The organism is Moheibacter sediminis (assembly GCF_900176425.1).
GTDB classification, from domain to species: domain Bacteria; phylum Bacteroidota; class Bacteroidia; order Flavobacteriales; family Weeksellaceae; genus Moheibacter; species Moheibacter sediminis.
This window is the reverse complement of record NZ_FWXS01000003.1, coordinates 57,672-115,342: the sequence shown is the minus strand read 5'-3', so window position 1 is coordinate 115,342 and position 57,671 is coordinate 57,672. Positions and strand designations below refer to the sequence as shown.

62 protein-coding genes and 1 tRNA gene (2 of these 63 cut by a window edge) are annotated in these 57,671 nt (G+C 35.7%); 38 read left to right on the top strand and 25 right to left on the bottom strand.

Features of this window, described 5'->3' with window-relative positions; genetic code table 11:
- Both B8977_RS05620 and B8977_RS05615 read left to right on the top strand, forming a co-directional pair.
- Positions 1-36, top strand: partial view of a UDP-N-acetylmuramoyl-tripeptide--D-alanyl-D-alanine ligase gene (locus B8977_RS05620; protein WP_084016706.1) — the 3' portion only. It extends 1,254 nt beyond the left edge of the window; only the last 36 of its 1,290 coding nucleotides appear in the window; its start codon lies off the left edge, out of view; its stop codon occupies positions 34-36.
- A gap of 10 nt (positions 37-46) precedes the next feature.
- On the top strand, positions 47-559 hold the full coding sequence (locus B8977_RS05615; RefSeq protein WP_084016705.1) for a BAR domain-containing protein: 513 nt from the start codon (positions 47-49) through the stop codon (positions 557-559).
- A gap of 51 nt (positions 560-610) precedes the next feature.
- Here B8977_RS05615 and B8977_RS05610 read toward each other — a convergent pair whose 3' ends face one another.
- From B8977_RS05610 to B8977_RS05595, 4 genes are all read right to left on the bottom strand, one after another.
- Positions 611-1,129: an IS1096 element passenger TnpR family protein gene (locus B8977_RS05610; RefSeq protein ID WP_143736350.1), complete on the bottom strand. Its 519-nt coding sequence runs from the start codon at positions 1,127-1,129 to the stop codon at positions 611-613.
- Positions 1,126-2,553, bottom strand: a complete 1,428-nt coding sequence (locus B8977_RS05605; RefSeq protein WP_245828454.1) for a CCA tRNA nucleotidyltransferase — start codon at positions 2,551-2,553, stop codon at positions 1,126-1,128. Before B8977_RS05605 ends, B8977_RS05610 begins: the two co-directional genes overlap by 4 nt.
- A gap of 74 nt (positions 2,554-2,627) precedes the next feature.
- Entirely contained in the window at positions 2,628-3,167 is a 540-nt protein-coding gene (locus B8977_RS05600; RefSeq protein ID WP_084016703.1) for an L-threonylcarbamoyladenylate synthase, read from the bottom strand.
- 66 nt (positions 3,168-3,233) lie between these two features.
- Positions 3,234-4,157, bottom strand: a complete 924-nt coding sequence (locus B8977_RS05595) for a glycosyltransferase family 2 protein (RefSeq protein ID WP_084016702.1) — start codon at positions 4,155-4,157, stop codon at positions 3,234-3,236.
- A 45-nt stretch (positions 4,158-4,202) separates the two neighbouring features.
- On the opposite strand from B8977_RS05595, the gene B8977_RS05590 reads away from it, so the two are divergent.
- Positions 4,203-5,063: a hypothetical protein gene (locus B8977_RS05590; RefSeq protein WP_084016701.1), complete on the top strand. Its 861-nt coding sequence runs from the start codon at positions 4,203-4,205 to the stop codon at positions 5,061-5,063.
- Between the two features lies 1 nt (position 5,064).
- Here the strand turns inward: B8977_RS05590 and B8977_RS05585 are convergent, their stop codons facing one another.
- Complete coding sequence (locus tag B8977_RS05585; protein ID WP_084016700.1) at positions 5,065-6,129, bottom strand: glycosyltransferase family 4 protein; 1,065 nt, start codon at positions 6,127-6,129, stop codon at positions 5,065-5,067.
- A gap of 72 nt (positions 6,130-6,201) precedes the next feature.
- Here B8977_RS05585 and B8977_RS05580 point away from each other — a divergent pair, with 72 nt between their 5' ends.
- Together B8977_RS05580 and B8977_RS05575 are read left to right on the top strand one after the other, a co-directional pair.
- The gene (locus tag B8977_RS05580) at positions 6,202-6,966 is read left to right on the top strand and encodes a lipopolysaccharide kinase InaA family protein (protein WP_084016699.1); all 765 of its coding nucleotides are present in this window, start codon (positions 6,202-6,204) and stop codon (positions 6,964-6,966) included.
- Between the two features lie 8 nt (positions 6,967-6,974).
- A complete protein-coding gene (locus B8977_RS05575) occupies positions 6,975-8,855 on the top strand; it encodes a DUF3857 domain-containing protein (RefSeq protein WP_084016698.1) in 1,881 nt (626 codons plus the stop codon).
- Here B8977_RS05575 and B8977_RS05570 read toward each other — a convergent pair.
- From B8977_RS05570 to B8977_RS05540, 7 genes are all read right to left on the bottom strand, one after another.
- Positions 8,852-9,832: a LuxE/PaaK family acyltransferase gene (locus B8977_RS05570; protein WP_084016697.1), complete on the bottom strand. Its 981-nt coding sequence runs from the start codon at positions 9,830-9,832 to the stop codon at positions 8,852-8,854. The two genes, B8977_RS05575 and B8977_RS05570, sit on opposite strands and share 4 nt — an antisense overlap.
- Positions 9,833-9,881: 49 nt before the next feature.
- Complete coding sequence (locus B8977_RS05565) at positions 9,882-11,522, bottom strand: Na/Pi cotransporter family protein (RefSeq protein WP_084016696.1); 1,641 nt, start codon at positions 11,520-11,522, stop codon at positions 9,882-9,884.
- Between the two features lie 105 nt (positions 11,523-11,627).
- The gene (locus B8977_RS05560) at positions 11,628-12,338 is read right to left on the bottom strand and encodes a nucleotidyltransferase family protein (RefSeq protein WP_084016695.1); all 711 of its coding nucleotides are present in this window, start codon (positions 12,336-12,338) and stop codon (positions 11,628-11,630) included.
- 3 nt (positions 12,339-12,341) lie between these two features.
- The gene (locus B8977_RS05555) at positions 12,342-12,767 is read right to left on the bottom strand and encodes a RapZ C-terminal domain-containing protein (RefSeq protein ID WP_084016694.1); all 426 of its coding nucleotides are present in this window, start codon (positions 12,765-12,767) and stop codon (positions 12,342-12,344) included.
- The gene (locus B8977_RS05550) at positions 12,745-13,788 is read right to left on the bottom strand and encodes an aminoglycoside phosphotransferase family protein (RefSeq protein ID WP_084016693.1); all 1,044 of its coding nucleotides are present in this window, start codon (positions 13,786-13,788) and stop codon (positions 12,745-12,747) included. The genes B8977_RS05555 and B8977_RS05550 overlap by 23 nt, the downstream gene beginning before the upstream one ends.
- Positions 13,785-14,279: a hypothetical protein gene (locus tag B8977_RS05545; RefSeq protein ID WP_143736348.1), complete on the bottom strand. Its 495-nt coding sequence runs from the start codon at positions 14,277-14,279 to the stop codon at positions 13,785-13,787. The genes B8977_RS05550 and B8977_RS05545 overlap by 4 nt, the downstream gene beginning before the upstream one ends.
- Positions 14,280-14,368: 89 nt before the next feature.
- Positions 14,369-15,316, bottom strand: a complete 948-nt coding sequence (locus tag B8977_RS05540; RefSeq protein ID WP_084016916.1) for an NAD-dependent epimerase/dehydratase family protein — start codon at positions 15,314-15,316, stop codon at positions 14,369-14,371.
- A 121-nt stretch (positions 15,317-15,437) separates the two neighbouring features.
- Here B8977_RS05540 and B8977_RS05535 point away from each other — a divergent pair, with 121 nt between their 5' ends.
- The 8 genes from B8977_RS05535 (at position 15,438) to B8977_RS05500 (ending at position 22,554) form a co-directional block, all read left to right on the top strand.
- Positions 15,438-17,456 (top strand): M13 family metallopeptidase, encoded by a 2,019-nt coding sequence (locus B8977_RS05535; protein ID WP_084016691.1) that lies wholly within the window; start codon positions 15,438-15,440, stop codon positions 17,454-17,456.
- Between the two features lie 55 nt (positions 17,457-17,511).
- On the top strand, positions 17,512-17,796 hold the full coding sequence (locus B8977_RS05530; protein ID WP_084016915.1) for a rhodanese-like domain-containing protein: 285 nt from the start codon (positions 17,512-17,514) through the stop codon (positions 17,794-17,796).
- Positions 17,797-17,869: 73 nt separating this feature from the next.
- Positions 17,870-18,499 (top strand): endonuclease III, encoded by a 630-nt coding sequence (gene nth / locus B8977_RS05525; RefSeq protein ID WP_084016690.1) that lies wholly within the window; start codon positions 17,870-17,872, stop codon positions 18,497-18,499.
- A gap of 63 nt (positions 18,500-18,562) precedes the next feature.
- Entirely contained in the window at positions 18,563-19,636 is a 1,074-nt protein-coding gene (locus B8977_RS05520; RefSeq protein ID WP_084016689.1) for a 3-oxoacyl-ACP synthase III family protein, read from the top strand.
- 267 nt (positions 19,637-19,903) lie between these two features.
- Positions 19,904-20,470 (top strand): RNA polymerase sigma factor, encoded by a 567-nt coding sequence (locus tag B8977_RS05515; protein ID WP_084016688.1) that lies wholly within the window; start codon positions 19,904-19,906, stop codon positions 20,468-20,470.
- A 2-nt stretch (positions 20,471-20,472) separates the two neighbouring features.
- Positions 20,473-20,667, top strand: a complete 195-nt coding sequence (locus tag B8977_RS05510; protein WP_084016687.1) for a hypothetical protein — start codon at positions 20,473-20,475, stop codon at positions 20,665-20,667.
- A gap of 22 nt (positions 20,668-20,689) precedes the next feature.
- The gene (locus B8977_RS05505) at positions 20,690-21,490 is read left to right on the top strand and encodes a mechanosensitive ion channel family protein (protein WP_159447455.1); all 801 of its coding nucleotides are present in this window, start codon (positions 20,690-20,692) and stop codon (positions 21,488-21,490) included.
- A 428-nt stretch (positions 21,491-21,918) separates the two neighbouring features.
- Positions 21,919-22,554 carry a C40 family peptidase gene (locus B8977_RS05500; protein ID WP_084016685.1) on the top strand — a complete coding sequence of 212 codons (636 nt, stop codon included), beginning with the start codon at positions 21,919-21,921 and terminating at the stop codon, positions 22,552-22,554.
- A gap of 4 nt (positions 22,555-22,558) precedes the next feature.
- Here the strand turns inward: B8977_RS05500 and meaB are convergent, their stop codons facing one another.
- Positions 22,559-23,518, bottom strand: a complete 960-nt coding sequence (meaB, locus tag B8977_RS05495) for a methylmalonyl Co-A mutase-associated GTPase MeaB (protein WP_084016684.1) — start codon at positions 23,516-23,518, stop codon at positions 22,559-22,561.
- A gap of 86 nt (positions 23,519-23,604) precedes the next feature.
- Here meaB and B8977_RS05490 point away from each other — a divergent pair, with 86 nt between their 5' ends.
- The 6 genes from B8977_RS05490 to B8977_RS05465 all read left to right on the top strand — a co-directional run bounded on the left by B8977_RS05490 (position 23,605) and on the right by B8977_RS05465 (position 29,449).
- Entirely contained in the window at positions 23,605-24,528 is a 924-nt protein-coding gene (locus B8977_RS05490) for a S66 peptidase family protein (protein ID WP_084016683.1), read from the top strand.
- A gap of 3 nt (positions 24,529-24,531) precedes the next feature.
- Positions 24,532-25,161, top strand: a complete 630-nt coding sequence (upp, locus tag B8977_RS05485; protein ID WP_084016682.1) for a uracil phosphoribosyltransferase — start codon at positions 24,532-24,534, stop codon at positions 25,159-25,161.
- Positions 25,161-25,529, top strand: a complete 369-nt coding sequence (locus tag B8977_RS05480; protein ID WP_084016681.1) for a YraN family protein — start codon at positions 25,161-25,163, stop codon at positions 25,527-25,529. Before upp ends, B8977_RS05480 begins: the two co-directional genes overlap by 1 nt.
- Positions 25,530-25,587: 58 nt before the next feature.
- Positions 25,588-26,016 carry a DUF2147 domain-containing protein gene (locus B8977_RS05475; RefSeq protein WP_084016680.1) on the top strand — a complete coding sequence of 143 codons (429 nt, stop codon included), beginning with the start codon at positions 25,588-25,590 and terminating at the stop codon, positions 26,014-26,016.
- A gap of 116 nt (positions 26,017-26,132) precedes the next feature.
- Positions 26,133-27,047 (top strand): anti-sigma factor, encoded by a 915-nt coding sequence (locus tag B8977_RS05470; protein ID WP_143736347.1) that lies wholly within the window; start codon positions 26,133-26,135, stop codon positions 27,045-27,047.
- A gap of 251 nt (positions 27,048-27,298) precedes the next feature.
- Positions 27,299-29,449, top strand: a complete 2,151-nt coding sequence (locus B8977_RS05465) for a TonB-dependent receptor (protein ID WP_084016678.1) — start codon at positions 27,299-27,301, stop codon at positions 29,447-29,449.
- A 78-nt stretch (positions 29,450-29,527) separates the two neighbouring features.
- Here B8977_RS05465 and B8977_RS05460 read toward each other — a convergent pair whose 3' ends face one another.
- Entirely contained in the window at positions 29,528-30,673 is a 1,146-nt protein-coding gene (locus tag B8977_RS05460) for an endonuclease (protein WP_084016677.1), read from the bottom strand.
- A 298-nt stretch (positions 30,674-30,971) separates the two neighbouring features.
- Between B8977_RS05460 and rpsT the strand changes: the two genes are divergently transcribed.
- The gene (gene rpsT, locus B8977_RS05455; RefSeq protein ID WP_084016676.1) at positions 30,972-31,226 is read left to right on the top strand and encodes a 30S ribosomal protein S20; all 255 of its coding nucleotides are present in this window, start codon (positions 30,972-30,974) and stop codon (positions 31,224-31,226) included.
- 10 nt (positions 31,227-31,236) lie between these two features.
- Positions 31,237-31,308: transfer RNA gene (locus tag B8977_RS05450), tRNA-Glu, on the top strand.
- A gap of 170 nt (positions 31,309-31,478) precedes the next feature.
- On the opposite strand, the gene B8977_RS05445 is transcribed toward B8977_RS05450, so the two are convergent.
- Positions 31,479-31,670, bottom strand: coding sequence for a cold-shock protein (locus B8977_RS05445; protein ID WP_084016675.1), 192 nt, complete (start codon positions 31,668-31,670; stop codon positions 31,479-31,481).
- Positions 31,671-31,689: 19 nt separating this feature from the next.
- Positions 31,690-32,127, bottom strand: a complete 438-nt coding sequence (locus tag B8977_RS05440) for a cold-shock protein (RefSeq protein WP_084016674.1) — start codon at positions 32,125-32,127, stop codon at positions 31,690-31,692.
- Positions 32,128-32,484: 357 nt separating this feature from the next.
- Here B8977_RS05440 and uvrB point away from each other — a divergent pair, with 357 nt between their 5' ends.
- From uvrB to B8977_RS05415, 5 genes are all read left to right on the top strand, one after another.
- On the top strand, positions 32,485-34,488 hold the full coding sequence (gene uvrB / locus B8977_RS05435) for an excinuclease ABC subunit UvrB (RefSeq protein WP_084016673.1): 2,004 nt from the start codon (positions 32,485-32,487) through the stop codon (positions 34,486-34,488).
- Between the two features lie 63 nt (positions 34,489-34,551).
- Positions 34,552-35,637, top strand: coding sequence for a hypothetical protein (locus tag B8977_RS05430; RefSeq protein WP_143736345.1), 1,086 nt, complete (start codon positions 34,552-34,554; stop codon positions 35,635-35,637).
- 74 nt (positions 35,638-35,711) lie between these two features.
- Entirely contained in the window at positions 35,712-36,338 is a 627-nt protein-coding gene (locus B8977_RS05425) for a hypothetical protein (protein ID WP_084016671.1), read from the top strand.
- 20 nt (positions 36,339-36,358) lie between these two features.
- Positions 36,359-37,405 (top strand): T9SS type B sorting domain-containing protein, encoded by a 1,047-nt coding sequence (locus B8977_RS05420; RefSeq protein WP_143736343.1) that lies wholly within the window; start codon positions 36,359-36,361, stop codon positions 37,403-37,405.
- A gap of 167 nt (positions 37,406-37,572) precedes the next feature.
- Positions 37,573-38,724 carry an MFS transporter gene (locus B8977_RS05415; RefSeq protein WP_084016669.1) on the top strand — a complete coding sequence of 384 codons (1,152 nt, stop codon included), beginning with the start codon at positions 37,573-37,575 and terminating at the stop codon, positions 38,722-38,724.
- Positions 38,725-39,178: 454 nt separating this feature from the next.
- On the opposite strand, the gene B8977_RS05410 is transcribed toward B8977_RS05415, so the two are convergent.
- The 4 genes from B8977_RS05410 to B8977_RS05395 all read right to left on the bottom strand — a co-directional run bounded on the left by B8977_RS05410 (position 39,179) and on the right by B8977_RS05395 (position 42,864).
- On the bottom strand, positions 39,179-40,135 hold the full coding sequence (locus tag B8977_RS05410; protein WP_084016668.1) for an electron transfer flavoprotein subunit alpha/FixB family protein: 957 nt from the start codon (positions 40,133-40,135) through the stop codon (positions 39,179-39,181).
- A gap of 23 nt (positions 40,136-40,158) precedes the next feature.
- Positions 40,159-40,905 carry an electron transfer flavoprotein subunit beta/FixA family protein gene (locus tag B8977_RS05405; protein ID WP_084016667.1) on the bottom strand — a complete coding sequence of 249 codons (747 nt, stop codon included), beginning with the start codon at positions 40,903-40,905 and terminating at the stop codon, positions 40,159-40,161.
- A gap of 160 nt (positions 40,906-41,065) precedes the next feature.
- Entirely contained in the window at positions 41,066-41,896 is an 831-nt protein-coding gene (gene tatC, locus B8977_RS05400; RefSeq protein WP_084016666.1) for a twin-arginine translocase subunit TatC, read from the bottom strand.
- Complete coding sequence (locus B8977_RS05395) at positions 41,896-42,864, bottom strand: KpsF/GutQ family sugar-phosphate isomerase (protein WP_084016914.1); 969 nt, start codon at positions 42,862-42,864, stop codon at positions 41,896-41,898. Before B8977_RS05395 ends, tatC begins: the two co-directional genes overlap by 1 nt.
- Positions 42,865-43,013: 149 nt before the next feature.
- On the opposite strand from B8977_RS05395, the gene recQ reads away from it, so the two are divergent.
- From recQ to B8977_RS05365, 6 genes are read left to right on the top strand one after another with little or no spacing between them, the layout of a single operon-like run.
- On the top strand, positions 43,014-45,200 hold the full coding sequence (gene recQ / locus B8977_RS05390; RefSeq protein WP_394334467.1) for a DNA helicase RecQ: 2,187 nt from the start codon (positions 43,014-43,016) through the stop codon (positions 45,198-45,200).
- A 26-nt stretch (positions 45,201-45,226) separates the two neighbouring features.
- Positions 45,227-46,744, top strand: a complete 1,518-nt coding sequence (gene gpmI, locus B8977_RS05385) for a 2,3-bisphosphoglycerate-independent phosphoglycerate mutase (RefSeq protein ID WP_084016664.1) — start codon at positions 45,227-45,229, stop codon at positions 46,742-46,744.
- Positions 46,745-46,779: 35 nt separating this feature from the next.
- Complete coding sequence (locus tag B8977_RS05380; protein ID WP_084016663.1) at positions 46,780-47,196, top strand: BT0820 family HAD-type phosphatase; 417 nt, start codon at positions 46,780-46,782, stop codon at positions 47,194-47,196.
- Entirely contained in the window at positions 47,193-48,008 is an 816-nt protein-coding gene (gene map / locus B8977_RS05375) for a type I methionyl aminopeptidase (RefSeq protein WP_084016662.1), read from the top strand. The genes B8977_RS05380 and map overlap by 4 nt, the downstream gene beginning before the upstream one ends.
- A complete protein-coding gene (locus B8977_RS05370) occupies positions 48,009-48,380 on the top strand; it encodes a diacylglycerol kinase (RefSeq protein WP_084016661.1) in 372 nt (123 codons plus the stop codon).
- Positions 48,364-49,200 (top strand): class I SAM-dependent methyltransferase, encoded by an 837-nt coding sequence (locus B8977_RS05365; protein WP_084016660.1) that lies wholly within the window; start codon positions 48,364-48,366, stop codon positions 49,198-49,200. The genes B8977_RS05370 and B8977_RS05365 overlap by 17 nt, the downstream gene beginning before the upstream one ends.
- Before the next feature lie 109 nt (positions 49,201-49,309).
- Here the strand turns inward: B8977_RS05365 and B8977_RS05360 are convergent, their stop codons facing one another.
- The 3 genes from B8977_RS05360 to B8977_RS05350 form a co-directional block, all read right to left on the bottom strand.
- Positions 49,310-50,044 (bottom strand): GLPGLI family protein, encoded by a 735-nt coding sequence (locus B8977_RS05360; protein WP_084016659.1) that lies wholly within the window; start codon positions 50,042-50,044, stop codon positions 49,310-49,312.
- 42 nt (positions 50,045-50,086) lie between these two features.
- On the bottom strand, positions 50,087-50,899 hold the full coding sequence (locus B8977_RS05355; protein ID WP_084016658.1) for a GLPGLI family protein: 813 nt from the start codon (positions 50,897-50,899) through the stop codon (positions 50,087-50,089).
- A 67-nt stretch (positions 50,900-50,966) separates the two neighbouring features.
- Positions 50,967-51,233 (bottom strand): hypothetical protein, encoded by a 267-nt coding sequence (locus B8977_RS05350; protein WP_084016657.1) that lies wholly within the window; start codon positions 51,231-51,233, stop codon positions 50,967-50,969.
- 161 nt (positions 51,234-51,394) lie between these two features.
- Here B8977_RS05350 and B8977_RS05345 point away from each other — a divergent pair, with 161 nt between their 5' ends.
- Together B8977_RS05345 and B8977_RS05340 are read left to right on the top strand one after the other, a co-directional pair.
- Positions 51,395-51,547 carry a helix-turn-helix domain-containing protein gene (locus tag B8977_RS05345; protein WP_084016656.1) on the top strand — a complete coding sequence of 51 codons (153 nt, stop codon included), beginning with the start codon at positions 51,395-51,397 and terminating at the stop codon, positions 51,545-51,547.
- Positions 51,540-51,749 (top strand): hypothetical protein, encoded by a 210-nt coding sequence (locus B8977_RS05340; RefSeq protein WP_084016655.1) that lies wholly within the window; start codon positions 51,540-51,542, stop codon positions 51,747-51,749. Before B8977_RS05345 ends, B8977_RS05340 begins: the two co-directional genes overlap by 8 nt.
- A 128-nt stretch (positions 51,750-51,877) precedes the next feature.
- Here the strand turns inward: B8977_RS05340 and B8977_RS05335 are convergent, their stop codons facing one another.
- Entirely contained in the window at positions 51,878-53,500 is a 1,623-nt protein-coding gene (locus tag B8977_RS05335; protein ID WP_084016913.1) for an ABC-F family ATP-binding cassette domain-containing protein, read from the bottom strand.
- Between the two features lie 79 nt (positions 53,501-53,579).
- Between B8977_RS05335 and smpB the strand changes: the two genes are divergently transcribed.
- Positions 53,580-54,032 carry an SsrA-binding protein SmpB gene (gene smpB / locus B8977_RS05330; RefSeq protein ID WP_143736341.1) on the top strand — a complete coding sequence of 151 codons (453 nt, stop codon included), beginning with the start codon at positions 53,580-53,582 and terminating at the stop codon, positions 54,030-54,032.
- A 241-nt stretch (positions 54,033-54,273) separates the two neighbouring features.
- Positions 54,274-55,887 carry an OmpA family protein gene (locus B8977_RS05325; protein WP_245828452.1) on the top strand — a complete coding sequence of 538 codons (1,614 nt, stop codon included), beginning with the start codon at positions 54,274-54,276 and terminating at the stop codon, positions 55,885-55,887.
- Positions 55,888-55,967: 80 nt separating this feature from the next.
- Here the strand turns inward: B8977_RS05325 and B8977_RS05320 are convergent, their stop codons facing one another.
- Positions 55,968-56,612 carry a protein-L-isoaspartate(D-aspartate) O-methyltransferase gene (locus B8977_RS05320; RefSeq protein WP_084016653.1) on the bottom strand — a complete coding sequence of 215 codons (645 nt, stop codon included), beginning with the start codon at positions 56,610-56,612 and terminating at the stop codon, positions 55,968-55,970.
- Between the two features lie 72 nt (positions 56,613-56,684).
- On the opposite strand from B8977_RS05320, the gene B8977_RS05315 reads away from it, so the two are divergent.
- A complete protein-coding gene (locus B8977_RS05315) occupies positions 56,685-57,650 on the top strand; it encodes a Gfo/Idh/MocA family protein (RefSeq protein WP_084016652.1) in 966 nt (321 codons plus the stop codon).
- Positions 57,651-57,662: 12 nt separating this feature from the next.
- Positions 57,663-57,671: the 5' portion of a 3-hydroxybutyryl-CoA dehydrogenase gene (locus B8977_RS05310; RefSeq protein ID WP_084016651.1), read on the top strand. The gene runs 882 nt beyond the window's last position; the window shows 9 of its 891 coding nt (coding positions 1-9); it begins with the start codon at positions 57,663-57,665; its stop codon lies beyond the right edge, outside the window.

Below are 57,671 nucleotides of genomic sequence, written 5' to 3'. Positions count from 1 at the left end.
GGAATGGCTTTAGAGAAAGTTTTAGAATTCATTTAAATATTTGATTATGTTTCGATTTGTTTTGTTTCTATCCATCTCTTTTTTCTCTTTTAATTTAAATCCGGATTATCTGGAATGGTCCACCACTCCGCTGAAATTTTCTGATTTTAAAGGAACTCCACCTAAAAATTCAGCTTCTCCTGTAAATTTATCGACGATGATCAGTTTTCAAAGCAGACAAGTGCAAGGAATGCCTCCGGAAATGACAATTTACAACCGGATGGACAGAGATGCTTCCTGGATCAATTCAAAAAAAGAAGAAATTCTTCAAATTCAACAAATTCATTTCAATACTTCTGAATTGTACGCAAGGAAAATCCGCAAAGAAATGAAGAGAATGAATGACGCGAAAGTCATCGAAAAAGACAAATATTCCGAAGCCGTCAAAAAATATACATCGACACTCCATAAAATTCAGAAATCGAAAAAAGTTCTCCTGGAAGATCAACCTAATTTGATCAAGCTTTGGGACAAACAGATAAAAGATTCTTTGAATTTATTTAAGGATTATGCAAAATAAAAAAGGCAATCCAAATTTTGAATTGCCTTTCATAATAAATATTTTTAAATTTTAAATATCATCATCTATTTCGATATCAGAATCCAAATCCAAATCGTCAAATGCCGCGTCGTCATCTGCCATAAGGTCTTCATCATCTTCTAGATTAATCACATCCATCGATTTTTTAGGCGCTTTCAAAGGAACAATTCCATAACGGTAAACAGTTAAAGGGTAATTTAATACGGCTTTCTTCTCTTCTATTTCCATTAACTCAACGAAGAAAGTCCACATTTCCATGTAATCGTAAACGAAAATCATGCGCGAACCTATTTGGGGAAAAGATTCGTGGATGTAGAAATCTGCCATTGTCTGATCAGAATCTTCATTGTCCATATCTTCTAAAGGAATTTCTCTTCCTTGGTTCCAATTCTGATCTGAATCATAAAATGAAGCCAACTCTTCTCCCTGCAAACTAAATGCACTCATAATTCCTTTATAGAGTGTGAATAGCGTTTGTTTGTCCCGAACTTCGATGTCTCTGAAAACATCATCTTTTGTGTCTAAAATGACGCGAATTTTGTAAATCACTTTTCCTTTAATTTTGGTGTCAAATATAATTTTTTTCCTAATTCCAGCATATATTTTGAAGCAGATTCGTGATTATTTTCTACTTCACCTTCGAGAATTGCTTCTTTAATGCCATTTTTGATAATTCCAATTTCTTTACAAGGCTCTAAGCCAAAGACTTCCATAATTTCCTCTCCGGAAACAGGTGGCTGAAAATTTCTGACTTTGTCACGTTCCTCTACTTCTTTTATTTTTTCTTCCACCAACACAAAATTCTTTTTGAATCTTGCTTGTTTCTTTTCATTTTTGGTCGTGATATCGGCTTTACAAAGCGTTATCAAATCTTCAAAATCTTCTCCCGCTTCAAAAAGCAATCTTCTGAGTGCCGCATCCGTCACATTTTCATCAATCAATGAAATCGGACGTGAACTGAGTTTCACAATTTTCTGAACATATTTCAAAGGCTGATTGAGCGGCAATTTTAATCTCTTAAACAACTTAAATGCCATTTTTGACCCCACAAATTCATGCGAATGAAAAGTCCAACCTACTTTGTTGTCATATCTTTTGGTAGGCGCTTTACCGATATCGTGTAATAAAGCTGCCCAGCGTAACCAAACATTTTCAGTATTTGGAGCTATGTTGTCAACCACTTCCAGTGTATGATAAAAATTATCTTTATGCGTTTGACCTTCAACTTCTTCAATTCCTTTCAATGCAGTCAATTCGGGTAAAATGAATTTCATCAAACCAGCATCGTCCAGCAATTTTAATCCAATCGATGGTTTCGGAGTCATCATTATTTTCTGAAATTCGTCCATCACACGTTCCGTAGAAACGATTTCAATCCGATCTGCATTTTTTTGAATGGATTGAAAGGAATTTTCTTCAATTTCAAAATTCAATTGCGCTGCAAAACGAATCGCACGCATCATACGCAAAGGATCGTCCGAATAAGTAACGTCTGGATGAAGCGGTGTTCTGATTATTTTATTTTCTAAATCTTCGATTCCGTTAAATGGATCAATTAATTCTCCGTAATTATTTTGATTCAATGAAATTGCTAATGCATTGATGGTAAAATCACGTCTTTTTTGGTCATCATCTAAAGTTCCATCTTCCACAAAAGGTTTTCGGCTATCTTCAGAATAACTTTCTTTTCTCGCTCCGACAAATTCTAAATCTATACCGTCCCATTTGAACATGGCAGTCCCAAAACGTTTGAAAACAGATAATTTTGATGAATCAGAAATTTTTGAATGGGCATTTTGAGCCAATTCAATTCCGCTTCCTACAGTCACAAAATCAATGTCTTTTTTATTTATTCTTTCTAACAAAAAATCACGCACAAATCCACCCACCACATAGGTTTCCTGATTCAACTCCTTCGCTGAATCCGAGATGATGGGAAATATTTTGTGATTTAATGCTTTTTCTAAATTCATTTTGCAAAGGTAAAATTTCATGCAAAGTACAAAAGAGAATGTAAAAAGAATTTAAAATTTAAACCCATTTCAAATTATTCGCGAATCACTTTTACTTTTCCGTCTGCTGATAATTTGATGATGGATGAACCCGTAAATTTTGGAGTAAATGTTTCTATTTCAGGAAAAATGTAATCTACCTCCTCTTTTATTTTTTGAGAGATTTCTGAAAAAGTATTAGGCGTAGGTTCTCCTGAAATATTGGCGGAAGTGGAAACCAAAGGAGCATTTATCTTGGAAATGATTTTTTTACAAAATAAATCTTTCGTCAAACGAATCGCAATCGTGTTGTCTTCAGCAATTAATTCTTTGGATAAATTTCTTGGATTGTCATAAATAATCGTAACCGGTTTTTCTGAAAAGTCCATGATGTCCCAAGCCAATTCCGGGACGTCAACAATCTGTTGCAAACGCTGATTGGAATCTACCAAAATAATCAATGATTTCGAATCAGGGCGATTCTTGATTTTAAAAATCTTCTGGACTGCTTCAACATTATTGGCATTACACCCCAAACCAAATGTAGTGTCGGTAGGGTAAAGGAATGTTTGATTTTTGAGATTTTCGGGATTCATCACAAAGAATTACAATTATTAGAAGTCATAAAATTACAACGATATTTAAAAAAACTGAAAATAAAATCAGAACTGCACTTTTTGATTGTGACGCATGGACTGTGCTAAACTTTGCTGAGACCTCAATAATGCTAAAAATATTTTTGTGTTTTTAGCTTTAAATGGCGCTTTGAATAGATAACAAAGCAGCATATAATTTTTAATCACTTTGTATTTCCAAAAACCAAAATTTTTCCGAGCGATGTATAAATACGATAAATAATGTTCAGTTTTTAGTTGAATATTTTGCCCGGAACTTTTACCTTCGAGGTGTACATATTTCAAATCGGGAAGAAAATAGGTTTTATAATTTTTCTTTTTCAGCCTCAGGCAAATGTCCATTTCCTCATAGTATAAAAACAAATTAGTGTCAAATCCACCTGTTTCACAAAATTTTTCAGCGTCAAAAAACATAAAGCTGCCTATCACAAAATCGACCTCTGTCGGACTGGTAATTTTATCTAACATAGAAGAATGATCGGGACGTGTCAATTTTAGAAATTTCTTCCCAAATAATTTATAGCGAATGCCTTCAAAATCTCGGTGTGATATTGATAAATCTTTGTTTTCATCTAAAATCTGAATTCCACAAAGAGCCGCAGAAGGATTTTCCGATAAGAATTTTTTCATCTCTGAAAAAACGGGCTCTAAAAATAAAACATCACTGTTGATAAAAGCATAATGCTTGCCTGTAGCATGTTGAACACCTAACATATTACCCAATGCAAAACCAGAATTTATACGGCTTTTTACAATTTTCACATCAGGCTGATTTTCTAATAAAAAATTTAGATTTTCATAATCTGTCGGTTGCGAAGCATTATCTACAACTATAAATTCTATACTCAAGGCTGAATTTGATTCAAATTCTTTAATAGAATTGATGCAATCAAACGTTAACTGAGACGTATTGAAATTAATAATGATGACAGATATATCAGTGTGGCTCATACGGCAAATTTAATCTATATTTGCTTGTACAGACACCTATAATTGATGAGAAAAATTCACGTTGGCTTTTTATTTTCCTATGATTACGAAAAACTAAAACATTCGTTGCCTCCAGTTTATGAACATGCTGATCGTATTTTTATTGCAATAGATAAGGATTTGAGGACTTGGTCCGGAAAACATTTTACTGTCGATAATACTTTTTTTGATTGGTTAAAATCCATAGACAAAGATAACAAAATTGAAATTTACGAAGATGATTTCTATGACTCTACACTAAATGCTATAGAAAATGACAACCGTGAAAGACATATGCTATCTCTCAAAATGGGTGTTGGAAACTGGCTTGTTCAGGTTGACAGTGATGAATATTTTTTAGATTTTGGAAGCTTTGTGAAGGATTTGAGAAAACATGATCATTTTCTCGACAGTCCGGAAAAAAATAAAATACAGATTTCAGTATTCCTTATCAATATTTATAAATATGTAGATGGTGGAATTCTTTATGTAAAAGAGCCAACGCGTTGTTTAGTGGCTACTAACTTTCCAAACTACAGAGTTGCAAGAAATACTCGTCAGAGAATTATTTATACAAAACATATTTTACTGCATGAAACAGTAGCCCGCACTGAGGAAGAAATTAAATTTAAACTTGAAAACTGGGGACATAACCATCAATTAAATCCTGATTTTTTATCTAAATGGAAAACAGTTAACAAAGAAAATTATAAAAACTACCGAGACTTCTTCTACATCGAGCCTGAAAAATGGAAAGAACTGGAATTTGTAAAAGGTGAAAACTTAAAAGAAATCAGAGATAATATAAATTTTGAGCAAATAATGCCTTCTGATTTCTATGTTTGGAAAAAGAATTTCGGGCAGTGGTTTAAATTTCTTTTCAAATAATTTATTGTCTGTATAATTTCAAATATTGGGCAGCTGCAGTTTCCCAATTGAAAAAACCGGCTCGTTCTATAAGTTTCTTTTGAACATTTTCTTGATCGGATTCGAAATAATCTAACCTATCAAACAAAACCGATTTCATGTATTCCGGATCAAAATTATCCCAATAAAAGGCAGCATCTCCTCCTATTTCTGGCAGTGATGTTCTGGTCGATAAAAAAACAGGTTTCCCAAACTTCATAGCTTCGATCGGAGGGAGCCCAAACCCTTCTCTGATAGACGGGAAAAGAAATGCAACAGAATTGGAAAGGTAAAATTGTTTAGCTTGTTCAGTCACCGTTCCTGTCAGGAACACACGGTTCTCAAGCTTATATTTTGAGATGTAATCCCTTACTTCATCGCCATATTTTTTAGAATTATTTCCTGAAATCACCAAATTATAATCCGGAATCAGCCGCATCATTTCTAATAAAGAAATAAAATTCTTTCTTGGAATAAAATCACCCAATGAATAGAAAAAAGGCTTGTCAAGAGGTAGGTCGGGTTGAAAATCTGCTAAATTTAGTTTTTCAGTAATTGGATTTCCATTGTAAATCACGACCTCTTGTACATGAGTTGGAATTTCAAAATACTGATGCGTTTGTTGTTTAGCAAATTCAGAAATATAAGTAATAGTGGTCGCCCGTTTGATTTTTTCCTTAAATAAAACATTGACTTTATGAGCAGAATCTGAAGATACTTCTTCCACAAAATTTACATCATGTATAGTCAAAATATATTTTTCGGGCTGACGAAAAGGTTCCACTTTGGTATTTTGATTTAAGCTGTGCCATACATCGATTTTTTTACGAATCCTAAACAATTTATGTCTTTGCAAGCTTGAATATTTATGGTACTTAAAAATTTCTCCAAATTCTTTTTTAGCCTCAGAAAGGTCTTTGACATTTAAATGTATTTCCAAATCATCAATTGTAAGTTGAGAAATTGCTTTTATCAATTCATAATTAAACTTACCTAGTCCCGCGTTTTTATTTTTGAGATTATGAGACTCCAAAAATATTCTTCTCATGATTTTTATAATAAATTCAAAGATAAGTTTTCAGGTAAGATAAGTATCATTATTTTTGCGCAAATCTTATGAATGATTTTTGAAATAAATACTGATTTTAAACCTTACGAAAAAGAAATTCACGCGGCCTTTCAAGATTTTGAAAATTCCGGCGTGGATTTTATTATTGGGAAAAGAAATAAAATCAAATTATTTCAGGTGAATCAAAATCAGATGAATGTAAAATCATTTAAGATTCCCAACAAAATCAATCAGTTTATCTATAAATATTTTCGAAAATCAAAGGCGCGCCGTTCGTTTGAATACGCAAATATTTTGCTGAAAAAAGGAATTGGGACACCGTCTCCGATTGCATTTCAGGAAAATTATAATGCTTTTGGTTTACAAAAAAGCTTTTATGCAAGTGCACATCAGGAATATGATTTAACATTCAGAGAATTGGTGGAGATAAAAGATTACCCGGACGAGGAAAGTATTTTGAGACAATTTACTAAATTTTGCTTTAAAATGCACGAAGCCGGAATTGAGTTCAAAGACCATTCTCCTGGAAATACTTTGATCAAAAAATCAAGTGATGGTATCTATGAATTCTTTTTGGTTGATTTAAATCGGATGAATTTCCATGATTTTATGTCTATAGAATTGCGAATGAAAAACCTATCCAGACTTACTCCTAAAAAAGAAATGGTAAAAATCATCACGGATGAATATGCTAGAATTTCGGGAGAAAATTCTGAAAAACTATTGAACTTATTATGGAAATTCACTTCTGAATTCCAAACAAAATACCATCGAAAGCACAACGCAAAAAACAAACTAAAATCTTTGTTTAAATAACTTAAACCATGAAGCTTCTTTCTCTACTAATTACCATTTTATTATCCTTTACCTCAAACGCCCAAATCAATCCCAAAACCAAATGGGGAAATGTGTCTCAAGCTGAAATTGATTATAAAGAAGTCTTATTTGAAAAAGATGCTGGAGCTGTTATTTTATATGAGGAAGGCTATATGAATATGCGCTTTCCTATTCAAACTACTTTTTATAGAAGAATTAAAATTTTAAATGATAAAGGGCTTGAAGAAGCAAACATATCCTTGCGCTTCCAACATAAATATAAACTTCAAAATATTACAGGTCTAAAAGCTCAAACAATAAATATAGAAAATGGTAAAACCATAAAATCAGAAATCAAAAGAAATGAATTTTATACTAAAGAAGTCAATGACATTTTTACTTCTATAGATTTTACGTTTCCGAATGTAAAAGTTGGTTCAATTATCGAATATGAATATACGCTAAACAGTGAAAACATGCGCTGGATAAAAGCTTGGTATTTTCAGGATAAAATCCCAACACTTTTTAGTTCTATAACCATAAATCCAGAAGGGTTAAATGCAGGTTTTGCAACGATTGCCGTAGGGGATTTATTTGTAAGAAAATATAAGAAAGGGAGAGATGGAGGCAACCAACACAATTGGAATTTAAACAATATACCCAGCTATAACAAAACACTATTTTCCTACAACCAGCTAGATCAAAGAGAAAGTTTGATTTTGCAATTAAAAAAATATTACAAGTGGAAAGATAATTATTATGAAGGAACGCCAGAATTAGTAGAAATCACTACCAAATGGACAGAACTCACCAAAGAGATCGATGAACGTCAGAAATCTTATAACAATCCGTCTTTTACCAAAACCCTATTAGAAAGTATTAATAAATCTAACGATGAGGTTCAATATATAAAAAATATAATTCAATTTTTCAAATCAAACTATACTTGGAACGGCTATTCATATACAATGCCTATTCCTGAAATGAGCAACAGACAGCTGCATAAAGAAAAAAGAGGTAATCTAGCCGATTTAAATCTTCATTTTTATTCATTACTAAAATCAGCCGGATATAAAGTTGATTTGGTTTTGCTGAGCACAAGAGAGCATGGAAAACTCATCACATCTTATCCTTATATGGGACAATTTAATAGTGTTATCAACCTCGTTACCTTAAAAGACGGAAAATCCTACCTCATCGACGCCTCTGATCTGACATACGATTTGGGATATATGCCCTTAAAAAATTATAATCATTACGGGTTAATTGTTGATCCCTCAAAAGAAGCGTTTATAAGTTTAAACCCTACTTTGTCTGAGCTGCATTCTACTCAAAATTATTCATTTAGCGAGGGGGGAGTTATACTTTCGAGAGTTGATAAATCAAATGGATATTTTAATAATCAGCATAATAATCTAAACAATTCATTCGATCTGAGCTTTGCCGAAAAAAGTAAATCTCCACCTACTTTGTTAGAGGATAAATACATGGGAACAAAAGCTATTTATCAGTCAAATTCTGAACCTCAGACATTTTATACCATTCAAAATCCAATCGGCAAAATCATCAGCCAATACAGATTCGATGAACCTTCACGTGAAAGAGTTTTGGAATTCGATTTCCCATTTTATTATAAAGTGTCGACTACCATTAAAATTCCAAATGGTTATATGGTTGAAATTCCGCAAAATTTCAAAACAAATAATGAAACCAAAGAAAAAGACTTGATTTATTTTCAAAATGCTGAAATCAAAGATGGAAACTTAATTTATTCTGTTGAATTATTGATGAGTAAATCAACTTTTACAAATCAATATGAAGATGTTAAAAAATTCTTTGAAAAATCCAATTTAGACGCTTCAAAAACAATTTTGCTCAAAAAAATCTAAACATCAGCCACCATCAAATTGCAGCCACGAACGTCTGAATTGTCAAATCTCCCCAAGATTTCAAATGAATTATCTGGATGAATTTTCCCTAAATCATCTGTGGCAATAAAGCTGCATGAATTTAAATTGGCAAGGTCAATTACATTGATTCCACCTGTTTTTTCTTGACTTAAAAAAGATAATGGATCTTCCGTATCTCTAATCAATATTCTCATCCAATTCGGAGTTTCAAACCTTGAATTTCCTTTGGAATAAGCTTGTGAAAGCAACTCCGTCATTCCATATTCAGAATGAATTTCATTTGAACCAAAACCATTTTTCAGAATTGTATGTAATTCTTCACGTGTAATCTCCTCCTTGCGACCTTTCATTCCGCCGGTTTCCATCACGATTGTATTTTTCAGATTTAATTTAAATTTCTCCACGAAATCCAGCAAAGCAAATGAAACGCCAATCAAAATTGCCTGCTTTCCAGACTTTTCATGTTCAATTAAATTTTGAAATAATTCTTCATGATTGTAAAGATAAAAACCTCCGCTACCCGACTCTTCAATCCAAAATTCGACCATGTCAATCAGCGAAGAACCTTCGCGCTCCAAATAAGAAGGCAGCAAAGCAAAAATGGTATAATCAGAAATTTCTCCGTAAAAATGTTTGAAACTGTGTTTTAAACTTTCACGGTAAAAACTTAAATCTGATATAAAATGTTTGCTGGTCTGGTTACCGGTAGTTCCTGAACTTGTAAATATTTTTTCCGCAGTTTGATTTTTGGAAATGATTTCAAACTCTTTAAAAAAACGAATCGGTAAAAAAGGAATTTTTTCTAAAGAATTAATTTCATTTGGATTTACATCTAAAAATTTTAGGAAATTCTTGTAAACATAATTATTTTCAGCCTGAAAATGGAAAATTTTCAATGCATTTTTCTCAAATTCTATTTCATTTTGAATGGAAAAAATTTCTTCTTTGGAAATCATTCTGCAAAGTTACCAACTTGAAACCTGAAACTTTAAACTTTAAACTAAATTATTTTCCGAGCGCTTTATTCGCCTGATACAAATGATCACCGATGAGTTCGTAATGCAGGATTATGTCTTTGTAATACAACGCACTCAGCGCTGAAAGTTTATCTCTATCAATCGCTTTCAACAAAGCATCTTCCGCTTCTTTAAATCTTTTATCGATTGATTTTTCATTGATTTTGGCTTCACTCAGGTTTACATTTCCTTGAATTTCATTAAGATTCTGAACCAAAGTCGTAGTCGCAACCGAAAGAGAATCATGCAGTTCAATCAAATGTGTACGAAGTTTAGGTGTTATAAAGCTGTTATTTTTCTTTCTTTCTTTATGAACTGAAGCGGTTTTGATAGCGATGTCACCGATACTTTCCAAATGATGGCAGATGTCAATCAAACGATGAATGTTGAGCGCGACTTCACCAGTCATTTCGTACGTATAAATCGTATTGAGATAACTTAAGATACTTTTTTCCAATTCGTCACTTTCTTTTTCCAACGTGAAAATTCTTTGGCGCAATTCTGCCGATTTCTCATCATCACTTTCAGTAATCATCCTCCCTAAATTACTGATAATCTGACGTGTAATTCCCGCAAATTTAATTACCTCACGATTTGCTTCATATACATACATTTTCGCGGTCGGACCAAAAGGTCTTCCAATTAGTTTCAATGAATGCTCTGAATTGTCTTCGTTCATAAACTTTTTGGAAGCATAGTTTACAATTCCATTTAAAAAAGGAAGAATCAATAATGCAGAAACGATATTAAATAAAGTATGAAACGAAACCAAAATGATTTCGCCATCCTGAGAAACACATTTGCTCAAAGTTGAAACAATCAACGGAACGAAAAAGAAAAATACAACGACGCCACCTAAATTGAAAAAGAAGTGGAACCATGCAACAATTTTCGATTCTCGATTTCCAATGGTTGAAGCAATCAAAGCGGTGGAAGTCGTACCGATGTTTGCGCCCAAAATCATCATTGCTGCCAACTCCAAAGGCATTCCTTTTGAAACTAATACCGCTGCAAATAAAATAAAAACGCTAGATGAATGAAATAAAAATGTGATGACAATTCCAATTAACACAAAAATTAAAGAATTGAGAATCGTCGTTTCATCAGCGTATTTTTGAATCAATTCATGCAAATAAGGATTACTTGAAAAGTCAGGAAGAAATTCATTCAAAAAATACAATCCCACAAAAACCAAAGCCAGCCCAATCGCAAAATTTGCCCATTCCTTAAATTTCTGATTTCTAAAAAAGAAAAAAGGAACCGCAATTGCAATGAGTGGCAACGCCAGACTTTCTATATGCCAGGTCGTTCCCAAAACTATGATGAGCCAAAGCTTAATTGTGGTACCTACGTTTGCACCGACGATAATAGAAAATGCTTTACGAAGATTCAGTAACCCTGCATTGACAAAACTCAAAGTAAGCAAACTAACGATAGAAGAAGATTGCAAAGCAGTGGTAAAAACCGTTCCGGCAAATGCACCTGAATAAGGATTTCCCGTCATTTTGTTGAGAAAAGTCTGCAACTGTCTTCCGGAAGCGCGCTGCACGCCTTCGCTCATCACTTTCATCCCGTAGATGAAAAGCGATACAGCTCCGAAAATGTTCAACAAAAGCAAAATAATCTGCATACAATTAGTTAGGCTAAATTGCTTGCAAAATTACTTAGTCTTATGTAAACTGATTGTTAAGGATTTCAACTCAAACCTATAAGCTATGATTATCAAAAAGATACGTCAGACAAACATTTTTTCCGCTTCGGTAACGCTTTCGGGACGCCCCACATCTACAAGTTTACCGCCGCTGTGGTCATACCCCATTATGATTTCTGACTTCATGAGTTCCATATAATTGGTCATGATCGAAAATTTTCCACTTTTGGGAAGCATAGCAAATAATTCCGGTTCGATGATATGGATGCCACTAAATGCAAATTCGATCAAAACTTCATCTGATTCGATGATTTTTTCTCCGGTTGAATGATTCTTCCAACCTTTCAGCCACATATCTTTTTCAAATAAAAGTTTGCGTGAACTTGTTCTGTCTGAAACAGCCAAAGTCACTATCGGTTTATGTTTTTCGTGAACCTGGATTAAATGAGTAATGTCCAAATCCGTTAAAATATCCACATTCATTACCAAAAAGGTATCATTTTCTAAAAATTTTCTGGCTTTTACGAGTCCTCCTCCGGTTTCCAAAACTTCATCTGATTCATCAGAAATATGAATCGTCACGCCGAAATTGTTTTTTGAACCAAGAAAATCTTTAATCTGATCTGTAAAATGATGTACGTTAATCACAAATTCATTTATCCCGAAAGATTTCAGGTATTCGATGTTTCTTTCGAGCAAAGTTTTTCCGTTGACCACCGCCAGAGCTTTTGGATGGTTGTCTGTAAATGGTTTCAACCTTGTTCCTAAACCCGCTGCAAATAAAATTGCTTTCATTTCCTAATATATTTCGTTAATCCAATTCTTACTTTCCTGCTCCACATGATTCACCACAACATTCACATTTGGAAATTTCTCCTGAATGTGTTTTGATACCGCATCAGCCGAATAAACCGAACGATGCTGGCCACCTGTGCAGCCAAAATTAATTTCTAAATTGGCAAATCCACGCGTTGAATAATCTTCAATTGTCAAATCGATTATCGTATAAATTGCATCCAAAAATTCCAAAATTTTTGTTTTGGTTTCTAGGTATTCAATTACATTTTTATCGCGTCCTGTGATGGTTTTGTAATCCTGAATTCTACCAGGATTCAAAATTCCGCGGCAGTCAAAAACAAAACCGCCGCCGTTTCCTGATTCGTCCTGCGGGATTCCTTTTTTATAGGAAAAACTTCTGACATTAACGGTTAATTTTTCGCTCATCGATGATTTGTTTTATAGTTTGAAAAGTTGACTTTTCTGTTAATTTTAAAATTACTTTTTTCAATTCGGTATAATTCTCCAAAACTGGATATTCTTTTATTTTTTCTAAGTTTTTTAATCCAAATTCTATGCTTTCGATGAAATGTTTTTTACCCTGATAAACCCCTCTAAATCCATACGTCCCCAAAACCTGCAAAAGTCTTTCCAGAACACATAAATCATAACCTTTTCTGAATTGAATTCCGTCTAAATCTTGTTGGGTCAAATCAATGAATTCATTCACGTAAATTCCATAAAATTCTTCTTTCCAATTTTCCGGCAAATCGGTTTTTGCCTGCCACAAAATCGAAACCAAATCGTATTGCGCCGGACCTTTCAAACCACCTTGATAATCAATAAAATAAGACTCGTTCTCATAAACCATAATATTTCTCGTTTGAAAATCTCGGTAAACGAAATATTGTTCTGGAATTTGTTCAAAATCCATTGAAAATTTTTCAAAATCTTGTATTAATTTTCCTTGATTGAATTCAATTCCTAAAAGATTTAGAAAATAATTCTTAAATAAAAATAAATCGCGCAAAACCAGTATATGATTGAATTTCGGATAACTGAAACATTTTGAATAATCCATATCTGCTCCACCCAAAACCTGCATTTTCACCAATTGACGAATCGATTTTTCATACAAAAATTTAGATTCATTCGGATTTTTCAAAACGACATCCAACAAAGTTTCATTTCCAAAATCGGATTGTACATATAAAGTTGTGTCTTCTGAAACTTGATAAATCATCGGAAGGTTTTCAATCACTTTTGAAAAATGTTCTGTGAAATAAATGAAAGTTCTATTCTCTTCAACATTTTCACTTTCTGTTAAAATGAAGGTTTGATCTGAATAATTAAAACGGTAATATTTCCTCGCAGAACCTCCGCCAGAAAGCAATTCCAAAGTTTCAACAGCTTGCTCGCCGTAGTGTAAATTCAGGAAAGATTGGATTTTTGGGCTTTCAGTTCTCATTCTTTTATTGATTCATTTTGTTCAACTAAAATCCGCTTCCCCTTTTCAATTAGATAATGACAATTCAAACTACAATATTTAGTTTGATTCGTAGGAACAAAAGTCAATTCATTATTAAAAATATAAATGGAGCAATTTTCTGATAATTCTATTTTTTTTCTGTTATAATTTTTTCTTTTGAAGTGTAAAAAAATTAATTTATTATTCGAATAGTAAAATTCATAAGTCGTATAATCTTTCTCTGCTACATTTTCTTTAATTTTAGAAATATTTTTAGTTTCATCAAAAAGAATATAATTTCCCCATCCTCCATTTTTCCTATTGTCACTGTAAATAATTTCGCCTTCTTGAATCATGATTTGAAACTTCTCTCTATTTATATCAATTTCATTGACTAAACTATCTATTTCAATTTTCTCGTTTTGACAAATGATTTGAGAAAATGAATAGTGTGACAACAATAAAACACAGATATTAAATAAAATCCTCACCAATTAAACTTTGTCGAAAGTTACAATTTTTCATGAAAAAACCTGTCAGGTTTTGAAACCTAACAGGTTTATCAATTATTTTTAAATCTTTATTTATTCAATTTAACCTTTAGATTTTTCAACATCGCTTCCGTCATTTTCTCCAAATCAAATTCAGGCTTCCAATTCCAGTCTTTTTGCGCAACGGAATCGTCTATGCTCGCCGGCCAGCTGTCAGCAATCGCCTGACGAAAATCCGGATTATAAGAAATTTCAAATTCAGGCATTTTCTTTTTGATTACCTCTGCAATTTCTTTTGGCGTGAAGCTCAACGCACTCAAATTATAAGAAGTACGAATCGTTAATTTATCAGCGTCAGCCTGCATCAATTCTATAGTTGCACGAATCGCATCATCCATGTACATCATCGGCAAAGCCGAATTTTCAGAAAGAAAACATTCATATTTCCCTTCTTCCAAAGCCTGATAATAAATGTCAACTGCATAATCCGTAGTTCCACCACCCGGACGAGTTTTCCAGCTGATCAACCCGGGATAACGAATGCTGCGTACATCCACTCCGAATTTTTCATGGTAATAATTACACCAAAATTCACCTGCTCTTTTAGAAATTCCATAGACCGTCGCCGGAATTGCATGCGCATTTTGTTCGGTATTATTTTTAGGCGTGTCATTCCCAAAAATGGCAATGCTGCTTGGCCAGTACAATTGTTTAATCTTTTTGTCTTTTGCTAAATCCAAAAAGGTCAAAAGTGAATCCATATTCAAATCCCAGCCTTTTTTTGGAAATTTCTCAGCAGTTGCAGAAAGCATTGCTGCCAAATGGTAAACAATTGTGATTTCATGTTTGGAAACAATCTCTGAAATCTGTTCTGCATCCATTACATTTAACACTTCGTAATAAGAGTCATTTGCTTTTTCGGGTTCCTGAATGTCTGTTGCCAGTACGTTTTTTTCGCCATAAATTTCTCTCAATGCAGTTGTCAGCTCTGAGCCTATTTGCCCCAAAGCACCTGTTACCAAAATTTTTTCCGTCATCTGTTTGTTTAATTTGCCCCACAAATATAAAACATATCATAGAAGCACAAACTGATTTTTCTTCTTAGATTTGTAACATTTACACTCATTTAAATAACTAATACACAAAATAAACAGAGAGATGAAAAATTTGAACATTTTCTGTTTTGCCTTATTAGGAATTTTAGGATTCGGACAGGCAAAATACGATGCAATTAATACTGATTACATGGATAAAAGCGTCCGCCCTCAGGATGATTTTTACAATTTCGTAAACGGTAACTGGATGAAAAATACAGAAATTCCTTCTGACAGATCACGTTGGGGAAGTTTTGATGAACTGCGTGAAAATACCGACATGGTTTCATTAGGAATTTTGAAAAGCCTTTTGGGAAAAGAGTATAAAAAAGGAAGTGATGAACAGAAGATCGGCGATTTGTACGAATCATTTATTGATTTTGATGCAAGAAATAAAACGGGAGTTGCGCCGATAAAACCTTATTTGGATAAGATCGACAAAATAAAAACAGTTAAAGATCTAGAGAATTATTTGACTGAAGCTACACCTATCGGGCTGAACCCTTTTTATGGATTTTATGTTTATTCACACATGAAAAACAGCAGTCAAAATGCGGTTTATTTGGGAAGTGCTGATTTAGGTTTGGGTCGTGATTACTACCAAAAAGAAGATGATGTCAACAAAGAAACTTTGAGTAAATATTCTGAATTCATTAATAAAATTTACACTTACACCGGAGAAAAAACAAGAGATCTAAAAGGTCCAAAAATCGTTGAATTTGAGAAAAACATCGCTTCAAATTTAATGACCGTTGAACAACAACGCGATGACAGATTACAATTCAATCCTTATGCTGTAAAGGATTTGAAAAATCTTTCAAAAAATATTGATTTGGGAAAATTCCTTACCAATTCAGGTGTGAAAACCGATTCTGTAATCATTGGTGAATTAAAATATTTCAAAAATATTGACAATATCATCAATGAGAAAAACATTCCTGCTATCAAAGAATACATGAAATTTCATTTGATTGACGGTGCTGCAAATTCACTTACAAAAGAATTGGATGATTTAAGTTTTGACTTTTATGACAGACAATTAAGAGGTCAAAAAGAACAAAGAGCGTTGGACAAACGTGGATTGGAATTCGTTAATGGTTCAGTTGGCGAATTGTTAGGGAAAATTTATGTAAAAGACAATTTCCCGCCTGCAGCAAAAGCGAATGCAAAGGAAATGATTGATTATCTTTTTAAATCTTTTGATTTACATATCAATAATTTGGAATGGATGTCTCCTGAAACCAAAGTAAAAGCTTTGGAAAAATTGAACAAATTCACAGTTAAAATCGGTTATCCTGACAAATGGAGAGATTATTCAAAACTTGAAATCGTTTCGCATAAAGAAGAAGGTGCATTGTTCAAAAACAGAATGAACATCAGAAAATGGTACTACAACAGAAATTTAGAAAAAATCGGAAAACCGGTTGACAGACAAGAATGGGGAATGTCACCACAAACGGTAAATGCTTATTTCAATCCGTCTAACAATGAAATCGTTTTTCCTGCTGCGATTTTGCAAGCACCTTTCTATGATTTCAGAGCAGATGCTGCGGTAAATTTTGGTGGAATCGGAGCTGTAATCGGACATGAAGTTTCTCATGGATTTGACGATAGTGGTGCAATGTACGATGGTGACGGAAACTTGAAAAACTGGTGGACTGAAGAAGACAATAAGAAATTTACTGCTGCTGGGAAAGCGCTGGCTGATCAGTTCAGTCAATACGAACCCGTTCCTGGTTCTAAAGTAAATGGAGAATTCACATTGGGCGAAAATATCGGTGACTTAGGTGGAATCAATGTTGCTTACGATGCGTTGTTGATGTATCTGAAAGACAAAGGAAATCCTGGTAAAATTGACGGATTTACGCCTGAACAAAGATTCTTCATCTCATGGGCAACCATTTGGAGAACCAAATCTACAGACGCAGCTTTGACCAACCAAGTAAAAACAGATCCACATTCGCCTGGCTATTTCAGAGCCATTGGACCTTTGGAAAATGTAGAAGGTTTCTACAAAGCATTTGATTTGAAAAAAGGAGATAAAATGTTTAAACCAAAAGAACAAAGAATCGTAATCTGGTAAAATCATGGTAATTCCAAAATTATTCAGATGGCTATTTTTTAGAAAAATAATTAAAATGACAACAGTAGAAGCTATAAAAAATCCAAATGTTACTTTGATTGACATCAGAGAACCTTACGAATTGGAAATTGACGGAAACGTCCCAAGTGCCATGAACATCCCAATGGGAGAAGTTCCGGAAAGATTAGAAGAAATCAAAAACATGCCGAAACCCATTGTAATTTTTTGCAGAAGCGGTGGACGTGCATCTTCGACTTTGAATTTCCTGCTTGAAAATGGAATGGATGAAATTTTCAACGGAGGCGGATTCAACGATGTGAATGAGATTTTGAATTCATAAAAATAACATTCAATATATTTAACCTCGCAATTCTCAAAAGTTGCGAGGTTTTTTTAATTCCAAATAATTTAAAATGAACAAAAAAGAACGCGCTCAATTTGTGATGAATGAATTGGAAAAATTATATCCCAATCCGCCGATTCCGTTAGACCATACCGATGAATTTTCATTGTTAATTTCCGTACTGCTTTCTGCTCAAACGACCGATAAAAAAGTCAATGAAGTGACACCCGAATTATTTGCGAAAGCGAGCAATGCCAAAGCAATGGAAAAATTAGAAGTAGATGAAATCAAAGAATACATCAAGCAAATCGGGCTTTCATCCACCAAAGCCAAGCACATCAAAAGGCTTTCTGAAATTTTGGTCGAAAAATATGATGGTGAAGTTCCATCAACTTTTGAGGAATTGGAAGAATTGCCCGGAGTCGGTCACAAAACCGCTTCTGTTGTTATGTCCCAAGCATTTGGACATCCGGCTTTTCCGGTCGATACACACATTCACCGACTTATGCACCGTTGGAAATTGAGCAATGGAAAATCAGTTCAGCAAACAGAAATTGACGCTAAAAGACTCTTCCCTAAAGAAGTTTGGAACAAACTACATTTACAGATTATTTATTACGGTCGCGAATATTCCCCTGCGCGAAGCTGGAATTTAGAAAAAGATTTCATTACTAATAAAATTCTTAACACAGATTCTTAAAGGAAATCCTTTTTCACTTTTATATAATTGTTAAATTTGCAGGTTGAATAGCAATTCCAAAATATGATTAATTCTGTAATTACCGGATCGGGAAGCTTCATTCCTGAAAAAATTATAAAAAACATTGATTTTTTAAACTATAAATTTTATGATGAACAAGGCATTTTCATTGAAAAACCAGTTCATGAAATCATTGAAAAATTTCAGGAAATTACAGAAATTGAAGAAAGGAGGTATGTAGATGACAAAACTTTCACATCTGATATTGCTACTGCAGCAGCGGAACGAGCAATTGCAGATGCTGGAATTGATAAAGAAGAAATCGATTACGTAATCGTTGCCAATAACTATGGCGACATTGATCCTGTTTACAGACAGGTTGACAATATGCCTTCTGTCGCAACGCGTGTGAAAAATAAATTAGGCATCAAAAACAACCGTTGCCGTCCTTATGATATGCTTTTTGGCTGTCCTGGATGGATTGAAGGTTTGATTTTGGCGCATCATTTATTCCAATCAGGAACTGCAAAAAAAGCATTAGTAATCGGTGCTGACACTTTGTCGAGAGCAGTTGACCCGCACGACAGAACTGCGATGATTTTTGCTGACGGTGCCGGTGCAGTTATTTTGGAAGCAAAAGAATCTGACAAAGCGGAAGGAATTATTTCTTACGATACGATTTGTGATAGTTTGGACGAAATGACTTATTTGGTCAATGATAAATCTTTGAAAGAAGATTACGAAGGCTCTCAAATCAACATCAAAATGCGTGGAAGAAAAGTGTATGAATATGCACTTCGCAAAGTTCCTGCTTTGATCAAACGTGTGATTGACAATTCTGAAGTCGAAATTTCCGAAATCAAAAAAGTATTGCTTCATCAGGCAAATGCCAAGATGGATCATGCGATGATCGAGCGTCTTTTTAAATTGTACAACATCACCGAAGTGCCGGACGATGTAGCGCCGATGACGGTTCAGAAATTAGGAAATTCTTCTGTAGCAACCGTTCCTACGATGTACGATTTGATTGCTAAGAAACAATTGGGCAACCATGAATTCAATTCGGGTGACAACATCGTTCTGGGCTCAGTGGGCGCAGGGATGAACATCAACGCGATTGTTTATAGAATTCCATAATACTCCATTTTTTAAAATTTAATTTAAACAGAGAATTAATATTTACAATGTCTCTGTTTTTGTTGTACTTTTAATTCAAATTTTCTTTCCGATTTACTCTAGGAGCCTTGTATTTTATTTTTTTCAAATAAATTTTATAATTTTTATTAATTTTATTTCGCTGAAAATCAATCAAATACAAACAAAATTGCAATTATTTTAAAAAATATTTAAAAATAAATGTGACTTTTTGAATTTGCCCGTGTCATAATAAATGAAAACTAATAAATGGCATTTCAACATACAACAGAAATCATCGAAGATGAGTTACTCGTTGAAAAGATAGTCAAAGCAAATGATGCTCATTTGTTTGGACTGTTATACGACCGGTATGTGCCTGTGGTGTACAATAAATGTCTGAGTTTTGTTTCCTCAAAAGAAGAGGCACAGGATTTAACTCATGACATTTTCGTGAAGCTCTTTGTCAAATTGAATACATTTAAGGGAGAATCTAAATTTTCAACCTGGATTTATGCTTTTACATACAACCATTGTGTGAATTACATTCAGAGAAATCAGAAAGCACAAAAGAATACCAAAAGCATAAACGAAGATATAGAAGATGAGTTTTTAGATGAGATTTCAGATGAGCAGATTCATGAAATGAAGGCCGAGAAGCTGGCCACAGCTTTACAGAAAATCGGGACGGAAGATAAAGCTTTGCTTTTGATGAAATATCAGGACGACTTTAGTATAAAAGAAATTGCAAATACCTATGAAATAGGAGAAAGTGCTGCTAAGATGCGGTTGAGCCGAGCGAAATCAAACCTAATCAACATTTATAAAACTTTATGATTATGGACAATCCTTTTAAACAAATCATAGAACACCAGCAAGTTCCGGAAGTACTCCGAGAAAAGGTTATGGATGATATTAGGTTGATTAAGCTGTCGTTGGACATGGCTGATTTGGTTGCAATTAAATATCCTTCGTCTATTTTAGACATTTTTGGATCTACAACGAAGAAAAAAGATAACGATAAAAACAAATAAACTAATCTGTTCTACTATGAAAATGAATTTTGGATCACTGGAAAACCCTTATTACAACTTCTTAGACGTGTTGCCTAACATCTTGATGGGATTGGCATTTATCATCGGTGCTTGGATTATTTTCAAACTCGTGGTGATGGGAACAAAAAAACTTCTGAAAGTTGTAAAGATTGAAAAACTAAACTCTATCATCAATGATAATGAATTAATCAGAAGTTCTAACATAGAAGTTGATGTGTCTAAAATTATCATCAGTGTTGTAAAATGTCTGATGGCACTAATCATAATTGTTGTAGGAGCTGATATGTTAAATCTTCCAATGGTTTCTGAGCAAGTAGGAAATTTATTAGAGTATCTACCTAAATTCTTCAGTGCTGTTTTGATTTTTGCAATTGGAACCTATCTGGCTTCTCAAGCAAAAAAGCTGATTCAAAATTTATTAAAGTCTTTTGATTCAAATGGATCAAAAGCTGTAGGAGGAATTGTTTTTTACCTGATTTTCATCTTTGTTTCGATAACGGCTCTTAACCAGGCCGGAGTAGATACACAGATTATTTCCAACAACATTTCTTTTATCTTAGGAGCTGCACTCATTACAATTACTTTGGCTGTGGGACTTGGATCAAGAGACATTGTTTACAGATTGATTTTAGGATTTTATACCAAAAAGAATTTAGAAATCGGAATGAAAATCCAAATCGGAGAACAAACCGGAATCATTGAAGCCATCGATAATATTTGTCTGGTATTGAGAACAGAAAATGAAAAAATTGTTTACCCTATAAAGAAAATTAACAACCAGGAAATAAAAATTTTGAATTAAAATATTTTAACACAACCTATCTATTTTTTAATTAAACCAAACCATTTCTTAATCAATTTAACCTAAACAATTTAATCAACTTAAACTTTTTAACCGATTTAAACCTTTTTCCATTTTCTTAACAAGAAAAAAACAGCCACAAGCCTAATAACCAACTTATACCAATTACCAATATCTTAAACCAAAGGGGTGTTACTCCTAACCAAAGACAACTTAGACCGTGGATTAATTACCTAACCTATTTTTAACCACGGAAAGACTGCCGATAATATCGGCAGTTTTTTTTTGATTAAATATGTTAAAGAATTCTTAACTCCGTTAATCTTTTCACAAAATAGAATGAACTACTATGCTAATCAGTACGATTCCTATTAGATTTGCGTTGCTCTTAAAGCAGATTATAGAATGTCAACCCATATGTAAAATCAATGAGAGGATTAAATATACTTACCATAGTTATTATCGCAATATTCACTACTTCATGTAGTTCATTGATTTCGACTTCTAATGCTAAATCAAGCTACGTTCCCCTCGAAAGATCATATTACACACAAGGTTCCATCATCAACAAACAGCTTTACGCCGAAAGAAAAGCCGAAGAAGTTAAACCCGTAAAAGTAGAAAGAGAAAAAACAGCCATCGAAGAATTAAATGAAATTCACGATATGGCAATGAGTTCTTTCGTTTCTAAAATTCTTTCCGAAGCAGAAACTTATTTAGGAACTCCTTACCGATTTGGCGGAACTACCAGAAGCGGTATTGACTGCTCTTCTTTCGTTCAACAGGTGTTTGAAATGTTTGATTATCAACTTCCACGTGTATCTTCTGCACAAGCAAAAGAAGGAACAGAGATCACCAAAGAAGATTTGAGAGCGGGAGATTTGGTTTTCTTTTCCACAAGTGGAAGAGGACGTGTTTCTCATGTAGGAATTGTACATTCCATCAGAGAAGACGGCGAAATCGAATTTATCCACGCATCCACTTCACAAGGCGTTACAGTAACTCCGTTAAGTGATTCTTATTGGTCAAAACGCTACTTGTACGCAAAAAGAATTTTAGATTAATTAATCACTTTAAATTCTCTTTCACCCACTTTTCAGCAATCAGATAAGGATTAATTAGTTCTGAATCTTTGTGAGAATTTTCTTTGTACAAATTTTTAACCCGATTAGAAATCTGCTCCTTGATGTATTCAACAACGCGCAATTCATCCTGTCTTTTTCTGTTTTCCGTAAAATAACCATTCGATTGAACTGTATCGAAATAATCCTGAACCAATTCCCAAACTTCTGCCAACCCCTTGGAATTGAGACCAGATCCAAGCAAAACTTTACGCTTCCAACCTGATGGTTTCTGTGGGAGAAATTGCAAAGACCTTGCCAATGTTACTTTCACATCTTTAGCCTTATCGATTCCAAAATCATCGACTTTATTCACAAAAATCAAATCCGCCATTTCCATAATCCCGCGTTTGATTCCTTGCAATTCGTCACCAGCACCAGGAATTTGAAGAAAAATAAAAATATCGGTGATGTCATTTACCAATGTTTCCGACTGCCCTACTCCTACTGTTTCAATCAAAATTACATCAAATCCAGCCGCTTCACAAAGCAGTACCGATTCATAAGTTCTCGATGCAACTCCACCTAAATGCCCGCCGGTGGCAGATGGACGAATGTATGCATCTGGATTTCTTGCCAGATCTTCCATTCGGGTTTTATCGCCCAAAATACTTCCGCCAGAAAGTGAACTGCTCGGATCGATTGCCAAAACCGCAACTTTATAACCATTTTGCGTCAATAATTTTCCAAAAGATTCTATGAAAGTACTTTTCCCAACACCTGGAACACCTGTGATAGCGATTCGTTTTGATTTTCCTGTAAACGAAATCAATTCCTGAATCAACTCATGCGCCAATTTCTGATGTTCTTCCAATGAGCTTTCCGCCAAAGTGATAGCTCTGCTCAATGAAACGCGATTACCTGATTTTATGCCTTCTGCTAATGTTTGTATGTCTTCTTTTTTCAATTCTGAATGAATTTAAACAAATGTAAGAATTTTGAATTCTCTCTGAAATTCAATCTATTTTTATAATTTCGCTTGAAATTGTTCCATTGAAACCTGAATTTTTAAAACCAAATGACAAAATTGCCATCGTCGCTCCTTCCGGAAGAATTTTCCCTGAAGAAATTGAAGATGGCTTAAATCTCATCAAAAGTTGGGGACTGACTCCCATTTTGGGAAAGAATTTATTTCAAGATCATTACAACGGATATCATTTTGCGGGAACGGATGAACAACGAATTTCAGATTTTCAAAATGTGCTTGACGATGACAAAATCAAAGCCATTTGGTGTGCTCGTGGCGGATATGGAGCCGTGAAACTTTTGGACAATTTAAACTGGGATAAATTCCTAAAAAATCCAAAATGGATTATCGGTTATTCAGACATCACGGCGATTCACAACCACATTAATAATTCGGGAATTGAAACCGTTCACGGAATTACCACCAAAAAATTAAATACCGAATACAACAACGAAACATTTTTGACCTTAGAAAAGGCTCTTTTTGGCAAAAATTTAAACTATGAAATTCCTGCGCATCTGTACAACCAAAGAGGAAATGCAAAAGGAAAATTGGCAGGTGGAAATTTGTCGATTATTTACAGTTTAGCAGGAAGTAAATCTTTTATTGATGGAAATGATTTGATTCTGTTTATCGAGGATTGGAACGAAAACTGGTACCATATCGACCGAATGATGACAAATCTGAAACGTTCCGGATTATTGAACAAAATCAAAGGAATGATTGTCGGAAGTTTTACCCAAATGGATGTAGAAGCCGAAAATCCTGAATTTCATTCAAATTTTGACCAAACAACTTACGAAGTCATTAAAAAAATTATGAATGAATTTCAAATTCCAATTGCATATCAATTTCCTGCCGGGCACATCGGAGACAACCGCGCTTTGATTTTCGGAAGCGAAGTTTCGCTGGAAGTAAATGAAAATTCTGTAATTTTAAAATTTAATTAAATTATGAAAAACTTACACATCATAGAGCATCCGCTCATCAAATCAAAAATTACGCAGATTCGCCGCAAGGAAACCGCAACCAAAATGTTCAAAGAATTGGTGAGCGAAATTTCTTCACTCATGTGTTACGAAATCACCCGTGATCTGGAAGTGGAAGAAATTGAAATCGAAACCCCCGTTCAGAAAACCATTGGTTATCACATCAAAGGAGACGATTTGGTTTTGGTTCCGATTTTACGTGCCGGATTGGGCATGATAGAAGGAATTCAAAATTTGATTCCCAATGCGAAAACCGGGCACATTGGAGTTTACCGTGACCACGACACTTTACAGCCCGTTGAATATCTATGTAAATTGCCTTTGTTGATGGAAAATAGAAATGTCATCGTTCTAGATCCCATGCTCGCAACGGGCGGTTCTGCAGTCAAAGCAATCGACATTTTGAAAGAACACAACGTAAAATCTATTCGGTTGGCCTGTTTGGTAGGTTGCCCTGAAGGTGTTGAATTTTTGCATAAACATCATCCCGATGTAGCGATTTATCTGGCGGCGATGGATGAAAAATTAAATGAAAACGGTTACATAGTTCCCGGATTGGGTGATGCAGGCGACCGCCTTTTTGGTACGCAATAATGGCTTCTCACAATGATTTCGGGAAAGAAGCGGAAGTTTTCGCCGCTCAATATTTAGTTAAAAATAATTACAAAATTTTAGATAAAAACTATCGTTTCGGTAAAGCTGAAATCGACATCATTGCCATCGATGAATCTAAGAATGAATTGGTAATTGTAGAAGTTAAGTCTTTGTTTTCTGACAATTTGAAAAACCCCGAAGAATCCGTTAACAAAGCCAAACGCAAATTATTGATAAAAGCTGCAGATGAATATATTACTTCAAATTCTATTTTATTAGAAACACGTTTTGACATCATTTCTTTGGTAATACAGCATTCTGAATGGAAAATTAACCACATCCGCAATGCTTTTATGGCTTATGAATAAAGGATTTTGCAGTTTGGGTAAAAAACATTAATTTAGTACTAATTAATCTTAGAAAATTATGACGAAATCATTATTAACCTGCTTAATTCTCTTGACAGGAATTTTTGCATATTCTCAATCTGTTATTGGAACATGGAAAACCATCGATGATAAAACCGGAAAGGAAAAATCTCATGTAAGGATATATAAAACAAAAACCGGCAAATTACAGGGAGAAGTTGTAAAAATCCTGACACCCGGAAAAGAAGATGCAAAGTGTACGGAATGTGACGGTGATAACAAAAATAAGCCAATCAAAGGAATGGTCATTTTGTGGGGATTGGAAGAAGATGGAAAAGAATGGTCGGGTGGTCACATACTTGATCCAAACAGCGGGAAACAGTATAAAGCCTCTATGAAACTGAATGGAAATGACAAATTGGAAGTTCGCGGATATTTAGGCATTTCTTTATTAGGAAGAACCCAAACTTGGGAACGAGTTGAATAACTAAAATTATTTATGATTTTATTTGGAATCTCTTTCAAGGCGATTGAAAGAGATTTTTTATACTTTTGAATGATGAATTGAATTCAAAACCAATTCATATTAAATTAAAAAATCAAATGAAAAAATACTTGTTGATTTTCATTTCAGCGATGCTTTTATGGAGTTGTGAAGAAACTGATTTATTGGACGAAACAGGAATATTGGAAATCACAGATTTCAATTTACCTGCAATAGAGGGATATAATTACCAAGGCTGGTTATTGGTTGGCGGTACATATGTTTCTGTCGGCACTTTTAACATTGATTCCATAAATAACAACAGAGCCAGGTTTTCAAACATTGAAACATCAGATTTGGCATTGGCCGAAGCATTTGCAATCACAATTGAGAACGCATCCAGTCCGGCTCCGTCCAATTATGTTTTATTGGTTGGGGATTTTGATGGAAATACTGCTAATTTGGTAACCAATGCAACTACTTCCAACGGAGTATCGAGTTTAGGTAGTAAAATTTCTGCTTCTTATACGCTTCAAAATGCTACAGTTCCTGCTGATCAGACAGATGAATATCCGGGAAATAACGGAATTTGGTTTTTCAAAGGTTCGGGTGCTCAGGCAGAATCAACTATCTCTTTGGAATATGGCGAAATTCGGTACCAAGCCTGGCTTTCGACCATACTCGAAGGCGCTCCAAAATATGTAAATATGGGAATTATCACTTCAGATTCTATTAGAGATTTGAGCAATATTTACACCTCTTACACTACAAACATTCCTGATTTTGCAGGAGAAGATTTCATCGTGCAACCATCAGGTGAATCTTTTCCTCAAGGATTCTTCCCTAGAAAGGTCACGCTTCCAGGTACAAAAGTCATTATAACTCCAATTATTACCGGATACGCTAACCACACCGCTCCTTTTCCAATATTTTTACTGGAAGGAACTATTCCTGAGGGAGCTACAAACGACCCGAATGTAACTTATAATATGGAATTAAATACAACTTACAAAGCAAAAGCAACGAAGTTGTAATTCTAAACTTTCTGTTTAGAAAAAATGGTTACCTTTGCACCGTAAAATCAGAAAGGGGTGCTTCCCGCAAAAGGAGGCTGAGATTATACCCAAAGAACCTGGGCGGGTAATGCTGCCAAGGGAAGTTGTAAAACTTTTCCTTATTTTTTCGAATAAATGAAATTGAATTTCCGGAGATTCAATACAATTTATTTTAGAAAAAAGGAAATCTACACAAGGGTAAATCCACCTTTCATTTAAATTAAATAAAAATGAAAAGTAGGATTTTTTTATGCGCTGTATTCAGCGGAATTTTAGCATTTGGGCAGGTTGATGAAATACAAGACTCAACCACCATCGAATTGGAAGGCGCTGAAATCATTCAAAGGCTTCCCGTCACTTCAGAAAAAATTAGTCAAAAACAAATTCAAAAAAGAAATTTAGGACAGGACATTCCAACACTTTTAGGAAATGCCACTTCGGTTGTAACGACGAGTGATGCCGGAGCAGGAATTGGTTATTCATCAGTCAGAATTCGCGGAATTGCGCAAGACCACATCAACATCACTTTGAATGGCGTTACCATGAATGATGGTGAATCACAAGGCGTTTTTTGGGTAAATATGCCCGATCTGGCTTCATCTACAAATTCCATCACAATACAACGTGGAGTCGGAACTTCAACTTCAGGTACAGGTGCATTTGGTGCGATTATCAACATTGACACTTCTGAACCATCTAGAAATGCTTTTCTGGAATCGGCTAATTCTTGGGGAAGTTTCAACACGCAGAAATATTCATTACAAGGTGGAACAGGTAAAATCCTAAATGGGAAATTGAGAATAGATTTAAATGCTTCATTGATCAAATCGGACGGTTACATCGACCGTGCGGCAAGTGATTTGTATTCGTATGGAATGAATGCAAAATACAATTTAAATGAGAATACGAGCTTCCGCTATTGGACATTTTTTGGAAAAGAAAAAACTTACCAAGCCTGGAACGGAATCGATGCGGAAACGATGAAGACGAACCGAACATTCAATTCTTCGGGAGCCATTTACGACGCCGATGGAAACATTGTGGATTATTACAACAATGAAACTGACAATTACCAGCAGCACCACAATCATTTCATTTGGGAACAGCACTACGGAAATGGATGGAACAGCAATGCAACGCTTTATTACATGAGAGGAAAAGGTTATTATGAAAATTACAAACAAGGAGAAACATTGTCTGATTTTGGAATTGAAAGTGAAATTGATTCAGATTTAGTTCGTCAAAAACATTTGGACAATCATTTTTATGGATTAAATTTCAACCTTGAAAATCAACAATTAGGAAATTTAAAATTGTTTACAGGAGTTTCAGCAAGCCAATTTGTAAATGACCATTTCGGTAAAGTGATTTGGGTGAAAGATTTTGAAAATCAAAATACAAACTTTGAATTCTACAGAAATGAAACTACAAAAAATGACGTTTCTGCTTATGCAAAAGCTCTTTACAAAGTAAATAATTTCGAATTTTTTGGAGATTTGCAATATCGTTTTGTGGATTATAAAGCAGAATTGGTTCCGGGTGGGGAAAGTGGAGAAGAAGATTTCAGACCTCTTTACGATAATTTTAATTTCATCAACCCAAAAGCAGGATTCAATTATTTTGCTTCGAAACAAGATGTTTTGTATTTCTTTTATGGAATGACTCACCGCGAGCCTAAACGTTCTGATTATATGGACAATCCTGATTTTACGGTACAGGGAATACATCCAAACCCTGAAAAATTACATGATTTCGAATTAGGTTACAAAAAATCAGGAAGGTTAAATTTAACTGCAAATGCATTTTATATGTATTACATCAACCAATTGGTGGCAACCGGAGAATTGAATGACGTGGGAGAATATATGAGAAAAAATGCTGGAGAAAGCTACAGAGCGGGAATCGAGCTGAGCGCAAATTATGGTTTGATTCCACAAAAGCTTTCAATTTTTGGAAATCTAACTTGGAGCAAAAATAAAATTTTGAACCATCAAGAAATTGAATACGATGAGGACTGGAATCCATCAATCGTAGATTACGGAACAACGAATATTTCTTTCTCGCCGGACTGGATTGGTTCTTTGGGAGTTGAATTTGCACCCATAAAATCTTTGTCGCTTAACGTCATCAATAAATTTGTCGGAGAACAATTTCTCACAAATACAGAACTCGAAGATGGAAAATTGGAAAGTTATTTCCTTACTGATGTTTTGATTCGTTATGCGCCGAATTGGTTCAATGTTAAAAATCTTGAGTTTTCTTTGTTAATAAACAACGTGTTTGACGTAGAATACGAAAGCAACGGTTTTTATTACGAAGGACCTTATTATTATCCACAAGCCGGAATAAATGTTCTGGGTGGATTTAGAATTCGATTATAATTTGATTAGAATTAATTAAAAACAAAAAAAGCGACCTGATGAACGGGTCGCTTTTCATGTATGTTTAAAGGTGAAGAGTTATTTGATAACAATTTTCTTGTTTACTTCTAAACCTTTTCCTTCAGTTTTTAAAATGTAAATTCCTTTTTTGTCAATTTTAACTCTTACTTCTTTTTGATTAGAAGTATTTTTCTGAGTTTGAACCAATTTTCCTGTCATATCAAAAACAGAAATATTCTCGATTGATTTTGCATCATTTTCCAATTTAACAACAACCGTATTGTCTGCTGTGTTGTAAACAGAAATATCTTTTCTTTCTTGGAAATTAATATCATCCGTATTCATCGTGATGTCCCAAATTTGCTGAACATATTCAGGATGGTCGATATACGGATTTCTATTGCTTTGGTGTTGGTAATAAATTAAATCGTTGATATCTTGCTCTCTCTGGCTTACAGGATCCATGATGTGCCACTGCGCAAGCATTTGCAAAAATGTTTCGTTGAATACTTTGTTATTTGATCCATCAAACATTGCTTTTACTTCAGAATTACTGCCTGTACTATAAAAATTACTCATCCTGTTTTCATAACAAGTAGCAAAATAAAAGAAAGCTCTCGCTACATCACCTTTGAATTCATCAATCGGCTCCATAACTGTTATGCTGTTATTCCCTACAAATTTACCTTTCAAAGTTCCATTTTTAGATTTACAAGGAAGATTGTTTGCTCCACTATTACAAGGAGCGGCATTATCTGGATTTATGATTTCACCAAATGAAAAATTCCCTCTCCAACCATTAACTTTACTATCGGTTGGCCATATATGGAAAGCATCCGATACCATCGGCGAGGCTTCATTAAAATAAGATTGTGGAATCAAATGTTCCCTGTTCATCGCATCTCCTTCATTTGCGCCGGAACCCATGCTTTCGTTGGCACTAAAATTATATGGGTCTGGTCCGGTAGGATTTTCAGAATAAATGTCTAAAATCGTTAAATCATTTTCATAATATCTATCTCTAAAACCGTTTTTTGCATTGTTGCTGGCATACAAGTCTCTCAAAGCATTATAGCTTTGGGAATCAAAATTTTTGATGATATTGTGCAATTGTGTTTTCAACTGAAAACCAGTACCGGTTGCTGAATTATAATATCCATTTGGAATTTGCGCCAATGCGATATTTGATATCAGAATTAAAATCAGTAAAACATTCTTTTTCATATAATTAAATTTCTATTAAAAAAAATAAGGCACCAAAAGTACACTATTTGAATCAAATATTACTATTTTTAACTTTTCGTTGTAATTATGATAGGGTTAAAATAAAAATCTTCTTAATTTATAAATGGCAATAAAAAAATTAAAATATTTACAATTAATTAAAATACTAGCTTACAATTGATTAAATGAAAAATATTGAATTTTAATAAAAAAATTATTTCAATACTATTGCAGGAATAAAAAATTGTTATAATTTTGCGCTCTCATTCAACAACGAGTGACTGAATAAAAAAGAAAAATGGCAAATCATAAGTCAGCATTAAAGAGAATTAGACAAAACGAAGTTAAAAGAGATAGAAACCGTTACTATCACAAATCTGCTCGTACAGCAATCAAAAATTTGCGTGCAGAAACTGATAAAACGGCAGCTGAAGAGCAATTCCCAAAGGTTTCTTCTCAAATTGACAAGTTGGCTAAACGCAACATTATTCACAAGAATAAAGCGTCAAACTTGAAAAGCAAATTGGCGAAGCACGTAGCTTCTATCGCATAAAAATATTGATGGCCCGTTCGTCTATCGGTTAGGACTCAAGATTTTCATTCTTGCAAGAGGGGTTCGACTCCCCTACGGGCTACTAAATAAAACCCTAAGTATTCTAAATTGAATCACTTAGGGTTTTTCCATTACTAAGAAAATCTAAAATACCCACATCCCTTAATGAAAGGGATTTTTTTGCTGTAATAACTAAGGCATAAAAAAAGCCCCTAAAAGGAGCTTCTTAAAAGTTTTAATAAACGAAATAAATTAGTCTCTTCTTACATTTACTGCGTTTTCACCTTTTGGACCGTTTTCAACGTCAAAAGTTACTTTATCATTTTCTGAAATTCTTCCTGAAAGAGCTGTTGAGTGAACGAAGATATCTTTACCTCCGTCTGATGGCGTAATGAAACCGAAGCCTTTTACTTCATTGAAAAATTTTACTGTACCTGTTTGCATTTTATTATTTATTAAATTGTTATTGAATTATTTTTAAATTGATAGCATTGTCACCTCTTGGAGTCGTTTTGATGTCATAAGTAACTTTGTCTTTGAGGTTGACAGGCATTATCAAATCATTGCTGTGAAAGAAAACGTTGGTTTTCGTTTCATCATCTGTCACAAATCCGTATCCTTTGTCACTGTAAAAAGTAATGACGCCGGTATTAGGTTTTGCTTCTTCGCGTACAATCGGGCGCGCCCCAAGAAGGATCCCATCGAGATTAACTTCTTTGCGGTTAGATTTGTCCGGCGGTGTGGATGTGATTACTCCATTTTCATCAACATAGGCATACATGCTTTCTAGGCTTTGTCCTTTGTTGTTATTGGTTTTACGGTCAACTCTTTTTAGTGCCTTTTCCTGTTTCTTTTTGGCTTTTTTCTTTGCATTTTCTTTTTTGAAAAAAGAATCACTCATACTTGAATATATTACTTGTTATTAATTAATTTTAAAAATGACACTTCCGCAAAATACAGTTAACCTAAAAAAATATTTCAGGTTAGATATAAAATTTTATGATTGAAAAACTGCGGAAAAAGTAAAGTTCAATAATTAAAATTTGATGGGTCTTTTTTGAAGATTTAAAGCAACCCAAAAATGATGAACTTTCTGTGATTTCGATAAATATTGGCGCAAGGTACGTCTTTTAAACCGATACTTAGCTATTTAATTGATTTATTATCAATTTCCTAGAATTATGGACTTCAGAAAACCTGTCAGATTTCAGATAAGAATTGGTAACTTTACGCGTTAATTATTTCTTGAAAATCATCCATGCCATTTAAAATCCATTCTGAATTTCAGCCGACAGGCGACCAGCCAACAGCCATCCATTCTTTGGTGAGCGGAATCGAATCCGGTGATCGTTACCAAACGCTTTTGGGTGTGACAGGTTCGGGAAAAACCTTTACGGTTGCAAACGTGGTCAATGAGGTGCAGAGACCGACTTTGGTACTCGCACACAACAAAACTTTGGCGGCGCAGTTGTTCATGGAATTCAAGGAATTTTTTCCTAATAATGCGGTGGAATATTTTGTTTCCTACTACGATTATTACCAGCCGGAAGCCTACATTCCGACTTCAGGACTTTACATCGAAAAGGATTTGTCCATCAACGAAGAAATTGAAAAGCTGCGTTTGAGCGCCTCTTCTTCTCTGCTTTCGGGTCGGCGAGACATATTGATTGTGGCTTCGGTTTCCTGTTTGTATGGTATTGGAAATCCCACGGAATTCCATAAAAATATTGTAGAAATAGAAGTCGGACAAACGGTTGCCAGAACAAAGCTGCTTCAAAAATTCGTGGGTTCGCTTTATTCAAGAACCGAAGCAGATTTCCAACGTGGAAACTTTCGTGTAAAAGGTGATACATTGGATGTTTTCCCTGCTTATTCAGACCAGGCAGTTAGGATTCATTTTTTCGGAGACGAAATCGAAGAAATTGAAACTTTTGATCCCGCCAACGGAAGGAAAATTAATTCATTGGATAAAATCAATATTTATCCGGCGAATTTATTTGTGACTTCACAAGACACGTTGAACGGAGCCATCAGAAATATACAGTTGGATTTAGGAAAACAAGTCGAATATTTTCAGGAAATCGGCAAACATTTAGAAGCAAAAAGATTACAGGAGCGTACTGAATTTGACATCGAAATGATGAAAGAATTGGGTTATTGTTCCGGGATTGAGAATTATTCGCGTTACCTCGACGGAAGAATGCCAGGAACGCGGCCATTCTGTTTGTTGGATTATTTTCCGGAAGATTATTTGATGGTCATAGACGAATCACACGCGACGATTCCGCAAGTTCACGCAATGTTTGGTGGTGACCGAAGCCGAAAAGAGAATTTGGTAGAATACGGATTCCGCCTGCCAGCCGCGATGGACAATCGTCCGCTGAAATTTGAGGAATTTGAAACGATGCAAAATCAGGTCATTTATGTGTCGGCTACGCCTGCAAATTATGAATTGGAAAAATCTGAAGGCGTCGTAGTGGAGCAGATCATTCGTCCGACCGGATTGTTGGATCCAATCATCGAAGTGCGTACATCATTGAATCAGATGGATGATCTGATGGAAGAAATCCAGAAACGAGCAGAAATTGATGAACGTGTTTTGGTTACGACCTTGACAAAAAGAATGGCGGAAGAATTGACCAAATATTTAACAAGATTTGGTGTACGAACGAGATATATTCACTCCGATGTCGATACTTTGGAACGTGTGAAAATCATGCAGGATCTGCGAATCGGATTGTTTGATGTTTTGGTTGGGGTAAATTTATTAAGAGAAGGATTGGACTTGCCAGAGGTTTCATTGGTTGCGATTTTGGATGCTGACAAAGAAGGATTTTTAAGGAATCACCGTTCGCTCACACAGACTTCGGGTCGCGCCGCGCGAAATGTAAATGGTCGTGTGATTTTTTATGCTGACAAAATTACCCAAAGCATGCAGATGACGATCGACGAGACGAACCGCCGCCGTGAAATTCAAATGAAATACAATACCGATCACAATAAAACACCACAACCGCTGAATAAAAAAATCAATCAGCTGAATGCTTCTGCGGAACAATTTGAATTGAATCCTTATCAGAAAAAATCGCTTGACAGCATGGCTGCAGAAGACAAAGCAGACTACAAAAACATGTCATCCAGCGACCTGCAAAAGAAGATTGATTCATTGCAAAAAGAAATGGAGAAAGCAGCTAAAAATCTGGACTTTATCACAGCTGCCAAGCATCGTGATGCCATCAATTTGTTAAAACAATCTTTATAGTGATTAAATTTTAAATAATCGTATTTTCTGTGTTACCTTTGCGTTAAAATTCAACTTAACACATTGAAGAAATTTTTACTATTAATCAACCTGCTGGTTTGCTTTGTGGCTATCTCTCAAACTACTTTGAATAGAGGGGATGTTATGGTTTTGGGGGTAATAGTTGACGATTGCTCTCCTACTATTAAAAATTCAATTTATCTAGTTTCATTTAAACCTATAACAAATGGAACTACGATTGATTTGACCGATAATGGATGGGAACGTCAAAATCCAAATAGATTTGGAAGTTCTGAAGGTTTTTTTAGATTTCAAAAAAACACAAATTCTGGGACAATCCCTGCAGGACAAGTTTTCAGGCTTAATATGAATCAAAATGGAAATCCAACGAATTTACAAAATCCTGATTGGGACTATATCAATGCTTCTTCAGTAGGCTCTTTCGATTTACGAGCAGATGGAGATCAATTTTTTGTAATGCAAGGAGGTAATTGGACAAATACTTCAGGGAACAATGCTACTTATAGTGGAAGAATATTAACTGCATATAATACAAAATCAACATGGATAGCAACGAATTCTACTACAAACTCTGCACATAACCGAAACTCAAATATACATCCAGATACAAGATGTTATCATATCACTTCCCCAATTGATTATAATAATTTTAGATATTATTCTGGGAATACATCTACTTCAATATCACAAGGGGAATGGTTAGTTCGGATATTAAATACTGCTGATGTTTCCAATAATGGAAATTGGTCAAATGCATCAAACTGTTCTGATTTTGATGCTAAAATTTTTACTGGAGCATTACCTATTCGAACAAATATACCTTCTCAAGAAGTTTGTGTAAATGAACTCCTAACTGATTTAGAAGTTGTAGATGAACCAAATGTTGTAACCTACCAATGGTACAGAAACACTATAGCAAATACAACAGGCGGCACTCCTGTTGGTACAAATTCAAATATTCACACACCTTCCAATACGTTAATTGGAACATATTATTATTACTGTGTAATGACAATCAATCTACCATTAAATGGAACTCCAAATACAACAGACTGTCAATTTATATCTAATCTTTATGAAGTGACCGTCAACCCAAACCCTGTCACATCACCAGTAATTCCTTTATAAAAAATAATAAACAAAAATTAAAACCAATTAATATGAATAATTCTACTTTAAAACTATTCACTTCGTTAATACTGATGTTGGTATTATACGTAGTAAATGCGCAAGCTGATTTAGAGGTTTGTCAAAACTCAAATACAAATTTTATTGTCGATAACAATCCTGCTCTAGGTAGTGGAGATGAAACAGCTACCGGATCACCCGGATCGACCTATGCTTGGGCCGTAACTGCTGGAACATTGACACAAATTATTCCTGGTTCAAATACCGCCAATATAGATTGGACAGGTGTTGCTGTAGGAACTATTGTTACAATTACAGTTATAGAGACAAATGCAACAGGTTGTGAGACTGATCCTGCTGTTGAATTCACAGTTGAAATAGTTACCGGACCAAATGCTCCAACTGTTGTTGCAGACCCTCCAGCAATTTGTTCTGGCGACGATGCTGTATTTACAATTACAGGGACACCAGGAAATGTGGTAAGCTACACTATAAATGGCGGAGGTGTTCAAACTACTACAATTCTACCAACAGGTGAAGTGGATGTTATCATCATTGGAGTTACAGCTAACCAAACAATTGTAATTACATCGGTTGCAACTGATGCCAGCCCTACCGCTTGTACGACCAATGTGACTGGTGTTACAGCAACAGTAACAGTAAATGCTGCACCGGTTACATCACCAATCCAAGTACTATAATTCTTCAGAATTATCAAAATTTGATTCATAAGCTAAACATACAAGCAATAAAACTTGTCCTCACTGTGCTGCTCTTCGGAGCGGTCACGGTTCGGGGACAGCAAACGCTGTGTATCGGTGCGGTGAAACAATTTGCGGTCGATATGACCGAGAACAACGGAAACGGGACGACGGGTTCAACTTATACATGGCAAGTCATGACGGGTGGATTCGCAGGAACCATCATACCGATCACTACTTCAGGAAATCACATAGAAATCAACTGGGGTACAACACCTTTGGGAAGTTATACGCTCAGAGTTACGGAATTCAACGGTTGTGAAAATTTCCGCGAAATGGAAATCTCTCTCCGAGATGAAGTTGAGTTAAATGAATTAAATGATTTACTCATCTGTCCCGAAGGCGGAAGTGTTACGTTCAATGCAGGATTTGGTTACGATTCTTATGCATGGTACGATGCCAACGGAGCATTACTCGCAAACACGCGTTTGCTGACTGTCCAAGAACCGGGAAGCTATACCCTTGAGGTTACCCAAAACGGCTGTACTGCAACCCAAACAGTGGAAGCCACTCCGATGGATTTTCCGATTTTCACGGTCAATACTGATGCTTACAACACTATCGTAGTAGAACATACCGGCGGAAATGTTGAACAGCTGGAGTACCAGCTCGAAGACCTTAACGGAAACATCATCAAATCATGGCAGGTCGGAAATATTTTTTACGGAGTCAGTCAGGGAATTTATATCGTGAGGATACGCACATGGGATGCCACTTGTTTTACTTATATCATGGCAACTACTATCAGCATTCCAAATGCAATCACTCCAAATGGTGACGGTTATAACGATGTTTGGGATTTGAGCAGACTGCAGACACTCGCGCCAAATGCAAAGATTGAAATATATGACCGCTATGGTAAACTATTCAAAGTTATCACTTCAGCAGACCAGTTTAAGTGGGATGGAAAGTACATGGGAAGACCATTACCAAGCGCTTCATATGTTTACATCATTTATCTGGGTGATGAAAAAATAACCGGATATTTATTGATTAAAAATTATTAGTAGAATTTTCATAATTATATAAAGGCTTAAATCTGAAAAGGTTTAAGCCTTTTTTCTGTTTAATAAATGATTTCATAAGATAATTTTATCGAAACTTATTTCCAAATCCGGGTTTCATGTCAGACCTTTGCACCTCGCTAAATTAAATAAAGCAAAATCATTTTAAGATGAACAAAGGTTTGATCGCCCTCGCATTTGGAGGGATGGCAATAGGCATGACTGAATTTACGATGATGGGAATCCTTCCCGACATTGCCAAAGACCTCGACATAGAAATCCCCCAAGCCGCACATCTAATTGCATTGTATGCACTAGGCGTTGTAGTCGGTGCACCCACTTTGGTATTGATTTCAGGAAAGTATCCTCCCAAAACAGTGTTGATGGCACTCATGCTCATGTTCGTAGTATTCAACGGATTATTTTCCATCGCACCCAATTCATTTACATTAGAAATATCCAGATTTGCTTCGGGATTGCCGCATGGCGCATTTTTCGGTGTAGGCTCAGTAGTAGCAACCAATCTCGCCAAAAAAGGAAAAGAAGCACAAGCCATCGCTACGATGTTCACGGGAATGACTCTGGCAAACCTGATTGGCGTTCCGCTTGGAACTTACATCGGTCATCATTATTCATGGAGATTGACTTACGGAATCATAAGTCTATTAGGCTTAATTACATTTTTGGCACTCATGTTTTGGATGCCTAAAATTAGTTCCAATTCAAAAGGAAATTTACTTCACCAGTTAAAGTATTTCAAAAGAGGACAAGCGTGGCTCTTGATTGCCATCATATCCATCGGAACGGGTGGATTGTTTGCATGGATCAGTTACATCGCACCCTTGGTAACCAAAGTTTCCGGTGTCGCAGAAGATAGAGTTCCACTCATCATGGTTTTGGTTGGATTGGGAATGTTCTTCGGAAATATCATCGGTGGAAAAGCAGCCGATGCCATGAGCCCCACCAAAGCTACCATCGCATGTTTCAGCTCGATGGCAATTTGTTTAGTTGTCGTTCATTTTACCGCCCACATCCACTCCATGGCATACATCATGGCATTCATCACAGGAGTCATTTCCTTTTCAGTAGGTTCACCCATTCAGATGATGCTCATCCAAAACGCTAAAGGCGCAGAAACTTTCGCAGCTTCAGCGGGACAAGCCAGCTTCAACATGGGAAATACTATGGGTGCTTATCTTGGAGGGATCCCCATCACCATGGGATTCGCGTATGACACTCCCGTACTTGTAGGTGTTGGGATGGCGACCATTGGTGTAGGGCTTACCATCAGTTTCCTTATGACGCAGAAAAAAAAGCTATAGTTTTTAGATAGAATTAATTTCCGGTTTCTTTATGAGAAAAGCCCTAAAAAAATTCAAAATCTAAAATTTAAAAAGGGCGCCTTATCGCGCTGCTCCGGGGTCCCGTATGCCGCCACTAATTCTCACAACGTAGTAAGCGGCAAACCAAGCCCTCCATATCGCGAGCGCAAATCCATATCAGCACCATCCGTTAAAACTACCAGAAACTTAGTCCATGTGCAGAGAATTTTGATAGCCGAGCCATGTTAAGAAAGCTCGACTTTATACTTTATTGATGTAGTTTTCAATTTTCAAAATTCCAATCTAAATTTTGGCATAAATTCACACAAGATCCTTACCGCAATTCATTCAAAAACAAAAAAACCTCCAAGGTTTTGAAAACCTTGGAGGTTGATGTATCAATCAAAACAGGAATTTCAAATTATCCCATTTTCAAATCTTTAAATAAAAAATTTTATCCTTTAAATTTTTTCAATTCCGCATTCAATTTCGGAACGATTTCAAAAGCATCTCCCACGATTCCATAATCAGCCGATTTGAAGAACGGTGCTTCTGCATCAGAATTAATTACAACAATCGTTTTAGAAGAGTTCACACCCGCCAAATGCTGAATCGCACCCGAAATTCCAACCGCGATGTACAGTTTTGGAGAAATTGCTTTTCCGGTTTGTCCCACGTGCTCTTCGTGCGGTCTCCAATGGATGTCCGCAACCGGTTTTGAGCAAGCCGTTGCAGCTCCCAAAATGTTTGCCATTTCTTCTATCATTCCCCAGTTTTCAGGACCTTTCATTCCGCGGCCTGCAGAAACTACGATTTCAGCTTCTTTCAAATCAATTTTATCAGAAGAATTCTGTTCAACTTTGATTACTTTCACTTTTGCATCAGCATCACTTACCGAAACATTGGCTGCTTCTTCAGTTCCTGAAACAGCATTTTCTTTCAATCCGAAAGCATTTTGCAAAACAGTCAAAACTTTTGCTCCGTCTGTAACTTCAATCGTTTCAATTCCTTTTCCTGAGAAAGCTTTTCTGTCAGCAGTAAAAGGCGAAACATTAGTCGGTGCAGAAATTAAATTCGTTACCAAAGTTGCATTTGTCTTCAAAGCCAAAAGTGGCGCGATGGTCGCAGCATCATTGGTAGAAGGAAGTACAATCGTATCTCCATCTTTCAATTCCGCCAAAACTTTTGCGTAAGCATTCGGAGAAAAACTTTTCAAAGCATCACTTGATACTTTCAAAACTTTGTTTGCTCCATATTTATATAATAAATCAGAAGATTCTGCTGCATTGATAGCTACTGCCGTAACAGTATCTCCTACTTTGTCAGCGATAGATTTCGCATAAGAAACTGCTTCAAATGCTGCTTTTTTATATTGTCCGTCGTGGGATTCTGCGTATACTAAAATTGCCATTTTAAATTTTGTTTAAAGGTTAATTAAATAACTTTCGCTTCTTCGTGTAAAAGTCTTACCAATTCCGCAACATTGTCTTTGTTTATCAACGTTACATTTCCTCTTGAAGGCGGTTTTACATATCCGACAACTTTCAATTTAGATTCTGTTTGCTCAGCTTCTACAACCGTCAATGGCTTGGTACGAGCCGCCATGATTCCACGCATATTTGGAATTCTCAATTCCGTTTCATCAACCAAACCTTTCTGACCAGCGATAACCAATGGGAAATCTCCTGAAACAGTTTCTTTTCCGCCATCAATTTCGCGAAGTGCTTCCACAGAATTTCCGTTTACAGTCAATCCTACACATCCGTTTACGAATCCGTAATCTAAAATTCCTGCAACCAATCCCGGAACGGCTCCTCCATTATAATCAATTGATTCTCTACCTGTCAAAATCATATCATAACCTCCGTCTTTTGCAACTTTCGCAATTTGAGTAGCTACAAAGAAATGGTCTCTTGCGTCTGCATTTACACGAACCGCATCATCTGCGCCGATTGCCAAAGCCTTTCTCATTACCGGCTCTACTGAAGCATCGCCCACAGTTACAACTGTGATTTTTGCACCTTGTGTTTCCTGCAATTGAACAGCTCTGGTCAAGCTGAATTCATCATGCGGATTGATCACAAACTGCACTCCGTTTTTATCAAATTCCTTTCCGTCTCCGGTAAAGTTTATTTTAGCAGTAGTATCTGGAACACTACTGATACATACTAATATTTTCATCCTATATGTTTTTGTTTGTTATTTATGTTAAACTTATTTTTCATTAAAATTCTGAATATCAATCAGGAATCATTTTATAAATTTCTAACTGAACTTTTTCAAGTTCGTAAATTTAACGAAAAATATTTATTATGCACGCATAATAAACGCAAGATTTTTATCAGTTTTTAACCAAGTCTTTTTTGGATTCTTTCAATTGTTTTTTAACTACATAACTCGTTACCAAAATGCTGAATTCATACAAAACCCAAAGCGGGAAAGCTGCAATCATCATGCTCAGAAAGTCATTCGGCGTAATGATGGCGGCGATTGTAAGTATTACAACGAAAGCATGCCTGCGGTAAGTTTTAAGGAATTTTGGGGTTAAAATGCCTACTTTAGCCAAGAAATATGCAAAAATAGGAAGTAGAAATACAACTCCCATTCCCAATAAAGTTTGTACAAATAATGAAATGTAACTCATTAATTTCCATTCGTTATTTACACCAAACGGATTGTAAGTAAATAAAAATTGCGTAGAAAGCGGCAACAATAAATAATAGCTAAATGTAACTCCCAACAAAAAGAAAAACGTCGTAGCCAAAACAGTTCCATTAGCGCTTTTCTGTTCATTTACACTCAATCCGGGTTTTATAAATTTCCAAATTTCCCAAACTACATAAGGAATTGCGATGATTAACCCACAAATCAAAACCACTGAAATCTGAGAAGTAATTTGCCCTGACGGATCTAAATTCATCAGATCTTTAGACATATCAAACTTTTCTGTATAAGGTTGATCCATACCAATCCATTTCGCGACCGAATTGAAAATTTGAAAAGTTGGAAAATCTGATTTCAACGGTGCCATGATGATTTTTTGCAATAAAAAATCCCAGAAAATCCCGACGATTATCGCTCCAACTACAATTGCTAAAATGGAACGAATCAAATGTCCTCTTAACTCAACGATGTGTCCTAAAAAGGACATTTCTCTCTCTTCTTTTGCCATTATGCTTCGATTCCGTGTTTGATGAGGGCATGTAAATCCAGTATTCCGAAATACTTTTCGTCTCTGTCTACCACTACCAATTGTCCGATGTTATAATCTCTTAATTTATGAAATGCATCTACTGCTTTTTCATCTTTGTAAATTATTTTAGGATTAGATGACAAAATATCCTTTGCCAGCAATCCACTATAATCCTGATGTTTTTGAAGCATTCTTCGCAAATCACCATCAGTAATCACACCTTGGACTTTTTCTCCGTCCAAAACCACCGTGATACCGTTTCTGCCTGAAGTCAAAGAATCAATTACTTCATAAATCGTAGAATTTGGATTGACCAACGGACGCTGAAAAGAATCCATCACATCGCTCACGCTCCAAAGCAATCTTTTCCCCAAAGCGCCGCCCGGATGATATTTTGCAAAATCCTGACTTGTGAAATTTTTCATTTTCATCAAAACTACGGCCAGCGCATCACCCATAACCAACTGAGCAGTCGTACTCGAAGTCGGAGCCAGATTGTTGGGGCAAGCTTCCCTTGAAACCGTCGTATTCAAAACCACATCGGCATGTTTCACCAAATCTGATTGTAAATTTCCGGTCATGGCAATCAATGCAGAAGAATTTCTTTTTAAAATCGGAGCTAAATCCTTAATTTCCTGACTGTTTCCACTTTTAGAAATGCAGATCACAACATCATCTTGCCCTAGCAAACCCAAATCTCCATGAATAGCTTCTGTAGCATGAAGAAACTGGCTGGGTGTCCCCGTAGAGTTAAATGTTGCCACCAATTTATTGGCAATATGTGCGCTTTTCCCCACGCCTACAACCACTACTTTTCCTTTGACAAAATTGAGTAATTCGGCGGCGTGACAAAATTCATCTCCTAAATTTTGACCAATCTGTAAAAGTTCCTTAACTTCATCATCGAAAACAGATTGGGCTATTTGAATGATTTCTTGATTTTTCAAACCCAAAAGATTTTGTTTGTTTAATTTTAAATTTGTATTTTAGGTCTTTTGATAAAAATTCTGAATTTTCAATCCTAAAATTGAATTTCCAAATATATAAACTTTAAGAAGCATTATAAATATAAATTAGTCTTTTTGTAAAGATGAATATGAATAACGATTTAACCGCCTCCCTTAAAAAATACTTTGGCTTCAGCCAATTTAAAGGCGAACAACAAGAAATTATAAACAGTCTTCTGAATAAAGAAGATGTTTTTGTACTGATGCCTACCGGTGGTGGGAAATCGCTCTGCTACCAGCTTCCTGCATTGATTTCAGATGGCGTAGCAATTATAGTGTCTCCATTGATTGCCTTGATGAAAAATCAAGTTGATGCGCTTCGCGGAATTTCTTCGGAAAACGGAATTGCGCATGTTTTGAATTCATCACTTAACAAAACCGAAACAAAAATCGTCATGGACGACATCCGCAGCGGCGTAACCAAAATGCTGTATGTGGCTCCGGAGTCTCTGACCAAAGAAGAATATACCGAGTTTTTTAAAACTGTAAAAATTTCATTTTTTGCGATAGATGAAGCGCATTGTATTTCGGAATGGGGACATGATTTCCGACCGGAATACCGCAATTTGAAACACATCATCAATAAAATCGGCGATGCGCCAGTGATTGCTTTGACGGCAACTGCAACTCCAAAAGTTCAGGAAGACATCCAAAAAACTTTGGGAATGCAGAAAGCCAAGGTTTACAAAGCATCATTTAACCGTCCGAATTTATTTTATGAAATACGTCCTAAAGTAAATCAGGACAAAGAAATCGTAAAATTCATCAGCCAGTTTTCAGGTCAATCAGGTGTAATTTATTGTTTGAGCCGTAAAAAAGTGGAGGAATTTTCCCAAACGCTTCAAGTCAACGGAATCAAAGCAATTCCTTATCATGCTGGATTGGATGGGAAAACGAGAAGCAAACACCAAGACATGTTCCTAATGGAAGATGTCGATGTGGTGGTTGCGACTATTGCTTTCGGGATGGGAATTGACAAACCGGACGTTCGTTTTGTGATTCATTATGACATGCCCAAAAGTCTGGAAAGCTATTACCAGGAAACGGGACGCGCGGGTCGTGATGGTGGCGTAGGGCATTGTCTCGCATTTTATGATTACAAAGACATTGAGAAACTCGAAAAATTCCTGGCAGGAAAACATGTGGCAGAAAGAGAAGTTGGTCTACAATTATTAAGCGAAGTCGTTGCTTATTCTGAGACTTCTATGTCGAGAAGGAAATTCTTACTGCATTATTTCGGGGAAGAATTTGACGAAGAAAATGGATTAGGTGCAAATATGGACGACAATATGCGCAATCCTAAAAAAATGATCGACGTGCAGGATGACGCCAAAAAAATCCTTGAAGTAATTCAAAAGAATAACCAAAGATTGAAAATCAATGATATCGTAAACATCTTGACCGGAAAAGAAAGCTCAATCATCAAATCCTATAATTTACATTTAGAAAATTATTTCGGCAGTGGCAAAGACCAAGAAGATTACCATTGGAAAAGTATTGTCAGACAATTGATTGTAAGAGATTTTCTCATCAAAGAAATTGAAACCTACGGTACTTTAAAATTAAATGAAAAAGGAAAAGAATTCCTCAAAAAACAAGAAGAGTTCCTGATTGCAGAAGACATAGATTTCAAAAAATTATTGACAGAAGGTTCTTCAGAGCCTATTCAGACTGCACCGGCAGCATTTGATGACACATTGCTTAAACATCTTAAAGATTTAAGAAAAAAAATCGCCAAACAGCACGGAATTCCGCCTTTCGCAGTATTTCAAGACCCGAGTTTGGACGATATGACCATGCAATATCCGACAACCATAAAGGAATTGACCAATGTTTTCGGTGTGGGAGAAGGAAAAGCTAATAAATTTGGGAAATCTTTTGTGGATTTCATTGCGAAATATGTTGAAGAAAACGATATCGTCCGCCCTGATGAGATGGTCATCAAAAGCGTAGCTGACAAATCGAGCTTCAAAGTGTATATCATCCAAAGTGTTGATAGAAAATTGAATCTTGAAGACATGGCAAAAGCCAAAAGCCTCAGCATGACAGAACTTCTTTCTGAAATGGAAAGCATTGTTTATCAAGGAACTAAACTCAACATTGATTATTATATCGAAGATATTCTCGACGAAGATCAGCAAGAAGAAATCCATGATTATTTGATGGAAGCTCAAAGTGATTCGATGACTGAAATGTTGAAAGAATTTAAAAATGATTATGATGAAGAAGAATTGCGCCTGATGCGGATTAAATTCATCAATGACATCGCCAATTAAAATAACAAACATACAATTCAAATAAAATGAATAACAAAGTCCTGCTGATGATTTTGGATGGATGGGGATTGAACCCAAACCCGGAAACATCAGCGATAGCAAAAGCAAATACACCTTTCATCGATTCATGTCTCAATAAATATCCAAATTCCACGCTTGTTACTTATGGCTTAGACGTCGGTTTGCCGGAAGGTCAGATGGGAAATTCCGAAGTTGGACACATGAATTTAGGCGCCGGAAGAGTCGTTTACCAGAATTTGGTTAGAATCAACATGGCTGTTTCAGACAAATCTTTTCTCAAAGAAAAAGTATTGAATTCCGAATTTCAGTTCGCTCGCGACAACAACAAAAAAGTACATTTCATTGGATTGGTTTCAAATGGCGGCGTTCATTCACACATCAACCATTTGTTTGGATTGTTGGATGCTGCGGCTGAATATGGTTTGACGGACAATGTTTATATCCATGCTTTCACAGACGGACGTGATTGTGACCCGCACAGCGGGAAAAAATTCATTCAGGATTTGATAGAACATACACAACATTCCACCGGAAAATTAGCTTCAATCATTGGAAGATATTATTCCATGGATCGTGATAAACGCTGGGAACGTGTGAAACTGGCTTATGATTTAATTGTAAAAGGACTTGGCGAAAAATGCGAAAATCCCATTCAGTCCATTTCAAAATCTTATGAAGAAGGAATTTCTGACGAATTTCTAAGGCCGATAATTATAGATGAAAAAGGATTGATCGAAGAAGGAGACATCGTCATCAATTTTAATTTCAGAACGGATCGAGGACGCGAAATCACGGAAGTTTTGACACAAAAAGACTTTGATGAATTTGGCATGAAAAAACTCGGAATCCGTTACATCACTTTGACGAATTACGACAAAAGTTTCCAGGGAGTTGAAGTGGTTTATAATGATGATGAACTTCCCAATACATTGGGAGAAGTTTTGGAAGCAAACGGAAAAACCCAAATCCGAATTGCCGAAACTGAAAAATATCCGCACGTGACGTTTTTCTTTTCTGGCGGACGAGAAAAAGAATTTGAAGGAGAAAGAAGAATTCTATGCGCTTCACCAAAAGATGTTCCCACTTATGATTTAAAACCGGAAATGTCAGCGTTTGAAATTACCAAAAACATCATTCCGGAAATCAATGCGAAATCTGCAGATTTTATTTGTTTAAATTTTGCAAATACTGACATGGTAGGTCATACAGGTGTTTTTCAGGCAGCTGTTCAGGCAGCTGAAACCGTTGACCAATGTGCGGAAGCAATTGTAAAAACGGCTTTGGAAAATGATTACACAACGCTCATCCTTGCCGATCATGGAAATGCCGATGTCATGACCAATCCGGACGGCTCGCCGAACACGCAGCACAGCACCAATCTGGTTCCTTTGATTTTAATTCAAAATGAAAATAAATTCAATTTGGAAAATGGAAAATTGGGTGACATTGCTCCCACCATTCTGAAATTAATGGACATTCAGATTCCTGAGGAAATGACGGGTAACATACTGATAAAAAATTAAATCCTTAACTTTGCACTTGATTTAACCTTACCCAAATGAGAAGTTACATTATAGCTGTCGATTTTGACGGAACAGTCGTTGATGATGCGTATCCTAAAATCGGCAAAGAGAAGTTATTCGCTTTTGAATCCCTCAAACAATTGATGGCAAAAGGACATCGACTGGTTTTATGGACTTACCGAAGCGGAAAGGAATTGCAGGATGCTGTAGAGTTCTGCCGCGAAAACGGTGTTGAATTCTATGCTGTGAATTCAAGTTTTGAAGGAGAAATTTTTGACCAGGAAAAACAAAGCCGAAAAATAAATGCTGACATATTTATTGATGACAGAAATTTAGGCGGGTTTCCAGGCTGGGGCGAAACACTTCAGGTTATTTCAAACAAAATTGAATTCACAATAAATGCACATGGTGTAGAAAAAAAGAAAAAGAAAAAAGGTTTTTTTGGATTATGATTATTTTAAAAAATAAAGAAGAGTTAGAATTGATGTACCAAAGTGCCCAATTGGTTTCAAGAACTTTGGGTATGTTGGCGAAGGAAATCAAACCCGGAATCACAACGCTTCATTTAGATAAATTGGCACATGATTTCATCCAGGATCATGGCGCAAAACCTGCATTTTTAGGCTACGGAGGCTTTCCTTATTCCCTTTGTATTTCTCCCAATGAACAAGTCGTTCATGGATTTCCAAGTAAGGAAGAAATCAAAGACGGAGACATTCTTTCTGTAGATTGTGGTGCAGTTTTAAACGGGTTTGTAGGTGACCATGCTTACACTTTTGAAATCGGAGAAGTTGCGGAAGAAACAAAAAAATTACTTCGTATCACCAAAGAATCTTTATATAAAGGAATCGAACAGGTTTTACCGGGAAACAGAACCGGCGACATCGGATATGCGATTCAGACTTATTGCGAAAGCCGTGGTTATGGTGTCGTGAAAGAATTGGTAGGACACGGGGTTGGACGTGATATGCACGAAGATCCGCAAGTTCCGAACTATGGAAAAAGAGGAACCGGAAAAGTTTTGAAAGAAGGAATTACACTCGCCATCGAACCGATGATCAACATGGGAACGGACAAAGTGAAATTTCACAAAGACGGCTGGACAATCACCACGCGTGACAACAAACCTTCCGCGCATTTTGAGCATGATGTGGCCATCATCGACGGTAAACCAACTTTGCTTTCTACATTCAAATACATTTACGAGGCATTGGGAATCACTTCTGACGAAGAAGAACCTTTCCTTTATAAAACCTACGCATAGATGTTTCGATTTCTTACTTCTGCAAAATTTGCATTAGAAGGAATCTTCTACGCACTCCGAACCGAACGAAATGTTCAGATTTGGTTTGGAGTTTTGCTTGCAACTTTAGCGGTCGCAGCATTTCTTGAAGTTTCCCAAATTGAATTCCTCGTCATCATGATCTGGATGTTCGCCATCGGCACTTCAGAATATTTAAATACCGCTATCGAAAAGCTTTCCGACAGAGTAACTTTGGAATACGATGAGCAAATCAAACGCGTCAAAGACATCTCTGCCGGCGCAACTTTCGTCACTTCCACCGGCGCATTTATAAGTTGTATGGTTATATTTGTCCCGAAATTTTTAGATAGATTTTGTGAAGTCAGCATTTAAAAAAGTAATGAATACCATTCCGCGTCCGTGGCTCATCCGTTTGAGTTTTGCGGCACGTCCCGTTTTGATTTGGTTTTTCAAAGGAAAGAATTTCACCGATCCGATTGATGGGAGAAGCTACCACAATTTCCTGCCTTACGGATACGAAAACCAACGTAAAAATGCGCTTTCACCCGGAACTTTATCGCTGGAAAGACACCGTTTGCTTTGGCTTTATTTAAGAGATGAAACTGATTTTTTCACTTCTAATTACAAAGTGTTGCACATGGCGCCTGAACAGGCATTTTATGAACGATTCAGAAAATTAGGAAATCTTGATTATACGACTTGTGATTTAAATTCCCCGATTGCAGATGTGAAAGCGGACATCAAAAACCTGCCTTTTCCAGACAATTCATTTGATGTGGTTTTTTGCAACCATGTTTTGGAACACATCGATGACGATAAAAAAGCAATTTCTGAATTGTACCGCGTTATGAAACCCAACGGTTGGGGCATTTTCCAGGTGCCGATCCGTTATTCACTTTTGGAAACTTTCGAAGACCCAACGATTACCGACAAAAAAGAACGCAAAGAGAAATTCGGGCAATATGACCATGTGCGCGTTTACGGCATGGATTATTATGACCGCTTGCGCGAAATGGGATTTGTGGTGGAGGAAGTGAATTATTCAACCCAATTATCAGACGAAGAAATCCGCCGATATGGTTTGGAAAAAAATGAATTACTTCCTGTTGTAAGAAAGATTTCCGAATCAAATTCTAAAAATTTTACCCGAAAAATTGCAGATTGGTTTCGCGGGAAGAAAAGAATGACTTAAACTCCTGTTTCAAAAGAACATCTTCACAATAAATTATTAGGATATTGTGGATCGGCTGATGTCATGAATGGATTGTATGTCAAGAGTATCTACATTGTGAACTGAAAATCTAATCTTTATCTACACCTCCACGATACATTTCCATCTGTTGTTCAAAATGCTCGTTTACGAATTTTGTAAATTCTTTTTGGGTAATTTCTTTACCCTTAGTTGGAGCTTTTAATTTTTCATTTGAATTTAAAGTTTCAACTTTTATTGCTACGTATTTGGTACCCTCTTTGCTGCCATCATCGTAGTTGATCAGAGTCTGTACCTCCAGGATTATTCCGGGCAGCCCCCATAACTTGTCAGGACCGTTTTTGTTGTTTAGCTTTGGAGAATACCATGCTTCTATTTCGGTTTTGTCATCATCAGTCAAAACTGCCGTTGCTTTCTGGACAGGGAAACCCGCTATTTCTTTGGTTTCTTTTGTGATCTTCCAGTCAATTTGCGGCAAATCATCTTTAATTAAAAATACTTTTTCTCCTATTTGTGCTTCTTCAACGTAAGTTTTACCTTCGGTGTTTTTATACACAGGGTTTGCATCTGCAGACATAGTTGCAGAAATACTGCCTGACACTTCTATTTGTGTATTGTTTATTCTGGGTACGATTCTATACAGAGATTCATTTTTATCTGTAACTAATTCAAACAGGCTTGACTCCATTGTTATGTCAAATTCATCTTTTCCCACCGATTCGTAATAGGGAACAACTTCGTATTCAACCCTTAATTTTTCCTGTGCTGAAAGGTGAATTACACAAACGATAAATAATGCTGCAAATAAAAAAAATCTAAGTTTCATAAATTATAGTGTTTAAAAATGGTTGATTGTCTTTTTAAAAATTTACCAAGGTGGAATTTTCTGGAAATAGTCCATAAAATAAGGCCTCCATACATCTCCCTCTTTTTCCCATTCGTATACTTTTTCTACTACAAAAATACGTCTGCCATACTTTAATCTTTGGGCAGCATTCATTAAGGTTTTATCAGGGATTTTGTCTTGATAAATTCTAAAGCTGCTAAATTTGAATTCTTTAAGGGATATTGTATATTTATATTTATCAAAAGTGTAATCAGTCTTTTTCTTATATGGATAAACCACTTTAGTTGCCTGCCAGTAAATCTCTTTATAGTCATCTGAACTGACTTTTAGAATCAAACCGGGCAAGCCGTTAAATTTCCAGGGACCGGATGAAATCGGAATATCGGGTGTATAATATGCCGTAAGATTGGATCCACGAAATTTTACTTTGGCTTTTTTGCAAGCAAAACCGCTTATAGTATCGGTTCCTGATATTAATTCCCAATTTAATTTAGGCATAGAATCATAAACATAATAAATAGTGTCAATATCCTTTAAATATTCATTATAATAAATGATATTCGAATCTTTTTGCTTGTAGAATTTATTGGGCTTCACTTCAAGTATAGCAGCCACAGCACTTCCACCTCCCGGATTCGCCATAGCCTCATTACCCCCATTATCTTTGCTCTGATTTTCTGTGTAAACGGCATTTTTGTCATTGGATATTAGATGAGCAGTAGTTTCTTTACGATAAATTTGTTTGTCAATATATTCCACATAGACATTTAATTCTTGAGCAGAGAGGGAGGTTAGTGATAAAAATAATATAAATCGGAAAATTAAATTTTTCATTATATCAATATTGTTAATCGAAAATCCAGATGTTAAATAACATCTGGATTATAATCTAATTTAATACTTAATTACATCCCTCTGCTGCGAAATTTTGAGCCATTTGTCTACATGCAGCAGCAGATAGGTTGTAATATGTTTGAGTACCTGTTGGAGGATTGCCAAAACCATTACAATAATAAGTGACAACACAAGTTCCGTCGGGACTACAATTCATTGTAAAGTTCTCAACCTTTGAACTCTCTTTTGCAACAGATGTATTTGCTTTTACCATCTCATTGGTAAGTGTAAATGCACCACCAAATAATAACATTCCTAAAATAACTTTTTTCATAAATTGGTTTGTTTTTAAACGTTAAACTAAAATTTTAATTGTTGTCAAATATTTCGCGAAAATATTTTTGGTAAAAGTGAAGGATTTTTGGTCAGGTTCTAAGCAATATTTTGCTAAACTTGAGCAATATTCAAATAATTTTTACCATAAAATTGCTAAACATGGGTGTAGGTATTAAAATAAGAAGATTGAGAGAGGAAAGAAAAATGAGCCAGGATGAATTGGCTGATCTGCTCGGTATAGCACAGACAAGCATATCCAATATCCAATATCGAAAGCAACAAAACAACACCAGACTTTCTTTTAATGGATAAGGTTTGCAGGATTTTTGATAAAGATTTTGATTATTTTTTGGAAGAGAAAATTAACGTTACCAATAATATAGAAAAAGTTGAGGGTATAAATGTTGGCTATTCAAATAGCGGTCCTATTCATATGGTTCCAAAAGAAATTTTATCTCAATTAGAAGAACGGCTAACCAAATTGGAGGAAGAATTTTCCCGTTTAAAAAAATAATCCTGTGTAGGTTTTATCAACAACCCAAATAGAAAGGCGCAAAATTGCGCCTTTGTTATTTTATTTTAATCTGTCATTCTGAAGAAGGAAGAGTCTCTAGATTACTCGCGCCTCGGAATAACACAAAATTAACTGTACATTTCCGCTTTCAGTTCTTTTACGCGGTTGTCATCCAAGAATTCATCATAGGTCATGTGACGGTCGATGATTCCTTTTGGAGTGATTTCGATGATGCGGTCGCAAGTGGTTTGAATCAATTCGTGGTCATGAGAAGCCATCAAAATCGTTCCTTTGAAATTTTGCAAAGAGTTGTTCAAAGCGGTAATCGACTCCAGGTCTAGGTGACCTGTCGGCTCGTCCATCAACAACACGTTAGCTCTCAAAAGCATCATGCGTGAAAACATACAACGCATCTTTTCCCCTCCTGAAAGTACTGATGATTTTTTCAAGGCTTCGTCACCTGAAAAAAGCATTTTACCTAGGAATCCGCGCATGTATTCTTCATGGCGCTCTTCGTCATTTTCTGTGTATTGACGCAACCAATCTACCAAATTGATGTCTTCTTTGAAGAAATTGGTATTATCTAACGGAAGATAAGCCTGAGTAGTTGTAATCCCCCAATTCACTTCTCCACTGTCCGGTTTTGCATTTCCTGAAATGATTTCAAAGAATTGTGAAACGGCTTTTGAATTTTTAGAGAATACACCGACTTTGTCGCCTTTTTTCAAATTCAAATGAACGTCTTTGAACAAAATTTCGCCGTCAACTGAGGCTGATAAATTATTGATTTCTAAAATCTGGTCACCCGCTTCTCTTGACTGGTCCCAAATCAACGCCGGATAACGGCGTGAAGAAGGTTTGATGTCTTCGATGTTTAATTTATCGATCATTTTCTTACGAGCCGTTGCTTGTTTTGCTTTTGCTACGTTGGAACTGAATCGCGCGATGAATTCTTGCAATTCTTTCTTTTTCTCTTCCGCTTTTTTGTTTTGCTGTGCACGTTGTTTCGAAGCCAGCTGAGAAGACTGGTACCAGAAAGTATAGTTACCTGAATATAAATTTAATTTGCTGAAATCTAAATCGGCAATGTGTGTACAAACTGCGTCCAAGAAGTGACGGTCGTGAGAAACCACAATTACTGTGTTTTCATATTGCGCTAAGAAATCTTCTAACCAGGAAATGGTGTAAACGTCCAATTCGTTGGTAGGCTCATCTAGTACCAACACGTCAGGATTTCCGAACAAAGCTTGTGCTAATAAAATTCGGACTTTGGCTTTGTTGTCCAAATCGCCCATCAAAGTATAGTGGATGTCAGATTCAATACCAACATTTGAAAGCAAAGTTGAAGCATCAGATTCTGCATTCCAGCCCCCCATTTCTTCGTATTGAACCCCTAGCTCCCCTGCTTTGATTCCGTCTTCTTCAGAAAAATCTGGTTTCGCGTACAAAGCGTCCATTTTTTCTTTTATATCATACAAAACTTTATTTCCGCGAAGCACAGTATCTAAAACCGTGAATTCATCATATTTAAAGTGATTCTGTTCCAGGAAAGACATTCTTTTCCCTTTTTCCAAGGAAACATGCCCTGAAGTTGGGTCTTGCTCACCTGATAAAATCTTCAGGAAAGTAGATTTACCGGCACCATTGGCACCAATGATGCCATAACAGTTGCCATTTGTAAATTTTATGTTAACTTCGTCGAATAAAACTCGTTTTCCGAATTGTAACGAAAGATTTGATACTGTTAGCATTTTTGGAATTATTTTTGAATATTTGGAATTGTTTTTGAAAATCGGTTGCAAAGGTACGAAGATTTAAATTGAATAAAAAGTGCACGGAGAAGTAAACATAAAGAATAAAAAAGCGAGATTTGAATATGAGTTGATGGACAGCTATGACGCAGGAATTCAACTTTTTGGAACCGAAATAAAATCAATACGAATGGGCAAGGCAAGCATTACTGAAAGCTTTTGCCAATTTAAGGACGGAGAATTGTATATAATTAATATGTATATTGACGAATATGACTGGGGAACATACTTTAATCATAAGACAAGACGTGACAGAAAATTATTATTAAAAAAAAATGAGCTAAAAAAACTTGAAAGAAAAACCAAAGAAACAGGGCTTACAATCATAGCTACAAACCTCTATATCAACAAAAAAGGACTAGCAAAGGTCAAGGTTTATTTGGCGAAGGGTAAGAAATTATATGATAAGCGAGAGACGATAAAAGGAAAAGATTTGAAAAGAGATTTGGATAGAATCATAAAGAATTCTTAAATTTGCCGTTAATTGTGTTCAAATTAAATTAAAGTAAAACACTAAATATTTGATAATGAAAAAGTTTAATCTATTATTAACCGCTCTAACGGTACTGATTTTAAGCAGTACTGTTTTGAATGCCCAAAACAAGAGAGATCCTTGGGCAGTTACTGTTGGTGCGCATGCAGTAGACCATACATCAGTTCGTGGTGTAGGTAATGAGTTTTTTAACTACAATAACTACAGCATTGTTCCGCCTTTGTCGAAATTATCTATCATCAGAAATTTAAATCGTTCATTTGATTTAGATTTAACTGCTTCAGTTGGTGAAATTGATAACAACAGATTACGTATTTCTGATGAGTTCTTCATCAATGCAGGTCTTGGTTTGCGTTATAAATTAGCAAACGGATACATCCTAGGTGAAAACTCATGGTTTGATCCATACATCCGTATAGGTGCTAACTATCATCGTTATGACTACACTAGTTTAGGTGATGTTGTCCCTGTAGGATTTGAAGTTTATGGAAATGACGGTGGAGATGCAACAACTGAAGTAGTTGATGTATTGAACGCTGCTCCTAAAACTGCAAAAGATCATTTCGCTGTTTCTGGAGGTTTAGGGATCAACTTATGGTTCACTAAAAACTTCGGTTTAAACATCGCTTCTGATTACAACTGGGTTCCTTCTACAAAATCAGACTATTTCGATTTCTTCCAACATTCAGTTGGGGTTACTTTCCGTTTCGGAAACAAAGACAGAGATGGTGATGGTATCGAAGACAAAGATGATGCTTGTCCTGATACTCCAGGTGTACCTTCAGATGATCCGGAATGTCACGGATGTCCTGATACTGACGGTGACGGAATCTGTGATAACAAAGATGCTTGTCCTGACGAAGCTGGTCCAGCTGAAAACAACGGTTGTCCTATCTTAGATAGAGATGGCGATGGTATCCTTGATGAAGACGATGATTGTCCTGACACTCCTGGTGTAGCTTCATCTATCCCTGGATGTAATGGTTGTCCTGACTCTGACGGAGATGGTGTTTGTGATAGCAAAGACAAATGTCCTAATGAATTTGGAACTGTAGAAAACGATGGTTGTCCAGAAATCGCTGATAACTGTACAGATATCCAAGCTATTAAAGATGCATTGAAAAGCGTATTGTTCGAGTACAACTCTGACAAATTAACTACTCAGTCTATGGCAACTTTAGATGTAATCGCTCCAATCTTGACTTCTGATAAAATCAAGAATGCTCGTTGGTTAGTTGAAGGTCATACCGATTCAAAAGGTAGCGATAAATACAACATGGAATTATCTAAGAAACGTGCTGCTTCTGTTGAGGCTTACTTAACTAGCAAAGGTGTTCCTTCTTCTATCTTGAAATCAGTTGGATTTGGTGAATCTTTACCTATCACAACTAATGATACTGACGATGGTAGAGCTAGAAACAGACGTGTTGAATTGAAATTTGCTGATTCAAACTTCCAACCAGCTGCTATCGAAGTAACAGGTGATTGTGCTAACGTACAAATCGCTGACTTGTCTAAAATGATTTACTTCCAAACAGGTACTCACACTTTGGTTGAAGCTTCTAAACAAAGCTTAAACGTAATCGCTCAGTACTTGAAAGCAACTGAAGGTAACTATGAAATCCAAGGTCACACTGATGATGTAGGTAGCGACGCTAATAACTTAACGTTGTCTCAAAAACGTGCTCAGACAGTACTTGATTACTTAGTAGCTCAAGGTGCTCCAGCTAGCAGATTGAAAGCTGTTGGTTACGGTGAAGCTCAGCCTAAATTCGACAACAAAACTGTTGACGGAAGAGCTCAAAACAGAAGAATTGAAATTGTAAAACAATAATTTCGTATTCAAATATTTAAAAGAAAAGCCACTCAATTGAGTGGCTTTCTTCATTTATACAAAAAATAGTTGTCAATAAACTATTTCTCTTTTCTTTCCAGCATTGGGACGAACTGACAATCTCCAAATTCCATCTTTTCAAAATTCATTTCTGAAACACGAAGAAAGGTAGTCATCATCTGATTTTTATCTCCTAAGGGAATAACCATAACTCCTCCGATTTTTAATTGTTGCAATAAAGTTTTAGGAATAGTTGAAGAACCTGCAGTTACAATGATTCTGTCAAAAGGCGCAAATGAAGGCAAACCTTTATAACCATCTCCATAAATTGCATATTTCGGGCTGATTTTAATTTTCCTGAAAATTCTTTGTGAAAAATCAAACAATTCCTTTTGTCTTTCAATGGTGTAAACTTCTGCTCCCATAGCGACCAAAACTGAAGCTTGATAGCCGCTTCCCGTTCCTACTTCCAAAACTTTGTCTCCCTTTTTCACATGAAGCAATTCTGTCTGGAACGCAACAGTAAATGGATGCGAAATAGTTTGTCCTGCTGCGATTGGGAAAGCTGTATCTTGATAAGCATGTTCCTCAAAAGCGCTGTCAATAAAAAGATGTCTTGGGATTTTGTTGATGGCTGTCAGAACCGATTCGTCCTCGATTCCTTTTTCTCTTAGTAGTTTAATTAGTTGTTCTCGTCTTCCTCTGTGTTTAAAATCGTCTGTCACGCTGCATATTTTTTACAAAATTGCACAATTTTAAATGATATTCTCTTTATTTTTAAACGCAAAATACAAACAATGTTAAAAATCGGAATCTTAGGAGCCGGACATTTGGGGAAAATTCATTTGAAACTAGCCAATCAGTCAAATAAATACGAATTGATAGGATTTTATGATCCTAATTCAGAAAATGCAAAAAAAGTTGAAGCGGAATTCGGATACAAATCGTTTGATACAATTTCAGAATTAATTGATGCGGTTGACGTAGTTGATATCGTCACCCCTACTCTTTCTCACTATGAATGCGCAAAAGAAGCAATCAAAACCGGAAAACATATTTTTTTGGAAAAACCCATAGCTAATTCCGTTGAGGAAGCGGAAGAAATCATACAACTTGCTAAGGAATATAACGTAAAAGGACAAGTCGGTCATGTAGAAAGATTTAATCCTGCATTTAAATCCGTAAAAGATAAAATCCAAAATCCTATGTTCATCGAAACCCATCGTTTGGCGGAATTTAATCCAAGAGGAACTGATGTTCCGGTCGTTTTGGATTTGATGATCCACGACATCGATGCAATTCTGAGTGTAGTTAAGTCCAAAGTAAAAGAAATCCATGCAAGTGGTGTGGCTGTGATTAGCGATTCACCAGACATTGCCAATGCCAGAATTGAATTTGAAAACGGATGCGTTGCCAACATTACTTCAAGCCGAATTTCTTTGAAAAATATGCGTAAATCTAGATTTTTCCAAAAGGATGCTTACATTTCAGTTGATTATTTGGAAAAAAATTGTGAAGTAGTAAAAATGAAAGATGCCCCTGAAAAACCGGGTGAATGGGACATGATTTTGCAAAATGCCGAAGGTGTTAGAAAACAAATTTATTTTGACAATCCGGATGTACCACCTAACAATGCAATCTTAGATGAATTGGAATCTTTTGCAAACGCAATTAACAACAATACCACTCCGATTGTGACTTTAGAAGACGGAACTGAAGCATTGCGAATTGCTTATCAAATCATAGATGCCTTTAAAAAATAAAACAAACAAATAATGAAAAAT

What these genes read in the sequence shown, in the direction of transcription:
- recQ (WP_394334467.1), top strand. Translation starts at nt 43,014, where the DNA reads ATGAATAACGATTTAACCGCCTCCCTTAAAAAATACTTTGGCTTCAGC.
- B8977_RS05355 (WP_084016658.1), bottom strand. Translation starts at nt 50,899, where the DNA reads ATGAAAAATTTAATTTTCCGATTTATATTATTTTTATCACTAACCTCC.
- B8977_RS05405 (WP_084016667.1), bottom strand. Translation starts at nt 40,905, where the DNA reads ATGAAAATATTAGTATGTATCAGTAGTGTTCCAGATACTACTGCTAAA.
- B8977_RS05595 (WP_084016702.1), bottom strand. Translation starts at nt 4,157, where the DNA reads ATGAGCCACACTGATATATCTGTCATCATTATTAATTTCAATACGTCT.
- B8977_RS05445 (WP_084016675.1), bottom strand. Translation starts at nt 31,670, where the DNA reads ATGCAAACAGGTACAGTAAAATTTTTCAATGAAGTAAAAGGCTTCGGT.
- B8977_RS05550 (WP_084016693.1), bottom strand. Translation starts at nt 13,788, where the DNA reads ATGAGAACTGAAAGCCCAAAAATCCAATCTTTCCTGAATTTACACTAC.
- B8977_RS05540 (WP_084016916.1), bottom strand. Translation starts at nt 15,316, where the DNA reads ATGACGGAAAAAATTTTGGTAACAGGTGCTTTGGGGCAAATAGGCTCA.
- B8977_RS05590 (WP_084016701.1), top strand. Translation starts at nt 4,203, where the DNA reads ATGAGAAAAATTCACGTTGGCTTTTTATTTTCCTATGATTACGAAAAA.
- rpsT (WP_084016676.1), top strand. Translation starts at nt 30,972, where the DNA reads ATGGCAAATCATAAGTCAGCATTAAAGAGAATTAGACAAAACGAAGTT.
- B8977_RS05480 (WP_084016681.1), top strand. Translation starts at nt 25,161, where the DNA reads ATGGCTTCTCACAATGATTTCGGGAAAGAAGCGGAAGTTTTCGCCGCT.
- B8977_RS05470 (WP_143736347.1), top strand. Translation starts at nt 26,133, where the DNA reads ATGAAAAAATACTTGTTGATTTTCATTTCAGCGATGCTTTTATGGAGT.
- B8977_RS05505 (WP_159447455.1), top strand. Translation starts at nt 20,690, where the DNA reads ATGAATTTTGGATCACTGGAAAACCCTTATTACAACTTCTTAGACGTG.
- B8977_RS05520 (WP_084016689.1), top strand. Translation starts at nt 18,563, where the DNA reads ATGATTAATTCTGTAATTACCGGATCGGGAAGCTTCATTCCTGAAAAA.
- B8977_RS05570 (WP_084016697.1), bottom strand. Translation starts at nt 9,832, where the DNA reads ATGATTTCCAAAGAAGAAATTTTTTCCATTCAAAATGAAATAGAATTT.
- B8977_RS05530 (WP_084016915.1), top strand. Translation starts at nt 17,512, where the DNA reads ATGACAACAGTAGAAGCTATAAAAAATCCAAATGTTACTTTGATTGAC.
- gpmI (WP_084016664.1), top strand. Translation starts at nt 45,227, where the DNA reads ATGAATAACAAAGTCCTGCTGATGATTTTGGATGGATGGGGATTGAAC.
- B8977_RS05560 (WP_084016695.1), bottom strand. Translation starts at nt 12,338, where the DNA reads ATGAAAGCAATTTTATTTGCAGCGGGTTTAGGAACAAGGTTGAAACCA.
- B8977_RS05410 (WP_084016668.1), bottom strand. Translation starts at nt 40,135, where the DNA reads ATGGCAATTTTAGTATACGCAGAATCCCACGACGGACAATATAAAAAA.
- B8977_RS05460 (WP_084016677.1), bottom strand. Translation starts at nt 30,673, where the DNA reads ATGAAAAAGAATGTTTTACTGATTTTAATTCTGATATCAAATATCGCA.
- B8977_RS05605 (WP_245828454.1), bottom strand. Translation starts at nt 2,553, where the DNA reads ATGAATTTAGAAAAAGCATTAAATCACAAAATATTTCCCATCATCTCG.
- B8977_RS05360 (WP_084016659.1), bottom strand. Translation starts at nt 50,044, where the DNA reads ATGAAACTTAGATTTTTTTTATTTGCAGCATTATTTATCGTTTGTGTA.
- B8977_RS05370 (WP_084016661.1), top strand. Translation starts at nt 48,009, where the DNA reads ATGTTTCGATTTCTTACTTCTGCAAAATTTGCATTAGAAGGAATCTTC.
- B8977_RS05600 (WP_084016703.1), bottom strand. Translation starts at nt 3,167, where the DNA reads ATGAATCCCGAAAATCTCAAAAATCAAACATTCCTTTACCCTACCGAC.
- B8977_RS05580 (WP_084016699.1), top strand. Translation starts at nt 6,202, where the DNA reads ATGATTTTTGAAATAAATACTGATTTTAAACCTTACGAAAAAGAAATT.
- B8977_RS05475 (WP_084016680.1), top strand. Translation starts at nt 25,588, where the DNA reads ATGACGAAATCATTATTAACCTGCTTAATTCTCTTGACAGGAATTTTT.
- B8977_RS05465 (WP_084016678.1), top strand. Translation starts at nt 27,299, where the DNA reads ATGAAAAGTAGGATTTTTTTATGCGCTGTATTCAGCGGAATTTTAGCA.
- B8977_RS05555 (WP_084016694.1), bottom strand. Translation starts at nt 12,767, where the DNA reads ATGAGCGAAAAATTAACCGTTAATGTCAGAAGTTTTTCCTATAAAAAA.
- B8977_RS05340 (WP_084016655.1), top strand. Translation starts at nt 51,540, where the DNA reads ATGGATAAGGTTTGCAGGATTTTTGATAAAGATTTTGATTATTTTTTG.
- B8977_RS05535 (WP_084016691.1), top strand. Translation starts at nt 15,438, where the DNA reads ATGAAAAATTTGAACATTTTCTGTTTTGCCTTATTAGGAATTTTAGGA.
- B8977_RS05425 (WP_084016671.1), top strand. Translation starts at nt 35,712, where the DNA reads ATGTTGGTATTATACGTAGTAAATGCGCAAGCTGATTTAGAGGTTTGT.
- upp (WP_084016682.1), top strand. Translation starts at nt 24,532, where the DNA reads ATGAAAAACTTACACATCATAGAGCATCCGCTCATCAAATCAAAAATT.
- B8977_RS05415 (WP_084016669.1), top strand. Translation starts at nt 37,573, where the DNA reads ATGAACAAAGGTTTGATCGCCCTCGCATTTGGAGGGATGGCAATAGGC.
- map (WP_084016662.1), top strand. Translation starts at nt 47,193, where the DNA reads ATGATTATTTTAAAAAATAAAGAAGAGTTAGAATTGATGTACCAAAGT.
- B8977_RS05345 (WP_084016656.1), top strand. Translation starts at nt 51,395, where the DNA reads ATGGGTGTAGGTATTAAAATAAGAAGATTGAGAGAGGAAAGAAAAATG.
- B8977_RS05515 (WP_084016688.1), top strand. Translation starts at nt 19,904, where the DNA reads ATGGCATTTCAACATACAACAGAAATCATCGAAGATGAGTTACTCGTT.
- B8977_RS05440 (WP_084016674.1), bottom strand. Translation starts at nt 32,127, where the DNA reads ATGAGTGATTCTTTTTTCAAAAAAGAAAATGCAAAGAAAAAAGCCAAA.
- B8977_RS05565 (WP_084016696.1), bottom strand. Translation starts at nt 11,522, where the DNA reads ATGCAGATTATTTTGCTTTTGTTGAACATTTTCGGAGCTGTATCGCTT.
- tatC (WP_084016666.1), bottom strand. Translation starts at nt 41,896, where the DNA reads ATGGCAAAAGAAGAGAGAGAAATGTCCTTTTTAGGACACATCGTTGAG.
- B8977_RS05575 (WP_084016698.1), top strand. Translation starts at nt 6,975, where the DNA reads ATGAAGCTTCTTTCTCTACTAATTACCATTTTATTATCCTTTACCTCA.
- B8977_RS05380 (WP_084016663.1), top strand. Translation starts at nt 46,780, where the DNA reads ATGAGAAGTTACATTATAGCTGTCGATTTTGACGGAACAGTCGTTGAT.
- B8977_RS05510 (WP_084016687.1), top strand. Translation starts at nt 20,473, where the DNA reads ATGGACAATCCTTTTAAACAAATCATAGAACACCAGCAAGTTCCGGAA.
- uvrB (WP_084016673.1), top strand. Translation starts at nt 32,485, where the DNA reads ATGCCATTTAAAATCCATTCTGAATTTCAGCCGACAGGCGACCAGCCA.
- B8977_RS05585 (WP_084016700.1), bottom strand. Translation starts at nt 6,129, where the DNA reads ATGAGAAGAATATTTTTGGAGTCTCATAATCTCAAAAATAAAAACGCG.
- B8977_RS05500 (WP_084016685.1), top strand. Translation starts at nt 21,919, where the DNA reads ATGAGAGGATTAAATATACTTACCATAGTTATTATCGCAATATTCACT.
- B8977_RS05315 (WP_084016652.1), top strand. Translation starts at nt 56,685, where the DNA reads ATGTTAAAAATCGGAATCTTAGGAGCCGGACATTTGGGGAAAATTCAT.
- B8977_RS05350 (WP_084016657.1), bottom strand. Translation starts at nt 51,233, where the DNA reads ATGAAAAAAGTTATTTTAGGAATGTTATTATTTGGTGGTGCATTTACA.
- B8977_RS05615 (WP_084016705.1), top strand. Translation starts at nt 47, where the DNA reads ATGTTTCGATTTGTTTTGTTTCTATCCATCTCTTTTTTCTCTTTTAAT.
- nth (WP_084016690.1), top strand. Translation starts at nt 17,870, where the DNA reads ATGAACAAAAAAGAACGCGCTCAATTTGTGATGAATGAATTGGAAAAA.
- B8977_RS05335 (WP_084016913.1), bottom strand. Translation starts at nt 53,500, where the DNA reads ATGCTAACAGTATCAAATCTTTCGTTACAATTCGGAAAACGAGTTTTA.